At 59.1% G+C, this 56,405-nt stretch carries 56 protein-coding genes and 2 tRNA genes (1 of these 58 running past the window's edge); 37 read left to right on the forward strand and 21 right to left on the reverse strand.

Translation table 11 applies throughout. From position 1 onward, the window contains the following. The first annotated feature begins 198 nt into the window (after positions 1 to 198). The 8 genes from Q0601_RS18825 (at position 199) to Q0601_RS18860 (ending at position 7,464) form a co-directional block, all read left to right on the forward strand. A complete protein-coding gene (locus Q0601_RS18825) occupies positions 199 to 978 on the forward strand; it encodes a 23S rRNA (adenine(2030)-N(6))-methyltransferase RlmJ (protein ID WP_305291534.1) in 780 nt (259 codons plus the stop codon). A 68-nt stretch (positions 979 to 1,046) separates the two neighbouring features. Further along, positions 1,047 to 1,340, forward strand: a complete 294-nt coding sequence (locus Q0601_RS18830) for an FtsB family cell division protein (protein ID WP_305291449.1) — start codon at positions 1,047 to 1,049, stop codon at positions 1,338 to 1,340. A 104-nt stretch (positions 1,341 to 1,444) separates the two neighbouring features. Continuing rightward, positions 1,445 to 2,479 carry a pyruvate dehydrogenase (acetyl-transferring) E1 component subunit alpha gene (gene pdhA, locus Q0601_RS18835; protein ID WP_305291450.1) on the forward strand — a complete coding sequence of 345 codons (1,035 nt, stop codon included), beginning with the start codon at positions 1,445 to 1,447 and terminating at the stop codon, positions 2,477 to 2,479. Positions 2,480 to 2,493: 14 nt separating this feature from the next. Further along, positions 2,494 to 3,912, forward strand: coding sequence for a pyruvate dehydrogenase complex E1 component subunit beta (locus Q0601_RS18840; RefSeq protein WP_305291451.1), 1,419 nt, complete (start codon positions 2,494 to 2,496; stop codon positions 3,910 to 3,912). 12 nt (positions 3,913 to 3,924) lie between these two features. Next, positions 3,925 to 5,253 carry a pyruvate dehydrogenase complex dihydrolipoamide acetyltransferase gene (locus tag Q0601_RS18845; RefSeq protein ID WP_305291453.1) on the forward strand — a complete coding sequence of 443 codons (1,329 nt, stop codon included), beginning with the start codon at positions 3,925 to 3,927 and terminating at the stop codon, positions 5,251 to 5,253. Between the two features lie 189 nt (positions 5,254 to 5,442). After that, positions 5,443 to 6,363: an arginase gene (rocF, locus tag Q0601_RS18850; protein ID WP_305291454.1), complete on the forward strand. Its 921-nt coding sequence runs from the start codon at positions 5,443 to 5,445 to the stop codon at positions 6,361 to 6,363. Between the two features lie 120 nt (positions 6,364 to 6,483). Beyond that, positions 6,484 to 6,568: transfer RNA gene (locus Q0601_RS18855), tRNA-Leu, on the forward strand. 62 nt (positions 6,569 to 6,630) lie between these two features. Then, the gene (locus tag Q0601_RS18860) at positions 6,631 to 7,464 is read left to right on the forward strand and encodes a DUF6635 family protein (protein ID WP_305291455.1); all 834 of its coding nucleotides are present in this window, start codon (positions 6,631 to 6,633) and stop codon (positions 7,462 to 7,464) included. 18 nt (positions 7,465 to 7,482) lie between these two features. Here Q0601_RS18860 and Q0601_RS18865 read toward each other — a convergent pair whose 3' ends face one another. The 8 genes from Q0601_RS18865 to Q0601_RS18900 form a co-directional block, all read right to left on the reverse strand. After that, on the reverse strand, positions 7,483 to 9,570 hold the full coding sequence (locus Q0601_RS18865; RefSeq protein ID WP_305291456.1) for a M10 family metallopeptidase C-terminal domain-containing protein: 2,088 nt from the start codon (positions 9,568 to 9,570) through the stop codon (positions 7,483 to 7,485). 53 nt (positions 9,571 to 9,623) lie between these two features. Continuing rightward, on the reverse strand, positions 9,624 to 10,016 hold the full coding sequence (locus Q0601_RS18870; RefSeq protein ID WP_305291458.1) for a hypothetical protein: 393 nt from the start codon (positions 10,014 to 10,016) through the stop codon (positions 9,624 to 9,626). 333 nt (positions 10,017 to 10,349) lie between these two features. Continuing rightward, complete coding sequence (locus Q0601_RS18875; protein ID WP_305291459.1) at positions 10,350 to 11,486, reverse strand: M20/M25/M40 family metallo-hydrolase; 1,137 nt, start codon at positions 11,484 to 11,486, stop codon at positions 10,350 to 10,352. Beyond that, positions 11,483 to 12,655: a M20 aminoacylase family protein gene (locus Q0601_RS18880; protein WP_305291460.1), complete on the reverse strand. Its 1,173-nt coding sequence runs from the start codon at positions 12,653 to 12,655 to the stop codon at positions 11,483 to 11,485. The genes Q0601_RS18875 and Q0601_RS18880 overlap by 4 nt, the downstream gene beginning before the upstream one ends. Beyond that, a complete protein-coding gene (locus tag Q0601_RS18885; RefSeq protein WP_305291461.1) occupies positions 12,639 to 14,312 on the reverse strand; it encodes an ABC transporter ATP-binding protein in 1,674 nt (557 codons plus the stop codon). Before Q0601_RS18885 ends, Q0601_RS18880 begins: the two co-directional genes overlap by 17 nt. 3 nt (positions 14,313 to 14,315) lie before the next feature. Further along, positions 14,316 to 15,191 carry an ABC transporter permease gene (locus Q0601_RS18890; protein ID WP_305291462.1) on the reverse strand — a complete coding sequence of 292 codons (876 nt, stop codon included), beginning with the start codon at positions 15,189 to 15,191 and terminating at the stop codon, positions 14,316 to 14,318. Beyond that, on the reverse strand, positions 15,191 to 16,132 hold the full coding sequence (locus tag Q0601_RS18895) for an ABC transporter permease (protein WP_305291464.1): 942 nt from the start codon (positions 16,130 to 16,132) through the stop codon (positions 15,191 to 15,193). Before Q0601_RS18895 ends, Q0601_RS18890 begins: the two co-directional genes overlap by 1 nt. Positions 16,133 to 16,216: 84 nt before the next feature. Beyond that, positions 16,217 to 17,782: an ABC transporter substrate-binding protein gene (locus Q0601_RS18900; RefSeq protein WP_305291465.1), complete on the reverse strand. Its 1,566-nt coding sequence runs from the start codon at positions 17,780 to 17,782 to the stop codon at positions 16,217 to 16,219. Positions 17,783 to 18,050: 268 nt separating this feature from the next. Here Q0601_RS18900 and Q0601_RS18905 point away from each other — a divergent pair, with 268 nt between their 5' ends. From Q0601_RS18905 to Q0601_RS18920, 4 genes are all read left to right on the forward strand, one after another. Continuing rightward, on the forward strand, positions 18,051 to 18,824 hold the full coding sequence (locus tag Q0601_RS18905) for an IclR family transcriptional regulator (RefSeq protein WP_305291466.1): 774 nt from the start codon (positions 18,051 to 18,053) through the stop codon (positions 18,822 to 18,824). 156 nt (positions 18,825 to 18,980) lie between these two features. Further along, complete coding sequence (locus Q0601_RS18910) at positions 18,981 to 19,484, forward strand: cell wall hydrolase (RefSeq protein WP_119751344.1); 504 nt, start codon at positions 18,981 to 18,983, stop codon at positions 19,482 to 19,484. A 136-nt stretch (positions 19,485 to 19,620) separates the two neighbouring features. After that, the gene (gene hspQ, locus Q0601_RS18915) at positions 19,621 to 19,947 is read left to right on the forward strand and encodes a heat shock protein HspQ (protein ID WP_119751345.1); all 327 of its coding nucleotides are present in this window, start codon (positions 19,621 to 19,623) and stop codon (positions 19,945 to 19,947) included. 61 nt (positions 19,948 to 20,008) lie between these two features. Next, positions 20,009 to 20,085 (forward strand) — tRNA-Arg (locus tag Q0601_RS18920). 349 nt (positions 20,086 to 20,434) lie between these two features. On the opposite strand, the gene Q0601_RS18925 is transcribed toward Q0601_RS18920, so the two are convergent. The 3 genes from Q0601_RS18925 to Q0601_RS18935 form a co-directional block, all read right to left on the reverse strand. Then, on the reverse strand, positions 20,435 to 20,680 hold the full coding sequence (locus Q0601_RS18925) for a hypothetical protein (RefSeq protein ID WP_305291468.1): 246 nt from the start codon (positions 20,678 to 20,680) through the stop codon (positions 20,435 to 20,437). Positions 20,681 to 20,829: 149 nt separating this feature from the next. Further along, a complete protein-coding gene (locus tag Q0601_RS18930; protein ID WP_305291469.1) occupies positions 20,830 to 21,642 on the reverse strand; it encodes a hypothetical protein in 813 nt (270 codons plus the stop codon). Positions 21,643 to 21,858: 216 nt separating this feature from the next. Beyond that, the gene (locus Q0601_RS18935) at positions 21,859 to 22,839 is read right to left on the reverse strand and encodes a TerC family protein (protein WP_305291470.1); all 981 of its coding nucleotides are present in this window, start codon (positions 22,837 to 22,839) and stop codon (positions 21,859 to 21,861) included. Positions 22,840 to 23,648: 809 nt separating this feature from the next. On the opposite strand from Q0601_RS18935, the gene Q0601_RS18940 reads away from it, so the two are divergent. Then, positions 23,649 to 24,182, forward strand: a complete 534-nt coding sequence (locus tag Q0601_RS18940; protein WP_305291471.1) for a hypothetical protein — start codon at positions 23,649 to 23,651, stop codon at positions 24,180 to 24,182. An 84-nt stretch (positions 24,183 to 24,266) separates the two neighbouring features. Here Q0601_RS18940 and Q0601_RS18945 read toward each other — a convergent pair whose 3' ends face one another. After that, complete coding sequence (locus Q0601_RS18945; RefSeq protein ID WP_305291472.1) at positions 24,267 to 24,566, reverse strand: hypothetical protein; 300 nt, start codon at positions 24,564 to 24,566, stop codon at positions 24,267 to 24,269. A 322-nt stretch (positions 24,567 to 24,888) separates the two neighbouring features. Here Q0601_RS18945 and Q0601_RS18950 point away from each other — a divergent pair, with 322 nt between their 5' ends. Continuing rightward, on the forward strand, positions 24,889 to 25,800 hold the full coding sequence (locus tag Q0601_RS18950; protein ID WP_305291473.1) for a hypothetical protein: 912 nt from the start codon (positions 24,889 to 24,891) through the stop codon (positions 25,798 to 25,800). A 90-nt stretch (positions 25,801 to 25,890) separates the two neighbouring features. Here Q0601_RS18950 and Q0601_RS18955 read toward each other — a convergent pair whose 3' ends face one another. Further along, entirely contained in the window at positions 25,891 to 26,490 is a 600-nt protein-coding gene (locus Q0601_RS18955) for a glutathione S-transferase family protein (protein ID WP_305291475.1), read from the reverse strand. A 399-nt stretch (positions 26,491 to 26,889) separates the two neighbouring features. Here Q0601_RS18955 and Q0601_RS18960 point away from each other — a divergent pair, with 399 nt between their 5' ends. The 14 genes from Q0601_RS18960 (at position 26,890) to uxuA (ending at position 41,595) form a co-directional block, all read left to right on the forward strand. After that, complete coding sequence (locus tag Q0601_RS18960) at positions 26,890 to 27,666, forward strand: SDR family NAD(P)-dependent oxidoreductase (protein ID WP_305291477.1); 777 nt, start codon at positions 26,890 to 26,892, stop codon at positions 27,664 to 27,666. A 56-nt stretch (positions 27,667 to 27,722) separates the two neighbouring features. Continuing rightward, complete coding sequence (locus Q0601_RS18965) at positions 27,723 to 28,859, forward strand: ABC transporter ATP-binding protein (protein WP_305291478.1); 1,137 nt, start codon at positions 27,723 to 27,725, stop codon at positions 28,857 to 28,859. A 32-nt stretch (positions 28,860 to 28,891) separates the two neighbouring features. Beyond that, on the forward strand, positions 28,892 to 29,989 hold the full coding sequence (locus Q0601_RS18970; RefSeq protein WP_305291479.1) for an ABC transporter substrate-binding protein: 1,098 nt from the start codon (positions 28,892 to 28,894) through the stop codon (positions 29,987 to 29,989). Positions 29,990 to 30,100: 111 nt separating this feature from the next. Further along, on the forward strand, positions 30,101 to 31,054 hold the full coding sequence (locus Q0601_RS18975) for an ABC transporter permease (RefSeq protein ID WP_305291480.1): 954 nt from the start codon (positions 30,101 to 30,103) through the stop codon (positions 31,052 to 31,054). Further along, positions 31,051 to 31,848, forward strand: coding sequence for an ABC transporter permease (locus Q0601_RS18980; protein ID WP_305291482.1), 798 nt, complete (start codon positions 31,051 to 31,053; stop codon positions 31,846 to 31,848). The genes Q0601_RS18975 and Q0601_RS18980 overlap by 4 nt, the downstream gene beginning before the upstream one ends. Before the next feature lie 48 nt (positions 31,849 to 31,896). Then, positions 31,897 to 33,222 carry a histidinol dehydrogenase gene (gene hisD / locus Q0601_RS18985; RefSeq protein ID WP_305291483.1) on the forward strand — a complete coding sequence of 442 codons (1,326 nt, stop codon included), beginning with the start codon at positions 31,897 to 31,899 and terminating at the stop codon, positions 33,220 to 33,222. A 3-nt stretch (positions 33,223 to 33,225) separates the two neighbouring features. Further along, positions 33,226 to 34,230 (forward strand): zinc-dependent alcohol dehydrogenase, encoded by a 1,005-nt coding sequence (locus Q0601_RS18990; protein WP_305291484.1) that lies wholly within the window; start codon positions 33,226 to 33,228, stop codon positions 34,228 to 34,230. Continuing rightward, entirely contained in the window at positions 34,220 to 35,536 is a 1,317-nt protein-coding gene (locus tag Q0601_RS18995) for a hypothetical protein (protein ID WP_305291485.1), read from the forward strand. Before Q0601_RS18990 ends, Q0601_RS18995 begins: the two co-directional genes overlap by 11 nt. A gap of 115 nt (positions 35,537 to 35,651) precedes the next feature. Further along, positions 35,652 to 36,332, forward strand: a complete 681-nt coding sequence (locus Q0601_RS19000; RefSeq protein ID WP_119751357.1) for a GntR family transcriptional regulator — start codon at positions 35,652 to 35,654, stop codon at positions 36,330 to 36,332. An 18-nt stretch (positions 36,333 to 36,350) separates the two neighbouring features. Further along, positions 36,351 to 37,337 (forward strand): TRAP transporter substrate-binding protein, encoded by a 987-nt coding sequence (locus tag Q0601_RS19005; protein ID WP_370656151.1) that lies wholly within the window; start codon positions 36,351 to 36,353, stop codon positions 37,335 to 37,337. 127 nt (positions 37,338 to 37,464) lie between these two features. Further along, complete coding sequence (locus tag Q0601_RS19010; RefSeq protein WP_305291487.1) at positions 37,465 to 37,965, forward strand: TRAP transporter small permease; 501 nt, start codon at positions 37,465 to 37,467, stop codon at positions 37,963 to 37,965. Continuing rightward, positions 37,962 to 39,236, forward strand: coding sequence for a TRAP transporter large permease (locus Q0601_RS19015; protein ID WP_305291488.1), 1,275 nt, complete (start codon positions 37,962 to 37,964; stop codon positions 39,234 to 39,236). Before Q0601_RS19010 ends, Q0601_RS19015 begins: the two co-directional genes overlap by 4 nt. Before the next feature lie 6 nt (positions 39,237 to 39,242). Beyond that, on the forward strand, positions 39,243 to 40,283 hold the full coding sequence (locus Q0601_RS19020) for an L-idonate 5-dehydrogenase (protein WP_305291489.1): 1,041 nt from the start codon (positions 39,243 to 39,245) through the stop codon (positions 40,281 to 40,283). 97 nt (positions 40,284 to 40,380) lie between these two features. Continuing rightward, entirely contained in the window at positions 40,381 to 41,595 is a 1,215-nt protein-coding gene (gene uxuA, locus Q0601_RS19025; protein ID WP_305291491.1) for a mannonate dehydratase, read from the forward strand. Between the two features lie 5 nt (positions 41,596 to 41,600). Here uxuA and Q0601_RS19030 read toward each other — a convergent pair whose 3' ends face one another. Both Q0601_RS19030 and Q0601_RS19035 read right to left on the reverse strand, forming a co-directional pair. Beyond that, positions 41,601 to 42,068, reverse strand: coding sequence for an Lrp/AsnC family transcriptional regulator (locus Q0601_RS19030; RefSeq protein WP_305291493.1), 468 nt, complete (start codon positions 42,066 to 42,068; stop codon positions 41,601 to 41,603). After that, the gene (locus Q0601_RS19035; protein WP_305291495.1) at positions 42,065 to 42,520 is read right to left on the reverse strand and encodes an Lrp/AsnC family transcriptional regulator; all 456 of its coding nucleotides are present in this window, start codon (positions 42,518 to 42,520) and stop codon (positions 42,065 to 42,067) included. Before Q0601_RS19035 ends, Q0601_RS19030 begins: the two co-directional genes overlap by 4 nt. A 127-nt stretch (positions 42,521 to 42,647) precedes the next feature. Here Q0601_RS19035 and ilvC point away from each other — a divergent pair, with 127 nt between their 5' ends. After that, complete coding sequence (gene ilvC, locus Q0601_RS19040; protein WP_305291497.1) at positions 42,648 to 43,670, forward strand: ketol-acid reductoisomerase; 1,023 nt, start codon at positions 42,648 to 42,650, stop codon at positions 43,668 to 43,670. Positions 43,671 to 43,735: 65 nt separating this feature from the next. Here the strand turns inward: ilvC and Q0601_RS19045 are convergent, their stop codons facing one another. The 4 genes from Q0601_RS19045 to def (Q0601_RS19060) all read right to left on the reverse strand — a co-directional run bounded on the left by Q0601_RS19045 (position 43,736) and on the right by def (Q0601_RS19060) (position 46,211). Next, positions 43,736 to 44,371 (reverse strand): DUF1109 domain-containing protein, encoded by a 636-nt coding sequence (locus tag Q0601_RS19045; protein ID WP_305291498.1) that lies wholly within the window; start codon positions 44,369 to 44,371, stop codon positions 43,736 to 43,738. Beyond that, positions 44,368 to 44,931: a sigma-70 family RNA polymerase sigma factor gene (locus tag Q0601_RS19050; RefSeq protein WP_305291499.1), complete on the reverse strand. Its 564-nt coding sequence runs from the start codon at positions 44,929 to 44,931 to the stop codon at positions 44,368 to 44,370. Before Q0601_RS19050 ends, Q0601_RS19045 begins: the two co-directional genes overlap by 4 nt. Before the next feature lie 119 nt (positions 44,932 to 45,050). Continuing rightward, complete coding sequence (def, locus tag Q0601_RS19055; RefSeq protein WP_305291500.1) at positions 45,051 to 45,560, reverse strand: peptide deformylase; 510 nt, start codon at positions 45,558 to 45,560, stop codon at positions 45,051 to 45,053. Positions 45,561 to 45,686: 126 nt separating this feature from the next. Then, a complete protein-coding gene (def, locus tag Q0601_RS19060) occupies positions 45,687 to 46,211 on the reverse strand; it encodes a peptide deformylase (protein ID WP_305291501.1) in 525 nt (174 codons plus the stop codon). Between the two features lie 83 nt (positions 46,212 to 46,294). Between def (Q0601_RS19060) and Q0601_RS19065 the strand changes: the two genes are divergently transcribed. Next, positions 46,295 to 47,479, forward strand: coding sequence for a MalY/PatB family protein (locus tag Q0601_RS19065; protein WP_305291502.1), 1,185 nt, complete (start codon positions 46,295 to 46,297; stop codon positions 47,477 to 47,479). Continuing rightward, positions 47,476 to 48,024 carry a L,D-transpeptidase family protein gene (locus Q0601_RS19070; protein WP_305291503.1) on the forward strand — a complete coding sequence of 183 codons (549 nt, stop codon included), beginning with the start codon at positions 47,476 to 47,478 and terminating at the stop codon, positions 48,022 to 48,024. The genes Q0601_RS19065 and Q0601_RS19070 overlap by 4 nt, the downstream gene beginning before the upstream one ends. Before the next feature lie 6 nt (positions 48,025 to 48,030). Here the strand turns inward: Q0601_RS19070 and Q0601_RS19075 are convergent, their stop codons facing one another. Further along, the gene (locus Q0601_RS19075; RefSeq protein WP_305291504.1) at positions 48,031 to 49,539 is read right to left on the reverse strand and encodes a multicopper oxidase family protein; all 1,509 of its coding nucleotides are present in this window, start codon (positions 49,537 to 49,539) and stop codon (positions 48,031 to 48,033) included. Between the two features lie 79 nt (positions 49,540 to 49,618). Further along, on the reverse strand, positions 49,619 to 50,158 hold the full coding sequence (locus tag Q0601_RS19080) for a hypothetical protein (RefSeq protein WP_305291505.1): 540 nt from the start codon (positions 50,156 to 50,158) through the stop codon (positions 49,619 to 49,621). Between Q0601_RS19080 and Q0601_RS19085 the strand changes: the two genes are divergently transcribed. The 6 genes from Q0601_RS19085 to Q0601_RS19110 all read left to right on the forward strand — a co-directional run. Then, positions 50,157 to 51,116 (forward strand): acetyl-CoA carboxylase carboxyltransferase subunit alpha, encoded by a 960-nt coding sequence (locus Q0601_RS19085; RefSeq protein WP_305291506.1) that lies wholly within the window; start codon positions 50,157 to 50,159, stop codon positions 51,114 to 51,116. The genes Q0601_RS19080 and Q0601_RS19085 overlap by 2 nt on opposite strands. A 93-nt stretch (positions 51,117 to 51,209) precedes the next feature. After that, positions 51,210 to 52,175, forward strand: coding sequence for a helix-turn-helix domain-containing protein (locus tag Q0601_RS19090; RefSeq protein ID WP_305291507.1), 966 nt, complete (start codon positions 51,210 to 51,212; stop codon positions 52,173 to 52,175). Positions 52,176 to 52,306: 131 nt separating this feature from the next. Next, positions 52,307 to 53,833 carry an aldehyde dehydrogenase gene (adh, locus tag Q0601_RS19095; protein WP_305291508.1) on the forward strand — a complete coding sequence of 509 codons (1,527 nt, stop codon included), beginning with the start codon at positions 52,307 to 52,309 and terminating at the stop codon, positions 53,831 to 53,833. A 154-nt stretch (positions 53,834 to 53,987) separates the two neighbouring features. After that, positions 53,988 to 54,317 (forward strand): DUF779 domain-containing protein, encoded by a 330-nt coding sequence (locus Q0601_RS19100; RefSeq protein ID WP_305291509.1) that lies wholly within the window; start codon positions 53,988 to 53,990, stop codon positions 54,315 to 54,317. A gap of 59 nt (positions 54,318 to 54,376) precedes the next feature. After that, positions 54,377 to 55,294, forward strand: coding sequence for an N-acetyl-gamma-glutamyl-phosphate reductase (gene argC, locus Q0601_RS19105; protein ID WP_305291510.1), 918 nt, complete (start codon positions 54,377 to 54,379; stop codon positions 55,292 to 55,294). A gap of 243 nt (positions 55,295 to 55,537) precedes the next feature. Then, positions 55,538 to 56,405: the 5' portion of a DMT family transporter gene (locus Q0601_RS19110; protein ID WP_305291511.1), read on the forward strand. Its footprint extends 38 nt past the window's final position; 868 of the gene's 906 nt are visible here — the first part of the coding sequence; its start codon is at positions 55,538 to 55,540; its stop codon lies beyond the right edge, outside the window.

Genomic DNA, 56,405 nt, shown 5'->3' on the forward strand with positions numbered 1-56,405 from the left:
CGGCTATGTTGCTCCTTAGCCGGTCTGCGAGGGGCGCGGGGGCCCCCGCCCCCCCCCGGCCCCCCCCCCCCCCCCCCCCCCCCCCCCCCCCCCCCCCGGGCCCCGGGTGGCCGGCCCCCCCCCCCCCCCCCCCGGGGGCGCCCCCCCACCCTTCTTTCCCCTCTTTTCGGAACCGGCAGACAAGGCTATGTCCGTGTCATGCTTAGTTATCAGCACGCATATCACGCGGGAAACGCAGCCGATCTGCACAAGCATGCCCTGCTTGCGACGGCCATGGATTACCTGACCCGCAAAGACAAACCGCTGACCTATATCGAGACGCATGCCGGTCGCGGATTGTACCAGCTTGACGGTCCCGAAGCAGTCAGAACCGGCGAAGCGCAGGCCGGCATCCTCCGCGCCCAGACGGAAGGCTGGCTTGCGCCGGACCATCCCCTGCTGTCCGCATTGGCGGAAACGCGGGCGCGGCACGGCGCATCGGCCTATCCCGGCTCTCCGCTGATCGCCGGTCATTTTCTGCGCCCGGGCGATCGTGCCTTCCTTGCTGAACTGCATCCGGCGGAACATGCCGCCCTGACCCGGATCGCCGGCTTCGCAACGATCCGGCACGAGGACGGGCTGCAAATGGCACAGGCGATCTGTCCGCCAACCCCCCGCCGGGGACTGTTGCTGATCGACCCCAGCTTCGAGATCAAGACGGATTATGCGGAGTTACCCCGCCAGATTGCCCATCTGACCCGCAAGTGGAATGTGGGCATCATCGCGCTCTGGTATCCGGTCCTGACAGATCCTCGCCATCTTCCAATGACCGAAACCCTGCGCTCGGCACATCCGGGGGCACTGATCTCGGAAATCCGCTTTCCGCCCGCCCGCCCCGGCCATTCCATGATCGGGTCAGGCATGTTCGTCAGCAATCCGCCCTGGGGCCTGACCGATGAGGCCGCACGGATTGAAAAAATATTCCAGACCCAGACATGAGTCTGCGGGGGATTCCCCTGCCCGCCCGTCTGTGGCATGATCCCTGCAAAACAAACGAGCAGTTCAACATGTCCCAGCGTCTGTCGATCAGCAGCAGTATCTTTTTCGTACTGATTTTCATGCTTGGTCTTTATTTCGCCTTTGCCGCGGTGCAGGGCCCCTCCGGCATTCTTCGCCGCGTCCAGGTCGAGTCGGAGGCCGAAGAACTGATGGTCGAGCGCCAGCGCCTGCAGAAAGAGGTCAGCGAGATGCAGAACCTGACGCATCGGCTTTCGGATGAGTATCTGGATCTCGACCTGCTGGACGAGCGTGCGCGTGAAGTTCTGGGCCTGATACGCCCTGACGAGATCATCATTCAATAGGTCCTCGGCTCTGTGGCATTCCCGCATTGCACCGACTTTCGGGATACGATACGGATAGTTTAACGCTGAACTATTTCGAACCAGTCCCGCAGGAGAATGCCCGCATGGTCAGAAAACCCGCTGCCAGCAAATCGGCGCCGTCCAATACTTCCAAGGACGAATTGCTGAAATATTATCGTGACATGCTGTTGATCCGCCGATTCGAGGAAAAGGCAGGCCAGCTTTACGGCATGGGTCAGATTGGCGGCTTTTGTCACCTTTATATCGGACAGGAAGCTGTCGTTACCGGCCTTGAAGCATGCGCGAAAGAGGGCGACAAACGCATCACCTCTTATCGTGATCACGGCCATATGCTTGCCTGCGGCATGGATCCGCGCGGCGTCATGGCGGAATTGACCGGTCGCGAAGGCGGTTATTCCAAGGGCAAGGGCGGCTCGATGCATATGTTCAGCCGTGAAAAGCATTTCTATGGTGGTCACGGGATCGTCGCGGCGCAGGTGCCGTTGGGGGCGGGGCTTGCATTCGCCGACAAATATCTGGGCAATGACAATGTCACTTTCACCTATTTCGGTGACGGCGCAGCAAACCAGGGTCAGGTCTACGAGACCTATAACATGGCCGAGCTGTGGGATCTGCCGGTCGTTTTCGTGATCGAGAACAACCAGTATGCCATGGGAACCTCGGTCAAGCGCTCGACCAAATCGAACAGCTTGTTCGGACGCGGCGAAGCTTTCGGCATCCCGGGCGAACAGGTGGACGGCATGGATGTTCTGGCCGTCAAGGCCGCGGGCGAGAAAGCCGTGGCCCACTGCCGCGCGGGCAAGGGGCCCTATATCCTGGAAATCATGACCTATCGCTATCGCGGACACTCCATGTCCGATCCGGCGAAATACCGGACCCGTGAGGAAGTGCAGAAAATGCGCGACGAGCGCGATGCCATCGAACATGTCCGGGAATTGCTGTTGCAGGGCAAACACGCGACCGAGGACGAGTTGAAATCCGTCGATAAGGAAATCAAGGAAATCGTGAACGACGCGGCCGAGTTCGCGAAGGACAGCCCCGAGCCTGCTCTGGAAGAATTGTGGACCGATATTTACGCCGAAGACCTGCCGCAGGGTTCGGCCCAAGAGCACGCGTAAGGGAGCGATCGAATATGGCAACCGAAATTTTGATGCCCGCCCTGTCGCCGACCATGGAAGAAGGCACGCTGGCGAAATGGCTGAAAAAGGAAGGCGATGAGGTCAAGGCAGGCGATATCATCGCCGAGATCGAGACTGACAAGGCGACGATGGAATTCGAGGCCGTGGATGAGGGCATCCTTGGCAAAATCCTCGTGACCGAAGGAACAGAGGGCGTGAAGGTCAACGCCCCCATCGCCGTGCTGATCGAGGAAGGCGAAAGCGCAGACGATATTCAGGCCAGCGCCTCTGCCGGTTCGGATGAGGCTGATTCGGACGCGGATGACAAAGGCGGTCATCCCGAAGATACCGGCCAGACGACCACCCGCGCGGAATCCACCCCCGCCGCCCCGAAATCCGAGCCCGCAGCGGCAAAGGCCGACCGCAGTCCGGACTGGCCGGAAGACACCAAGATGAAAACCATGACCATGCGCGAAGCCCTTCGCGAGGCCATGGAAGAAGAGATGGACCGCGACGAGACGGTTTTCCTCATGGGCGAGGAAGTGGGCGAATATCAGGGCGCCTACAAGATTTCGCAGGGCCTGCTGGACAAATTCGGTCCACGCCGCGTGGTCGATACACCGATCTCAGAGATGGGCTTTACCGGCATCGGCACCGGGGCTGCCTTGGCCGGCCTGCGCCCGATCGTCGAGTTCATGACCTTCAACTTCGCCATGCAGGCGCTTGACCAGATCATCAACTCTGCCGCCAAGACGCTGTATATGTCAGGCGGGCAAATGGGTTGCCCCATTGTGTTCCGCGGCCCGAACGGCGCGGCTGCCCGCGTGGCGGCACAGCATAGCCAGGATTACACCGCTTGGTATGCCGCGATCCCCGGCCTGAAAGTGGTGATGCCATTTACCGCCGCCGACGCGAAAGGCTTGCTGAAATCCGCGATCCGCGATCCCAACCCGGTGATCTTCCTCGAGAATGAAATCCTCTATGGCCGCAGTTTCGAAGTTCCGGATATGGATGACTTCACCATCCCATTCGGAAAGGCCCGCGTGGCCCGCTCGGGCAGCGATGTCACCATCGTCAGCTTCGGCATCGGCATGACTCATGCGCTGGACGCCGCGGAGAAACTGGCCGAGGAAGGGATCGAGGCAGAGGTGATCGACCTGCGCACCCTGCGCCCCATCGACTATGCAACCGTGATCGAATCGGTTCAGAAGACCAACCGCTGCGTGACGGTCGAGGAAGGCTTCCCGGTGGGTTCCATCGGCAATCACCTGTCCGCCTATATCATGGAGAACGCCTTCGACTGGCTGGACGCTCCGGTGATCAACTGTACCGGCAAGGACGTGCCCATGCCCTATGCCGCCAATCTCGAGAAGCACGCCCTTATCACCGTGCCCGAGATCGTCGAAGCGGTGAAGAAGGTCACCTACAAGTAAGGAGTAAGCGACATGCCAACGGAAATCCTGATGCCCGCGCTTTCTCCGACGATGGAGGAAGGCACGCTGGCGAAATGGCTGGTGAAAGAGGGCGATGAAGTCAAATCGGGCGATATCATCGCCGAGATCGAGACCGACAAGGCCACGATGGAATTCGAGGCCGTCGATGAAGGCAAAATCGGCAAGATTCTGATCGAGGAAGGAACGGCCGGCGTCAAGGTCAACACCGCGATTGCCGTGCTGCTGGAAGATGGCGAGAGCGCCGATGATATCGGCAAGGCAAGCGCCGCCCCGGCCAAATCGAACAGCTCTGCCGAAACACCCAAGGCCGACACTTCAGAAGCCAGCGCCCCTGAGGAGGCCGGTTCATCGGCCCCTGCGGCTTCGGCCTCCACGGCTCCCGCCGCACCGAAATCCGACAGCGGCGACCGGATCTTTGCATCCCCGCTTGCGCGCCGTATCGCCGCCGAGAAAGGTCTGGACCTTGCAGCGGTGAAAGGCAGTGGTCCGCGCGGCCGGATCGTCAAGGCGGATGTCGAGAACGCCAAACCGGGCGCGGCGCCGGCCAAATCCGAAACTGCGGCAACCCCTGCGGCTGCGGCAGCACCAGCCGGACCATCTGCGGACGCGATCGCCAAAATCTATGCCGACCGCGAAACGGAAGAAGTCGCGCTTGACGGTATGCGCCGCACCATTGCCCAGCGTCTGGGCGAAGCCAAGCAGACCATCCCGCATTTCTATCTGCGCCGCTCGGCCAAGCTGGATGCATTGATGAAATTCCGCGGCGATCTGAACAAGCAGCTCGAAGCGCGGGGCGTCAAGCTGTCGGTCAACGATTTCATCATCAAGGCCTGTGCGCTTGCCCTGCAAGAGGTTCCCGACGCCAACGCCGTCTGGGCGGGCGACCGGATTATCAAGCTGAAGCCTTCGGATGTCGCGGTAGCGGTAGCGATCGAAGGCGGGCTGTTCACCCCGGTTTTGAAGGACGCACATCAGAAAACCCTGTCCGCGCTTTCTACCGAGATGAAGGATCTCGCCAATCGCGCCAAGAACAAGAAACTCGCCCCGCATGAATATCAGGGCGGCAGCTTTGCGATCTCGAATCTGGGTATGTTTGGCATCGAGAATTTCGACGCCGTCATCAATCCGCCACATGGCGCGATCCTTGCCGTGGGTGCAGGCATCCAGACACCGGTGGTCGAGGATGGCGAAATCGTGGTGCGCAATATGATGTCGATGACGCTTTCGGTCGATCATCGGGTCATTGATGGCGCGCTGGGAGCACAGTTTCTTGCAAAAATCGTCAGCCATCTGGAAAATCCGATGGGAATGCTGGCCTGATCCGTCACCGGAATATCGAATGGAAAAAGGGGCCATTGCGGCCCCTTTTTCCATTTCCGGAGATGTCGCATATTCCGCCAGATCGGTTTACCGGGCCCCACGGTTCCGATCCACCGCCGCACGGCAGATATGGCAATGCAGGCTCAAGCTGATATGGTCCACTCGCAATGACAACAGGAGAGAACCCGGATGACCCACTGCATCCTGCTGGGCGCGCCCGTAGACGAAGGACAGCGCCGCCCGGGCTGCCTGATGGGACCAGCGGCCTATCGCGTGGCGGGCCTTGTGAAAACGCTTGAAGCGCTTGGTCATAGTGTCGAGGATCGGGGCGATGTCATTCCCGCCGCGCCAGGACAGGAGATCTGCGACAATCCCGCAGTTCATCATCTGCCCGAAATCATCGGCTGGACGAAAGCCTTGCGCGACGCCACATCCGCCGCATTGGCAGACGGGATGCCAATCATCCTGGGGGGCGACCATTCACTTGCGCTTGGCAGCGTCGCCGGTATCGCCAGCCATGCAGCCCGGCTGGGGCGCCCGCAATTCGTGATCTGGCTGGACGCGCATAGCGATTTCCACAGTCTCCAGACCACGACATCCGGCAACCTGCACGGCACGCCGATGGCCTATGCCATTGGCCGCCCGGGATTCGCACCCTTCCCGGATTTTCCCGCGCCGATCCCCGGCGAGAATATCTGCATGTTCGGGATTCGAAGCGTCGATCCGGCAGAGCTTGCGGCCATGCAAAACAGCGATGTCACGGTCAATGATATGCGCGTCCTTGACGAACAGGGCATTGCCGCCCCTTTGCGCAGTTTCCTTGACCGGGTTCAGGCGGCGAATGGTCTGCTGCATGTCTCTCTAGATGTCGATTTCCTTGACCCGTCGATCGCGCCCGCCGTCGGAACGACCGTTCCCGGAGGCACCACTTTCCGCGAGGCGCATCTGGTGATGGAATTACTACATGAATCCGGGCTGGTGTCGTCGCTGGATCTTGTGGAACTCAATCCGTTTCTCGACGAGCGCGGCCGGACTGCCAAGCTGATGGTCGATCTGGTCGGTTCGCTTATGGGCAGGAAGGTATTCGACCGTCCGACCCGCAGCTATTAGGGCAAAGTAATCCGGCAGACATATTGCGGGTTTCTGGGTAAAACCGTTGTGCAAGTTCCGCTTGATTAATCCGCAGGGCTTGGCTAGCCACTGCTGCAACGGCCTTGAATGGCGCATGATGCGGGCGTGGTGGAACGGTAGACACAAGCGACTTAAAATCGCTAGGGCTTGGCCCGTGCGGGTTCGACTCCCGCCGCCCGCACCATTTAAGGCGCCGCTAAAGGCACCATATTGAAGAGATAGGGAACGCCCAGATTCGGATATCTCATGCCCGGCGCCGCCACTGAAAACCGTAACGATGATATCTTGCTCCGCGCCGAAGTCGACCGCTTTGTAAAGGCCCGATACGGCATTCGCGGCACCTTTGCGCTGCACCGGGCGGCTTTCGGGCTGGATTTGCTACGCGCACCCGTGAATGTGGCATTGGCGCCAGTCTTCCTGCTGATCAAACTGACCGCTATTCTGTTCTCCGCGGTTGGGGCAAAGCGCGTCGGAGCATGGCTGGCGCGCCGGCACATTTTCCTGAAGTCCGATATGGCGCGCCGGATCGAAGCCGATTTGCATGCCTTTATCACACGGCTACGCGCCCAGGGAATTGTGCCGGATACTCCGCCGGAAATCATCGAAGCCCGGATCGCCCGCCATGTCGAGACAAGAAACGCCGTGTCAGAGATCACGACATCGCTTCTGGTGCTGATTGCCGGGCTGCTGCTGTTCCATCAGGCGACGCCGGGAATTATCTCGCTTGCAGGTCCCATGGCGGAAATGCGGGCCTATTCAGGCGCGGTGAATGAATTCCTGCTTGGAAAGGGGCTCGGCCGGATGTGGTATTCGGTTTTCCCGGTCGCGTTGACCCCGGCGCAAGTCATCCTGACCGGCATCGTTCTGGCCATGATTGGTTCGGTTGTGACGACATTTGCAGGTCTCGCCGCAGATCCGGTGCAGGTTCTGACCGGAACGCATCGCCGTCGCCTGCTGCAGCTTGTGAAACGACTGGAGCAGGAAAACGCCACCTCCGGCCTTGAACGAGAGCATCTGCTGGCACGGTTCGGGGACCTGTTCGACGTCTTGCTGGGCCTCTGGCGCTCTCTGCGAAGCTGAAATGGCGCTTATTACCCATCAGAAGATGAAATCATCGGCATCATAAGCCCGACCGAACCCGATATCGCCAAAATTGACCCCGGCGAGCAGGATCGAGCCGGTGCCGTATACGATCATGGCATCGCCATGCGCGTTCCGCAGATGATTATTCACCAAATCGGCAAAATTGTTGATCGCGATGATCTGGGTCAGACTGATATCTTCGGTGTCATTTCTGCTGAAGCCTTTGATGACATCATGACCATCGCCGGTCGAGAAGAGGAACATATCGGCCCCGCCACCGCCGATGAGTGTATCACGTCCTCCGCCGCCAGTCAGAGTATCCGCTCCGACATCACCGAAAAGCCGATCGTTGCCGCCGTCACCGAATATCGCGTCATTGCCGGTGCCACCAAAAATATAGTCTTTGCCGGAACCGCCATATGCCCTGTCATTCCCAGCACCGGTAGAAAGCTTGTCCCTGCCGGCGCCGCCGAACAGCACATCGTTACCGGTTTCACCATATAACCTGTCTTCCCCGTTTCCACCGCGAAGCCTATCCGCCCGACCGCCGCCATACAGCACATCATCGCCGGCATGTCCCAGCAGCGAATCGTTTCCGCCATGCCCGTGCAGTATATCATTCCCGCTTTCGCCAAGCAGTGTGTCGTAGCCGTCTCCGCCGAATAACTGGTCCGCACCATATCCGCCTCGCACGGTATCGTTCCCCGCACCGGCTTTGATTTTATTCGAAACACCATTTCCCTGAATGAAATCATTGCCGGAACCGGCGATCAGGTTCTCGATCACCGTGCCGCGTGAAATGCCCAGATTGCCGGTTACACCGTCAATATCCGAAAAGGTTTCCTGCCGTAGCGAAATCCGATCATTGCCCGTGGAGAATGAAAGGTTCAGCGTATCACGGCCACCGCGATCGAATATGGTAAGCGCGACCGGGGTTGTGCCAGAAAAATGCCCGTTTCCATTACCATCGGCCAGGTAATCCGCAAAATGCCCCATATAGCCCGAGAGATTGCTATTCGCCCCCCAAACGGTATTTCCCGCCGTTGGGCTGGAACCACCGGGGCGACCGTAAAGGCTTTGAATGGCAATATTATCCGCCATCATCGTCGTCAGCAGGGTGGCATAATCGGCACTGACCGTCGTGTTGTCCGTCTGGCTGAAATAGGACATGACGGATAGTTGCCAGCTGTCATTTATGAAATCTTCATCGACCCCGTATGTGGCATATCCATTGTAATTGCCCTGATGCCCCAGACCCAACGCATGCCCAAGCTCATGAAGGTAGGTCTGAAATGAATAACTGTCCAATGTCGCGCCATAGGTCGTCAGCCAACTGGTGCCGATATTGACGAAGGAATCGATAATCCTGCCACCGCTCAAATTCGAGGTGGAATATGCTCCGCTATGCTGATCGTCTAACACGACCTGTGCATTGGAATTGTTGACGATCCGGAAATCGATATTGGCAACCATCTCCCAGGCTTGCATCGCCCAGCGCGCCAGTTGCTGTCCGGCGACCGTCAACCCACTGATATCAGCAGAGATCCGATTACTGGCCGAGGTATCGAAGGCATGCGAAGGCTCACCCTGATCTTTCCAGAACCCATCTGTCAGGTAGGTGGCAAGCCTGTCCAGCGAGGCAGGGGCCACTCTTTCAGCAGCCAGCCGATAAGTGCCGGTCTGGTTGTCGCTGTAACTTGCCGCAGACAGATAGTAGGTTCCCGTAACATCTGCCGTGAAAGTCATCGACGCTTCAGATCCCGTCCCGCCATCGTCATCGGTATCGATAAGATTTCCTTTGGAATCGTAAAGGTATAGAAAAGCGTCAGATAGCGTCCCGATGCCGCTGCCGGCGCCCATCAGATCAAACTTATAGCGTGCACCATCGGTCAGGTTGATCGCCACCCAGTCCCGATCGCCAAATGTATCCAGATTGCCGCTGAACGTATCTCCGATCCCGATCCTGTAATTGGTTGTCGCGTCGTCCGGCGCGTCTCTGGTTTCAATAATATTCGTCCGGTGGCTTCCCGAAACTGCGGTCGTAAATGGCATTGCAATCAAGTTTGAGGACAGGATTCCGCCGGCATTTGACATCTGAGACATGATAAACCTTTATCTTGCGTTCTCTTCCGCAGTTCTGCGACAGAATTCCGGCATTATTCTTTCCGGACCGGGTTGAGGGCATTCAGCATCCCTGCACTTGCATCGATGAGCGAGCGGATGAAGCGATCATCGATTTTCGGTAACAACGTCGTATCCATCACGCCAAGCCGCATCTCGGGGCCATTCTGACGCGGGCCTTGCCCGACCTGCCAGTCAAGCCTGCCGGTCATCCCCTGCATGGTCACATCGGACACCATCAACGCCACAGCCGCATCGCGTGGCCGGGATGGCACGTCATCGCCGCGAGCGTCATTCCTGATGACACTGGACGGGATTTCTTCGGCCAGGGCTTGTACCACTGCCTGACAAAGCCGCTTCGGTTCGGCAATATCGGAAGGGCAGCTTAGCAGGATAACCTTGCGATCAAACTGACGCGCCTGAGACATCGGCGTCGCGAATGCAATTACCGCCAAAATTGCAAAAGCACATATGAAAACAACAGGATACACTATACAACTTTCACAACAGACTGGCGTCGGGCGAAGTCACCTCACCAGCCATCCATGGCTTCTTGTTACCATTTGTCAGCCAAAGCGTCGAGAACTGTATCGAAAGATGGTTATCTTGAAACCGGTCATAAGAAGTCAGCAACGAACCTTTCCGACTGTGCGTCGACAGCCGTTCACCAGCTAAAGCTGCGGCCTCCCGCGTAAAGCAGTTCAGAAACCATCCGCGCTTTCTGCCTCGCGCATTCCAACCCTGCGCATGTTCCGGGTTAATCAAGCATCAATGGTCATCAGCAATCCCGCCGCAAGCCTGGCGCGTTCGCTCAGGCTTTTGATCTCGATATGTTCGTTCAGGGTATGCAGCCCCTTGCCTCGCACCCCGATGGAATCCAGCGTGGGAACGCCCATAGCGCCGGTGAAATTGCCATCTGATCCGCCACCCGAGCTTCCTGCGGTCAGTTCGAAGCCCAGTTCCGCGGAAAACCTCCTTGCCATTTCGTAAAGCTCCAGTGTGCCGGGATTGTCGGGTGACCAGACCGGGCGGGTAACGCCCCGCGTAACTTCGAAAGTGACTCCGTTCTCCTCGCCCTGAAGAGCTTCCATCGCGGCGACTCCGCCGTCCAGATCCTCCTGGGTCTTGGCCATCGTAAGCGCTTCGGCACGACATTCCGAGGACACGCAATTCACCCATTGCCCGGCATGGATGACACCGACGGAAAAGGTGCAGTCGTCCGTTGTCATTGCTTCGATTTCAAGAATCTTCCGGGCCATGGCGGCAATCGCCGACCGCCCGTCTTTAAGCGCCCATCCGGCATGGCTGGGCCGGCCATGGGTCAGAAGGTTGAAGCGGGCGATCGCATAGCGACCGATCACCGCGCCGCCATCTTCCTTTGCGGGTTCCGGCACCAGAACGGCGCGTTTGCCCCGTGCCTCGTCCTCGATCAGCTGCCGTGTCGAGGGGGTGCCGGCTTCCTCGTCCGGCGTGAACAGGAAGGTCACCGGCAGCGGGGTCTGCAACCCGGCCTTGAGGATTTGGCGCATCGCTTCGACGCAGATAAAATTGCCGCCCTTCATATCCTGAATTCCCGGCCCGTAGCACAATCCGCCCTCGCGCCGGAAAGGCAGTTTCTCAAGCGTTCCGACCGGATGGACCGTATCCAGATGCCCCGAAATCAGGATCCCGGGTTTTCCCTGATCGGGGTGCGGGAAGGTGGCGCGAACAGAATCTCCGAAACCCTGCGTTCCCGGCAGGATCTCGACGCTCGCGCCGATTTCCGCCAGATCTCGGGCCGCCAGCGCCGTCATGCGGCTGACCGCCGCAGCGTCCCAGGTGGGGCTTTCGCATTCGATCCAGGGACGCAGCCCTTTCAGGATTTCTTCATCGTCAAAAGGCAAATTCAGCGGGTTCATGCGACCTCCAGTGGCAGACGGCGTTCAATGATGCGGGCGTAAATCGATGCGCCCACCGGCAATATCCCGGGATCAAGCACAAAGCCCGGATTGTGCAGCGGCACCGTACCCGCATGGCCAACCCTGCCATAAGCGCCGGGAACGACCTGCAGCATATCGGCGAAATCTTCGGAACCGGTCGCGGGTTCGCATTGATCGGTGACCATATCCGGGCCTACGATATCGGCCGCCGCCGCCAGCCATTCATCCGCAAGAACCGCGTCATTGTTCAGCACGTCGAAAATATTGCGAAACTCGACATCGATGGTCACGCCGAAACCTTTGGCAAAGCCTTCGCAGATCTCGCGCATCCGGGTTTCAATCAGATCCCGGCTTGCCGTCTTGAAATATCGTACGGTACCCGCGATCCACGCGGTCTCGGGAACCACGTTATACGCGCTGCCCGAATGGATCTGCGTGACCGACAGGACGGCGCTTTCAAGCGGGGGCAGGTTGCGGCCCAGAATGGACTGGAACTGCCCGACCAGCGCCGAGGCGATCATCAGGGCGTCGCGCGACTGATGCGGCATGGCGGCATGGCTGCCCCTGCCCTTCACCTTGATATCGAAGAATGACGCCCCCGCCATCGCCGTTCCCTTGCAAATCTTGGCTCTTTGCGGGTCGCCGGACGGGTCGTTATGCATCCCGTAAACCTCATCGACGGGAAAGCGTTTGAACAAGCCATCGGCAATCATCCCGCGCGCGCCGCCCAGTCCTTCTTCTGCAGGCTGGAAGATCATCACCGCCGTGCCATCGAAATTACGGCTGCCGGCAAGATATTTCGCGGCGCCCAGCAGCATGGTCGTATGGCCGTCATGACCGCATGCATGCATCTTGCCCGGGGCCGTCGAGGCATAGTCCAGCCCGCTGGTCTCTTCGATGGGCAACGCATCCATATCGGCGCGCAATCCGACCCGGCGGTTTCCCTGACCCCGCCCCTGAAGCAATCCGACGACACCGGTCCCGGCGATATTCTCGTGAACCTCGTCAAAGCCGAAATCCCGCAATTTCGCGGCTACGATCCCGGCGGTCCGGGTTTCTTCGAAACCAATTTCGGGGTTTGCGTGCAGGTCGCGAAACACCTCTTCGAGTTCTGGCGTGAATGCTTGGATTTCATGCAGGATCGGCATGGTTCACCTCGGTCATTTCTCGGAAATTCTGGAAATCCCATTTGCGGCCGGGCGCGGCCTCGATCAGGGTGCGGGTATAGTCGTGCCGGGGATGAACCAGCACTTCAGCGGCAGAGCCCTGTTCGACGACAACGCCCCGCTGCATCACGATCACATCGTCGCAGATCTGTGCCGCGACCCTCAGATCATGGGTGATGAAAACGATAGCGATGCCCAGTTCCTGCTGCAATTGGTCAAGCAGGTTCAGAACCTGCGCCTGAACCGAAACGTCAAGCGCCGAGACCGCCTCGTCGGCGACCAGAACCTGGGGCCGCATCATCACCGCGCGGGCGATGGCGATCCGTTGCCGCTGCCCACCCGAGAATTGATGGGGATAGCGCCGCAATGAACCTTCGGGAAGCCCGACGAATTCAAGCATCCGGCCAGCCTCGGCCAGCGCCTGCTTGCGGGAGGTGCCATAATTCAACGGTCCTTCGATCAGGCTGTCAGCAACCTTCCATCTTGGGTTCAGCGATCGCATCGGATCCTGAAACACCACCTGAAGTTTCTTGCGATGAGGTTTAAGGGCGTTCCGGCCAAGATTGGCGATATCCCTGCCGTCAAGCAGGATCTGCCCCGATGACGGATCGATCAGCCGCATGATACAGCGTGCGACCGTGGATTTGCCCGAACCGGATTCACCCACGATCCCCAATGTGCGACTGCGGTGAAGGGTGAAAGTGACATCCTTGGCCGCATGGGTTTCAGGGTGTTTTCGCAACAGCCCGCCGCCGCCATATATCTTGTTCAGATCCGTGACCTGCAACACCACCTCTTCTCCGGCCGGTCTGGGCGCGCGCGGCGACAGGCTGGGCACCGCCGTCAGAAGTTCGCGCGTGTATTCGGCCCGGGGCTGCCGGAGGAGCTGTTCGACCGGGCCATGTTCGGCGATCTCACCGCGCCGCATCACATAGACCGTATCCGCGATCTCGGCCACGACGCCCATGTCATGGGTAATGAACAGGACCGCAGTGCCATGAACCCGCTGCAATTCCGCGATCAGCGACAGGATCTGCTTCTGGGTGGTCACGTCAAGCGCGGTCGTAGGTTCGTCCGCGATCAGAAGGACGGGCTCCAGTACCAGCGCCATGGCGATCATGATCCGCTGCCGCTGGCCACCGGAAAGCTGATGCGGATAAGATCGGAAAATACGTGGCACATCCGGCAGATGAACCTGCTCCATGATCGCGATGGCGCGCGCGCGCCGCTCGGCCGCAGAAAACTCGGTGTGAAGCTCCATGACCTCCATGATCTGATCGCCCACCCGCAGCACGGGGTTAAGCGCGGTCATCGGCTCCTGAAAGATCATCGCGACCCGGGCGGCGCGCAATTCGCGCATCTGCACCTGCGTAAGCGGTAGCAGATCCCGGCCTTCGAGATTGATCCTGCCCTGGGTGACCTGCAGCGCCTCGGGCAGCAACCCCATGATCGCAAGCGATGTGACGGATTTTCCCGACCCGGATTCACCAACCAGACAGACCGTTTCACCCTGTCTGATGGTTATACCAATATTGTTCAGGACCTGCGGTTGTCCGGCAGTATCCGGCAACGTCACCGTCAGGTTTTCGGCGGTCAGGGCGACGGGGCTGGCGTCGAAGTTTCGTGACTTGAACTGCATGACCTACCCCGCCCGTTTCTTGAGGCGCGGATCCAGCATGTCACGCGCCGCATCGCCCAGAAGATTGATCGACAGGATACATAGCGACAGCATGATTCCCGGATACAGGATCAGATCCGGCTTGATCCGGAAAAACAACCGCCCTTCGGCCATGATATTGCCCCAGGTCGGCGTTTCGGTACTGACACCCGCGCCAAGGAACGACAGCAGCGCCTCGGTCAGGATGGCCGAGGCAAGGACATAGGTTCCCTGCACGATCAGCGGCGCAAGCGTATTGGGCAACAAATGCCGGATCAGGATCTTCGGCATCGACGATCCCAGCGCCAGCGCCGCCTCGACATAGGGTTCTTCGCGCGCGGCCAGCACGACGGCGCGCACCAGCCGGACAACGCGGGGAATCTCGGGGATGGTGATCGCCGCGATAACAGACGTGACCGAAGGACCGTTCAGCGCAACAAGCGCAATCGCCAGAAGGATCGCCGGAATGGCCATTAGCGCATCCATCATCCGCATGATGATCGCATCCGCCATACGGTAGAACCCCGCGACCAGACCGATGACCAGACCGATGATGACTGAGACGACCGCCGCCAATATACCGATATACAGTGACAGCCGCCCTCCGATCAGCACACGGCTGAGGATATCGCGCCCGTAATTGTCGGTACCCAGCGGATAGCCTTCCATCGGCCCCTTGAGACGGGACAAAGGATCCATCTGCAGCGGATCATGGGGCGCAAGCCAGGGTGCCAGGATCGAACAGATAACGATCAGCGACAAAACCACGACCGCGATCTTCGGGCCTAATCCAAAATGTGAAAGCCGGAAGACGCGCAGGATGGGCTGCATTGCGGCCGCGGGCTGAGCAGGCTGTGACATCAGTAGCGTATCCTTGGATCAAAGAAGGTGTAGCTGAGGTCAATGACCAGATTCACCAGCACATAAAGAAAGCTCGTCAGCAGGATCATCGCCTGAATCACCGGATAGTCGCGCGCCAGGATCGCATCGACCGTCAGACGGCCGATTCCGGGGATATTGAATACCGTCTCGGTGACGACCACGCCTCCGATCAGCAGCGCGAAGCCTGTGCCGATCACGGTCAGGATCGGCACGGCGGCATTCTTTAGCGCATGCCGAAACAGCACCCGCCTTTCAGATGCGCCCTTCGCCCTTGCGGTACGGATGTAATCCTCGCCCAGAACTTCAAGCATATTGGCGCGGGTCATCCGGGCGATCAGCGCGACATAGATCGTCGTCAGCGTGAGCGCCGGAAGAAAGGCATGGGTCATGAACGCGCCCAGCCCCTGCGACAACGGCGCATAGCCCTGCACCGGAAACCAGTTCAGCTTCAGCGAAAAGATCAGGATGAAAATATAGCCGGTCACGAAGACAGGAACCGAGAAACCCAGAACCGAGAATGTCATGACCACGTAATCCGCGCCTTTGCGGTGCTTCCATGCCGCAAGCACTCCCATGGGGATCGCGAGTGCCACCGACATCAATATGGTCAGCACCCCGATCGACAGAGTAGGACCGATACGGGAGGCGATCATCGAGGATACCGGCGTGCTTGAGATCAGGGAGGTACCCAAATCGCCCCGCGCAAGCTGGCCGATCCATTTCGCGAACTGGATATGCAAAGGCTCGTTCAGGCCCATGGCCTCGCGGATATTTTCAAGTTTGGCGGGCGTCGTCATATCTCCGGCAAGGATCGCAGCCGGATCGCCAGGCGTAAGGCGAAGCAGAAGAAACACGAATACTGCAACCAGCAGCATCACCGGAATGACAGCCAGGATACGCCGCAGGATATAGCCGAACATCGGAACTCCTTGAAACGATGGACCGGACGTTTACGGGGCAGCTTGCCGGAACAGGCCGCCCCGCCACGGGCCTTGAACCGAAGATCAGTCGGCCTTGTTCATGTTCCAGAACACCGGAACAGGCGACGGAATCATATCGGTGATCGTGTTTCTTCTGGCTTGCGGGAAGCCGTATTGACCAAGCGGAATCAGAAGCACGTTGTCGATCGCATGCTGCTGGATTTTCTCACCCGCCTCCTTCTGCGCCTCGTCCCCTTCCGCCGCGATGAATTCGGCCTTCAGCTCTTCGATCTTCTCGTCGGTCGGCCAGCCGAACCATGCGTCATCACCGCTTCCGTTCAGCATCGGGTTGCTGATCGGATCGGAAATCTCGGGCACCAGCCAGTTGGTGATGAAAATATTCCAGCCGCCATCCGCAGGCGCGGACTGACTGGCCCGGCGGGTGACGAGCGTCTGCCAGTCCATCTGCTGCATATCGACATTGAATCCGGCGTCGCGCAGCTGCTGCGCGACCACGACCGGCTGGGCCGCCAGTGTCACGACATCGGTCGGCGCCATCAGGACCACCGGGGTACCATCATAGCCAGCCTCTTCCAGAAGCTCCTTGGCCTTGTCGATCCCGTTCCCCTCGACCAGCGTCTCGGCACCGGTTGGGCTTTCCAGCGGCGCGCCGCATCCAAGAATCGCTCCGCAGATGGTATAATATTCGGGATTTCCCGCCATGGCGGCAAGTACGGGTTCCTGAGAAATGGCGTAAAGCGCCGCCTGACGGATTTTCTGATCGTCGAAAGGCGGATGCAGGAAGTTCAGGCGGGCCATGGTCTGGTAACCGACCGGCTCCCGCACTTCGACGGTCAGGTTCGGATCGCCTTCAAGAAGCGGCAGCAAATCAACTTGCAGGACTTCGATATAATCGATCTCTCCGCTCAGGATGGCGTTCACCGCCGTCTGGATATCCCCCATGGTGACCCATTTGACCGCGTCCACATTCACGACCTTGCCACCCGCCATACCGTCTGCCGGTTCATCGCGCGGGACATAATCGGGGTTCTTGCGATAGGTCACGCTGACGCCGGGCTGGAATTCTTCCTCGGCGAAGATGAACGGACCCGAACCCGTATAATCGGTGACCGTTTCATCGGCGGGCTGCTCGGCCACGCGGGCGGGCATGATGAATGGCGGAATGGCGGATTGCTTGGACAGAACGGTCAGCATGGGTGCGAACGGTTCCTTCAGCGTCCAGGTGATCGTCTTGTCATCCGTCGCCTCAAGGCTCTCGGTGCGGTCCATGATAACCTGACCGCCCGTGTCGTTCTGCGCCCAACGATTCAGCGAAGCCACCGCGTCGGCGGCTGTCACGGGCGCGCCATCGTGGAATTTCAGCCCGTCGCGCAGCGTAAAGACATAGGTCTTCTTGTCCTCCGAGATCTCCCAATCGGCCATCTGCGGCTGCGGCTCGAAATTGGAATCCTGCGCAAGCAGGACATCATAGATCATATAGGCATGGTTGCGGGTGATATGCGCCGTGGTCATGATCGGGTCGAGTACCCGCAAACCGGAATGCATCACCGCGGTGATGGTCTTCTCGGCCCATGCCGCACCGGTCATCAATGTCGATGCCAGTAACGCGGCGGTCAGTTTCTTGAGCATGTAATTCTCCCTGTTGGTGAGTATCCGTGCCCCCGTCTTGTTGCGGTTTCCCAGAGCAAAGCGAGACGCTGCCCAATGGGTGCGGGGTGTCACTGATTCGATCGACACGAGACCCGGAAAGATGCAGCCATGTTAACATGAATTGCTGGCCTGTCCGGCATTCGCCAACGAATATTAATGTATTGCATTCCGATACAGTTGCATTGAATATAAAGGTTACGTCGCGGCACAGTTTTATGTCAACGATTTGATCCACATGAGTCCGAAGATGCAACCGAAAGCCCTCAGGGCACAGTCGGATCCGGTATTTGTCCAATCCTTGGGCAAGGCAATGCGGGTGCTTGAGGCATTCCGGGATAGCGACGCTCCGCTTTCTCTTGCCGAGATTTCCAGCCGCGCCGGAATCACCCGCAGCGCCGCGCAAAGAATCGCACACAGCTTTCGAGAGCTTGGATATATGCGGCTAAGCGATGACGGCCGCGGCTTCCTGCTTGATCTGGGGATTCTCGATCTGACCTATAATTACCTGCGCATGCATCCTCTGATCCGCCGCGCGACCCCGATCCTGCAGGAACTGCGCCGCACTGTCCGGGAACGGGTCGATCTGTCGCTGTTCGACGGTCAAAGGATGGTCTACGCCGCCCGGCTGCAAAGCAAGCGAGAGGTATTCTTCGCCACGCTCATAGGCCACAGCGTTCCCACCTATTGCACATCAGGGGGCTGGGCGGTGCTGGCCATGCTGCCGGATAACGAGGTGAACACCCTGCTGTCCACCGCCGAGATGCGACAGGTAACCCCCCGCACCCTGACCGATCCGCAAGCCATCCGCGAGCAAATCGTACTGACCCGGCAGAATGGTCACTCATTGGCCATTGAGCAGATTCTGATGGGAGAAGTGGCCATCGGCGTCGCCATTCCCGGCCCCGGCAACCGCCCCGCAGGCGCAATTCATATTGCCGGAAACCTGTCCGAATGGCAGCCCGAGGAATTCCGCCGTCATGTCGCCCCACTGGCCTCGGCGGCAGCGAACGCGATGATCTGACCGGCGCGCTTTCCTGCTCATCCCTTGCATCTGTCTTGCGCGACAACGCCACTAATGGCAAAATAACCGCAATCAAACAAAGCCCACACGGCATTTCATGGCCGGAGAGGGGCAAACAGGCAAGTATAATAAGCAAGTACAATAAGGTGGGACAGGATGAGCAGTTTCTCTAGATGCCTCGGGCTGGGGCTGTGCGCGGGGATCATCGTCCTCGCCGGATGCTCGAGCAACAAGAATACGCGCGCAAGATATTCAAGCAAGGATCTGAATTGCATGGAGCGCGCCATTTTCTTCGAGGCGAACAGATCCAGCAGGGACGGGATGATCGCCGTCGGCACGGTTGTCATGAACCGGGTCGAGTCGGATGAATTCCCCAATACGGTGTGCGGCGTCGTCGGCCAGAAGAACCAGTTCGCACCGGGTGTGCTGAGCAGGCCGATGAACTCGAAAGCACTTCCCGACGTGAAAGAGGCAGCGCATGCGGTCCTGAACGGCGAAAGGCAACGCGGGGTCCAGAGCGCAAAGTTCTTCCATACCGCGGGCTACAGCTTTCCCTATGACAACATGCACTATGTTCTCGTAGCGGGTGGCAATGCCTTTTACGAGAAGCGCAAATCGAACTTCGTGACCCAACGCGTTCCCCCTGCCCCGATCGACTGACGCGGGCATCTGACCCGGATTGAACTTTTTGAGATTTTGGTCGGGGACGGCCTGTCTGATGGTGGACAGAAGCGCCGTTGGACATTAAAACCCCGCCAGTTCGGTACGATGTCAGGAAGGTCAGGGACCGTTGTATATGAAGATGCCCCGCGCAAAATTCAGTCTTGGGCAGGTCGTCCGCCATAAGGAGCGGCCGTTTCGCGGTGTCATTTTCGACGTGGATCCTCAATTCGCGAATACCGAGGAATGGTATGATTCCATCCCCGAAGACATACGCCCCTCCAAGAATCAACCCTTCTATCACCTCTATGCCGAAACCGAGGCGACCTATTACGTCGCCTATGTCTCCGAGCAGAATCTGATTCTTGATATGTCGGGCGAGCCGTTGAACCATCCCGAAGTGGTCGAGATGTTCGGCGAGTTCGAAGATGGACGTTATCCTTTGCAGGAGCCGCTGAACTGATCCGATCCGTGTCAGGATCGGGTTGCGCAATTCCTCTGCATCGCGCAAAAGACGGATATGCGGTCCCGTAGCTCAACTGGATAGAGCAGCCGACTTCTAATCGGCAGGTTGAGGGTTCAAGTCCTTCCGGGATCGCCAGTATCCATGCAAAATACTGATATAAAATATAATTATTTCCGATTTTCAGAAAATATGCCTGCAGGTTTCCGATTTTGTTTGCTGTGTGGTCGCGACAGGATACGTTTGCGGGCGACCGCTTTCGGATGACGCTGGACCTCCGGCAATGTTTCGTAATCAGTTCAGGCCGCAATCCGGTGTGCGGTTATGCGATCAACCCCGATGCTCGCAAGATGCGGCGGACAAATATACGAGGCGGTCAGAACCGGATCTCACCATCACCGCCAGGGCATCCGCCGGTCGGGATGAGGTCGCAATTACCGAGTTTGACAGCCCGGCCATTCCGGCCGCCGAAGCCGTGTCAGCCAAGCTACGCAGCGCAGGTTTTCGGCACCCCCATCAGGATGCCATATCTGAATGGTGCGAGCCGCATTCTCTGACGGGGCCAGATCATGGAGCATTTCGAATCCGGCGGCGATTTAGCCTCTGGCTCGTCATCTGCATGATCATCGATAAGGCCCCTTACCAGATCCTCCCGGATTTTCTGCCTTTCTCGCGCCTCACGCAAAGCGCGCTTTTTCGCTAATTTTTCAAGCGCGTCTTTGAATTCATCCATGAGCGATACCAATCCCGGTTATAAGCGATAATTCGCCCATAACCGCAATAAATGCAAGCGGATTTCTGCTAATTCTTTGTGTTCGCGTCACTTTGACGTTTCATCAGCCCGGTTTTGCGCGGGCGTATTCCTGCCGGATTGACGGGCGTTTACGTGACCTTCGTCGAGGGTCTAATAATACCGTATCTCGAATCTATATCCATCAAGTCTTTTCTGTAGCGATCATCCATGGAGGATATTTCATCTTCGCTATACGGAGAAAATTTTGGATATGTCTTCCCGGCGGGAAATTTTTGCGCCAGTCGCCTTGTCAAAATAGCCCTTTCTTTCGGATCCAGAAACTCGGCACAGGCCTTGAGAGCATCAAATGCAACATGGCTCAAAGATACCCTGGCGGTATTCGTCTTTACCTCTCCTATTTCAGCAATAGAGTTATTAGATATCATTCTTATGTAGAAATCTTCGTTACCTCTGAAATCCGAGTAATCCCAAACCATTATCTTGAAATTTGGCAGTGCTCCTGAAACCTCTTCCAGATAGTCTATCCATGTGCGTTGAGGGAATTTAACATCAAATGGGCTGGTTGCGACCTTACGCAAATTCCCCTCGATCCAGCAAGATGGAAAGAATTCAGAATATTTTCTGATACAGACATGAATCCTTCCTGAAAGGTCGTTAAATATCTTCAGATTTCTATGCGCTCTGGGATATAGGCTAAGCCCACCCAGCGCCGCACCGGATAAATTCTCTTCCGATATAATAACATGATCATTATCAAACATATATTCCGGAAGCTTAGATATTTTTTTCTGCCCTATCTCTCTCCCCAAGCCAGATCTGAACTCCCACATGGGAATGTATAATGTTCCCGGGCGGAATTTTGACTTCTTCAGAACATTTTGAATGTAAGTTGTCGCCGTTTTATGAGCGCCAATATGCAAATCAAATTCGGTTGCAGTCATACCCCCCCTTTCGAATCATCGCCAATGCCTATCAGACTGGAAACGTTACAGTTTTCGCATACTATGCGCCATGCTTGGAGCATGCGTATATTGTTGGCGGCAATCCTACCGGATCACAAGTTCCTCTCTCCAAAGGAACAGGCCGGAGATGATGATCCCCGGCCTGCACCCGTCCATGATGACGCCGCCTGCGCAGCGTCAAAGCAAAGAAGATGCTCAGCTGACCTTTTCAGTCCGATGGGTCTTCCAAAGTGAGTAGATTATACCGACCGCGATCAACGCAAAGGTAACCCCAAGACTTAATGCAGGTGGAAACTTGCCACCGCCCAGTATGAAGTCGGCGACAAAGATCTTGGTCCCTATGAACACCAGCACCGCAGCAAGCGCGTATTTCAGATAGTGGAAACGATGCACCATTGCGGCAAGCGCGAAGTAGAGCGCCCTCAGACCCAGGATCGCCATGATATTCGACGTATAGACGATAAAGGTATCCGTCGTGATCGCGAAGATCGCCGGCACGCTGTCTACCGCGAAAACCAGGTCGGCCAGATTGATCACCACCAAAGCCAGGAACAGCGGCGTCGCTGCCGTTGCCAGCTTGCCCGTCTTGGGGTCGGTGACTTTCACGAAGAAACGCTGGCCGTGCCGCTCCTGCGTCACCGGCATGTGCTTCGAGATAAATCGGACGGCAGGGTTGTTGGCCACGTCTACTGGTTCGTCACCCGCGAAGAACATCTTCACACCTGTGAAGATAAGGAACGCCGCGAAGAGATATATGATCCAGTAAGCCTGGTTCACGAGCGCGGCACCGCCGGCAATCATGAGACCACGCAGCACAATCACCGCCATGATACCCCAGAGAAGGGCCCTGTACTGATATTTTTGGGGAATTGCGAAATAGGAGAAGATGAGGCTGATCACGAATACGTTGTCAATCGACAGCGCCTTTTCGATAAAGAAGCCTGTATAATACTGCATCCCTGGCTCCGGTCCGCGGGCATACCAGATCCACAAACCAAACAGCAGCGCGATACCGATGTAAAAGGCGGAAAGCTTCAGGCTTTCCCCGATTCCCATCTCACGATCCTCCTTGTGGAGGATGCCAAGGTCAAATGCGGTCAGTGCGACGACCAGACCAAGGAAGGCCAGCCAGAACCATGCGGGAGTGCCTAGCCAATCGGCAAAAAGAAATTCCACGGTGTTTGCTCCTCTCGATTACTGATATCAATCGGAACGACCTGGAATTGGCTGCAAGCATTGGACCGCCGCGGCATCGGATCATCCCGATGCGGCCGACATCACGGTAGATAATCTTCCGTCAGAGGGGCCCGGTCCGCTCACGTAAGATAGCAACGAGTCTACAGAGTTCAACAGGCTCAACTCATTTTTACGTTGGGTGAAGTCGCCACCTTGAACGTTCTACGTGAAGCCGAAACCGGAAAGCTTGCTTTCCAGTTCCCGGCATCAACCATTTTTATCTGTGACGTCATAAATCCAAGTAGAATCGAAATTTACAGCGCCCAAACCCAACAGCTTTTCATCCCGCACATCTCCTGCATACTCCCAATCAAATCAAGTCATGCATAATAATAAAACTATGTTCCGATATTCATCAAATTTAATCGACTAAGAATCCTTCATAATTACAGCGCACTTTTTAATTCACAACCATTGAGATCAGATAAATATTCAAAAATACACTTATCATTTACCAGCTCGATAGACCCGTACGATCCCTTGACTGATGCAAAGACTTTCTCCAACGGTTATCGCCCGGAATCGCCGGCCTGGCTTCAACTCAGGGGAATATTTACAAGTTGATCAAGCAAATCATGGCGCCAGAGCCTCGGGGAACCCGCGGCAGCCCCATTGAATCCGAAGCAAATTTCACTGGCCGATGATTAGGACCGCATCCGGCAAATGATTAAAATTTAAACGGATAGATTGATTAGATTTTACACAGGCGATAATCTGCTAATGAAGGTATGTTAACTTGGGGTTGTTGAATGAATAAAATCTTCAAACTTGTTGCGGTTTCGGCGGTTGCTGCGACATTGGCCGCCTGCGCGGGGCCGGCACCAAAAAAACCTGTTCTCTCGGCTCAGCAGGCACAACAGATAAGCGTTCGTGAAGCACAGATCGACGTATCGGCGATTGGCGCGGCGACATCCGGTCGAAAAGTTCCGGCCTCTACGGTCAGGGACGAATTGCGCAAGGCATCGGGCGTGTTGCTGTGGTCGGATGGGCCGCGCGACGCTGTTGCGGTCGTGAAAATCGACAGTGTCAATATCATTGGCGTTGGACAGACGGTCCTGATCGGCGGGGAAAGTACGATGCGCGGTTCGGTATCGCTGGTTGACGCGAAAACGCAAGATGTCATCGTCCCCCCGCAGGAAATCTCATCTGGCGGAGGCGGCTACACTCCCGGCGGATTGATCGGCGCCGCTACGCTGGAGGATAAGAATGTAGAAACGACTCAACTGGCCACGGAATTCATGAGACGGGCGCGTTTGGCTATTTACAATCCCAATCCTCAATAGGGTGAATGATACAAGCGCATAGACCGCCCATCAGGCCCCGCTTCCTCCCTCGCACAATATCACTTTGCGAATGGCTGGAACCGGTCAGGGACTATCCGCTGCCGGAAAGGCTGCGGTAAGTTCCGCCTCCTTCGATTGCTTGTCATAGACGCAGACATAGCGGTCGAGTCCCGCATCCGTCCGATGATAGACGATAGCCGCGCCATAGCTTTCCGAGCCAAACGGATTGACCTCGACCAGAACCGTGCCCTCCTTTGGGGACAGGGCCTCGCAGGCGGCTTCCACATCGGCGCGGAACTCGGCCCATGCCTCATCCGACGATGCATGGGAAAATGCTGGCAGGCCGAAGGCCAGAAAGCCTGCAAGAACGAGGGAGCGGGTCATCGGGGTCTCCGTATCTGGGTAATGGCATTGGTAAAGCGCATGCGGCCCGCCCACAAGGCCGTGGCCCGGATCAAAAGCATTGATTAGCAAATGCCGCCACCACAGGAATCCACGGCCCGTCGCCCGGTTTTTCACAAAAATATCATGACTGATACCTGTTCATGCGCCGGGCGCGGACCGCGATTCAGGCGGCAAAAACACCTCTGCCGGCATGAATCCGCCGTGACCTAAGACAGAAGCACAGGGGCGGATTGCGCCGGTCGCACGGATTAGGTCTATGTTGCCGCGACCTCGATATTGATTAACCGGACGGAGCCGGAAATTGAGAAAGCGCGCGGCAAGAAAGGAACCATCCATTCCCCGATGGCTCATCGATCTGTCGCTGTCCCGCCACAAGCACGGCTTCCTGATCACCGAAGAGGCTTTTACGGTTCAGCATATCCACCGATCCGACAAGATTCTCTATGTCGGTTTCGACGACCTTTCCGGTCCAAGAAGTAAAAACCGCCTTCGCGATCCCTGGGGCTATGCGTTTGCCGCAAAAGCCGGCTGGTCATATCTTGGCGTCATGGCACATCATACGAATTGGTACCGCAATTCCAGTTTGTTTGCGGCGCTGGAAAAACTTGCCGGGGATGGGTTCTTTGCGCGGTTCGGGAAAGTCGTGTTTTCCGGAACCTCCATGGGCGGCTTCGCGGCATGCGCGTTTTCTTCTTTGGCGCCGAACTGCACCGTGATTGCCTTTTCTCCTCAATCGACGCTGGATCCCGATATTGTAGGATGGGAAACCCGGTATTGGAGCGGCCGGCATGCGGACTGGAACGGTCCCTATGCAGATGCCCCGAAGGAAATTCACGCAGCCGGTCATGTCTGGATCGTCTTTGATCCCATGCTGGAACTCGACCGGAGGCACGCAGCCCGGTTTTCAGGCCCCAATGTCTCGCTTCTGAAGGCGCGCTGGACGTCTCACCACTGCATCAAGCACATGGCGCGCGCCAAGATCCTGTCAACCTTCGTACGGGAATGTATCGACGGCAGCATGACAGAGGCGCGATTCTATGAACTTTACCGCCGCGGCCGCCATGACCCTACGAGACTGGGAAGACTGGTCACCGCGGTCATGACGCATGACAGCAAATCGCTTAAAAAAAGCCTTGCTTCAGTTTTGCGAAGCAGGGGGCGCCCGGCACTGGCCAAAAGAGTAGAGCACGCCGAGAAACTGCCGAATGGCTGACGCCACCATATCAGTTTAAATCAGCAACTTACCGCAATATCGACCAATGGACAGAACGGGATCAGGTAAATAGCGGTTGCCGGTAGCCGCTTAGGCCAGCGCACGCTGCACCGCAGGTAGTTTCAGTAAACGCTGGTGATAGGCTTCAAGTTCAGCGGGCAACGCGACACCAACGCGATCTTTCCAGTTCAGAAGATAGAACGCGGCAGCATCCACGACCGTGAAACCATCGAAAAAGAATTCCGAATCGCCCAGTCGCTTTGCCAGCATCGTGAAACCTTCGGTAAGAACCTCGCGCCCGTGCTGACGCAGATCTTCCTGCGCCGAGGCATCCGCCGAGAATTTTTCAGGCCGCAGCAGGAACACGGCGCCCCGCATATGCAGCGACGACACGATATATTCGAGCAGTTCAAGCGTGCGCAGTTCCTTAAGCTGATCGCCCGGAAGCAGTCTGGCTGCCGGAAAATTCCGGGCGATCCATTGCGCGATTACCGGGAATTCCGTCAGCATATTGCCGTCATCCAACTCGAACGCCGGAACCTTGCCCTTGGGATTCAGCGCCAGATATTCCGGCTTGCGATGATCACCCTTTGCGGTCTCGATCGTAACCAGTTCATACGGGGCCCGTACATGTTCCAGCAGAACCCGGATCCCGATCGAGCACGAGCCGGGTGAATGAAATAATCTCAATTTGCTCTCCTTCGATTAGCCGCCGTCTTGCCTCGGCAATCGACCCGCGATTTTGCCTGCCAGGCCAAAAGGTGGTGGCCCCGGCACTTCAAATCTGCCGCAGGGCGCACGCGCCATCTGGCCATATGTTAAACACTCTTTGCAAGCAGGGTAAGATGTCTCCCTGCCCGGTCTGTACCGAACAAACGGTTATCCATCTCCGGCCGGAATCCCACTCGATCGTCGAAGCGGATCGGGAAGATGCGCTGTCATCCGCCTCGAACGCGATGTAAAGCATGGCGGATCGTTCGGAACATCGATATTCACCCGAGCGGACGTCAGGATAAGTGCCGTGGTTGACTCGATGATCCTCAAGCGACAATCCAATGGACGAACATGCAAGCGATATCCAGGTGCCATATGTCGAATCCCGCTCTGACACGGAACGATGTGCATTTTGACTTCAGGGGAAAACGCGCCCTGATCACCGGAGCAAGCCGCGGCATCGGCCGTATGCTGGCTTTGGGTTTCGGCAACGCCGGAGCCGATCTGGTTCTGACGGCACGCAAAACCGAGCCGCTTCAGACGACAGCCGAAGAGCTTCGCGCGCAGGGCTGCAATGTGGAATGCATCGCGGTGGATCAGCGCGATATCGGCATCATCCGTAGCCAGCTTTCCGGTCTTTCTGCGATCGATATCCTGATCAACAATGCCGGAGTAGAAGAGCTGCGTCCCTCGCTGGATGTGGACGAGGCGCTTTGGGACAAGATCGTGGATACCAATCTCAAGGGCGCCTTTTTCGTCGCTCAGGCTGCCGCGGCCAATATGGCGGCCAATGGCGGTGGCGCAATCGTGAACCTGGCTTCGCTGACTTCATATGTCGGGGTTCCCACAGCAACGCCCTATGGCACCTCCAAGACCGGGATATTGGGAATGACCCGCGCGCTTGCGGCGGAATGGGCGCCTTTGAACATCCGGGTCAACGCCATCGCACCGGGATATTTCCACACGGATCTGACCAATATGTTCTACGAGGATCCGGCCTGGGTCGCAGATATGGAAAGCAAGGTGCCGATGGGGCGGCTGGGCAAACTTGAAGATCTGATCGGCGCGGCGCAATTCCTGGCTTCGGGTGCCTCGGAATATATCACCGGGCAATGCATCGTGATCGATGGCGGATATCTGGCAAAAATTTAGACATTGGCGGCACAAGAGATCATAACAGACAGGGTCGGGCGCCAAGGGAGAGATGAATGACCAACGGCTCACCATCCGAACGCGCAATCTCGCCGGGCAAGTCGGGGCAGAGTACGGCGGTTCGTGTACGCGATGTAACAATGGATTTCGGGAATGGCGCGCTTGCCGTCAGCAATGCCAGTTTCGAGCTGGAAACAGGTAAATTCCTGACCATCCTTGGCCCGTCCGGTTCCGGAAAGACCACTCTCCTGCGGATGATCGCGGGGTTCGAGACCCCGACAAGCGGCGAAATCACCGTCAACGGCAAACCGGTGGATTCCGCGCCGCCACACCGCCGCTCGATCGGCATGGTGTTTCAGAAACTGGCACTTTTCCCGCATATGACCGCCGCCGAGAATATCGCTTTCCCGCTGAAAATGCGCCGGTTCAATCCGAAGACCATTCCGCGCCGCGTCGATGAGTTCCTCGACCTCGTCAAGCTTGGCGGCTATGGAAATCGCCGGATCAATGAGCTGTCAGGCGGCCAGCAACAACGGGTGGCTATCGCCCGCGCCCTTGTTTTCAAGCCGGAACTGCTGCTGCTGGATGAGCCGCTTGCCGCGCTTGATGTGAAACTGCGCGAAGAGATGCAGCTTGAATTCCGCCGGATCCAGCATGAACTGGGCGTCACGACGATCAATGTGACCCATGATCAACGCGAGGCTTTGGTCGTGTCCGACGATATCATCGTGATGGATGGCGGCAGGATTCAGCAGCATGCCAAGCCTGTCGATCTGTACCGTGCGCCCGATAACGCATTTGTGGCCGGATTTCTGGGCGTGGCGTCCTTTATCAATGGGCACGCCGTGCCCGGCGGTCTGACATCGGGCGAAAACTTCCTGTCGGGCACGCACGCAGGGAATTTTGCCGATGGCACGGCGGTTCGTGGCGCTGTCCGGGCCGAACAAATCCGCATTGCAGCCGAAAGCGGCCAGCTTGCGGCGTGCGATACCCGCCTGACCGGCACTGTCCGGGACACCATCTTCGAAGGCGAGCGTCAGCTTTATGTGGTTGCCACCGACGAGTTGCCCGGGATCACCTTCCGCGTCTATCACCACGATCCGGAAAGTTTCGGACTGTTCGAGATCGGAACGCGGGTGATGATCGGCTGGAATGCACGCGACATGAAAATCTTTGAATTCCGCGCCTCATGAAAGATGCAGGCGATCCAACAAAGGAGACAGTGATGAACAGGAACATAACCCGCCGCGGGATTCTCCGTACCGGCATGGCAACCGGCGGCGCGGCGCTTCTGACGCCGTTCGCCGCATCGCGGATATTCGCGCAGGAACCCGAAAAACCAGCGGAAATCATTGTTCGCGCATGGGGTGGCGATTGGGTCGCGGCCCTGAAGGCAGGCGTGTCGGATCGCTTCACCGAAGAAACCGGCATCGCCGTGCGCCATGACCTGACCGAGGATAACGAAATCCAGCCCAAGATCTGGGCCGCCGTCGCCCAGGGGCGCATTCCGCCGATCCATGTCAATTGGGACACCACGACCAATGCAAGCAAATCCGCGCTGCGCGGCGTGACCGAGGATCTTTCGGATCTGGCCAACCTGTCCAACACCACCGATCTGGCCAAACCCATCGGGCTGGATGGTTATCCGATCGTGAACACCTATGGTTACGTCTACGTTCTGGCCTATCGGCCCGAAGCCTTCCCCGATGGAGCTCCGAAATCCTGGCGGGATCTGCTTGATCCACGCCTGAAACGCCGGATCGCGCTTTATAATGACGGTATCGGCTTCCATTTCCCGGCGCAGGTCGCCGGCGGGGGCTCACTGGAAGATATTCCGGGGAATATGGATGCCTGCTGGGAGTTCATCCGCGAGATTAAAAATCAGCAGCCGCTTCTGGGTGAAGACCCCGATTTCACCGCATGGTTCCAGAATGGCGAGATCGACGCGGCCTGCACCATTTCGACCAACGCGCTGGCCGCGAAGAAGAATGGCATCGACCTGGCCTGGACCGTGCCAGAGGAAGGCTGCAAGTTCGATACTGACGGCATGTGGATTCCCCAGGGCCTGCCCGAGAACGAGCTTTACTGGGCCAAGCAATATATCAACATGGCGCTGTCGAAGGAAAGCCAGCAAATCTGGCTTGACGGTCTTGGTCTGCCGGGCGTCGTTCCGGATCTGACACCACCGGAAGGGCTTGAGAATGATCCCTCCTATCCCACCAAACCCGAAGATTTCGAGGATCTCATCCGTATCTCGTCAAAGATTCAGATCGAGAATGAAAGCGAATGGTTCGCGAAATTCAAGGAAATCATGCAGGGCTGATATTTCCCCAAACGGAAGGACGCGCGGGCATCTGCCGCGGTCGCGTCCTTTGAAGACGCCGGAACCCTGCTCTGGGTCCGCGTTTCGGCAGATTGGACCAAAGGCGAACTGATGCCCCGAGACAGTGAAGACAGGTCATTCCGCTATCCGTTGAAATGGCGGATCATGGACGGGCTGAATGCGGCGCTCGACCTGTTATGGCCGCGCCGCCTTGGCAGATATACCGGCTGGGCGTTGCTGACCCCGGCACTGCTACTTGTCGGCATCCTTGTGCTTGGACTGTTCCAGATCGCCGAAAACTCCTTGCATACGCTCGACACCTCGACCTTTCTACCGGGCGAGGAATACACGCTTGCAAATTATCGCATCATCGCGGAAAGCCCGACCTATTGGCGGATCGTCTGGCGCTCGCTGCTTGGGGCCGGTCTGACGGTGTTTTTCACGCTTCTTCTGGCCCTGCCCTATTCCTATATCATGGTGCGCACCAATAAGGCCGCCCTGCGCAAGACCCTGTTGATCGTGCTGTTTCTTCCGTTCTTCATCGGTCAGGTCGTCCGGGCCTATGGCATCCTGATCGTGATGGGCAGTTCCGGGGCGGTGAACGACGCGCTTGGCCTTGTCGGGATCGAGCCGATACGCCTGCTGTTCAACTTCCCGGCGGTGGTTTTCGGTCTTGTCCAGTATATGCTGCCTTTCGCGGTTCTCATGCTTGCCCCGGCCTTGACGGCGATCCCGCGCGAGACCGAAACGGCGGCCAGTTCGCTGGGCGCAAACTGGGTGAAAGTCTTCAGGCATGTCATCCTGCCGATGGCGAAACCCGGCCTTGTCGGCGCCGCGCTTGTCGTCGGCACGCTGTCGCTGACCGATTTCGCAATGCCCGCGATGCTCGGCGGCGGCTCGCAGGATTTCATCGCAAATGCCATTTACGACCAGTTTTTCCGCACTGCGGATCAGGGCCTTGGTTCTGCCCTTGCCCTGCTTCTGGTCGCGCTTGGGTCGGTTATCGCAGGGGTGGTAATCGCGTTCTTCGGCGCAGGCACACTTGGAATGAGAGGCAGGAAATGATCAGCCGGTCACAACGCGTCATTTTCTGGTGTCTGGTCTGGTTCTGCATCGTGATCCTGTCCGTGCCGACGATCATCGTGGTCGGCGCATCGCTGACGGGTGGCAATATCATCACCTTCCCGCCGGACGGTTTCTCGCTGAAATGGTATCGTCAGATCGCGCTGGCGCGGGATCTGCAGCAGGCATTCAGCAGGTCGATCATCGTCTCGCTGATCTGCCTTGCCGTCTCGCTTCCGGTCGGCACTCTCGCCGGGATCGCGCTTACCCGGTTCCGGCTTCGCTTCGCCAACGCGATACAGATCTATCTCCTGCTGCCCTTCACCATCCCCCTGATCGGTTCAGGGATCGGCATGATGCTGGTCTTCGGAAGCTGGCATATTCTGGGCAATATCTGGCCGGTCGGCGTCGCGCTGGCGGTCATCAACCTGCCTTTCATCATCTGGTCGGTATCTTCCTCGGCGGCGGCACTGGACAGTGATCTGGAACTGGCGGCGGCAAGCTGTGGCGCCGGCCGCTTTGAGACATTCCTGCATGTCACCCTGCCGGGCGTGATGCCGGGCGTGATCACCGGCGGGCTGCTGATGTTCGTGCTGGCCATGACCGAATTTCTGGTCAGCCTGTTGCTGACCGATGCCCGGACGGTGACGCTTCCCGTGCAGATCTACAATAATATCCGCTCGATCATCACGCCGGATCTGGCGGCGGTCTCGTCGGTCTTCGTCCTGATCGCGTTGCTGGCGGTCTGGCTGCTCGACAGGCTCGTGGGGCTCGAGATCTTCCTGAAATCCAAATGACCAGAGGCGCGGCGACATGCTGTGCCTTCAAGACCCGAAAGGACTGCCATGCCTGACGTAAATGTAAAGCACCTCAAATCGCTTTCCCGCGATGAGCGCAGTGCATTGACCCGGCGATCCGAAGCCGATCTTTCGTTCTTCCTTGAAAAGGTCGAACCGATTCTGGAGGCGGTGCGCAGTCAGGGCGACGACGCGCTTGTGCGTTTCGGGCGCGAACTGGACAAGGCCGATGGCCTGACCAAGGAAAACCTGAAGGTCTCCGAGGCCGAGTTCGATGAGGCATTCGGGCTGGTCGATGACAAGGTAATCGAGGCGATCCGTTTCGGGATCGGGAATATCCGCAGCTTCCATGAAGAGCAACTGCCCGAACCGATGTGGCTGAAAGAGGTTCAGCCCGGGGCCTTTGCCGGCGACCGCTTCCTGCCGATCACCTCGGTTGCGCTATACGTGCCGCGTGGCAAGGGCTCCTTTCCTTCGGTAATCATGATGACCTCGGTGCCTGCTGTGGTGGCGAAAGTGCCCGATCTCGCGATTGTCACCCCTCCGGGGCCGGACGGAAAGGTCGACGCCGCAACTCTTGTCGCCGCGCGGATCGCCGGGGTGGAAACCATTTACAAGGTCGGCGGCGCTCAGGCCGTCGCGGCGGTGGCCTATGGCACCGAAACGGTGAAGAAAGCCCGCAAGATCGTCGGCCCCGGCAGTCCATGGGTCGTCGCGGCCAAGCGGCTGCTGGCCGGCATCATCGATCCCGGCCTGCCCGCCGGGCCGTCCGAATGCGTGATTCTGGCCGATGATACCGTGTCCGGCCGTCTGGCCGCCATGGATCTGCTGATCGAAGCCGAACATGGGCCGGACAGCTCTGCATGGCTGGTCACGCCATCGGAACGCGTGGTCAGCGAGGCTCTGGATGCGCTGCCCGAACTCTGGGGCCGGATGACCGAAGCGCGCATGGAATTTTCCCGTAACGTTCTTACCGGAAATTCAGGCGGCATCATCCTTGCCGAATCGATGGATGATGCCTGTAATTTCGTCAACGAATATGCGCCCGAACATCTTGAGATCATGTCGACCCGGCCATTCGATTATCTTGGCGATATCACCGAAGCGTCCGAGATCCTGCTTGGCACGCATACGCCCGTGTCGATCGCGAATTTCGCGCTTGGCCCGAACGCAGTCCTGCCCACCTCGAAAGGGGCGAACACCTATGGACCATTGTCGGTCACTGATTTCCTGCGCCGCAGCTCTATTGGTTACGTGACCGAAAAAGGCTATCCCGACATGGCCCGCAATGCCAGGACGCTTGCGGAATATGAAGGCTTCTCGTCGCATGCCAACGCGGTCAGCGATCTGCGTCTTGACTATCTGAAGCGTTGAAAGATGCGCGCCGTTCGCCTTCACGCCACACAGGATCTGCGCTTCGAACATATCGATTTGCCGCGCGCTCCGGAACGGGACGAGGCCACCCTGTCTGTCACGGCCGCCGGTATCTGCGGTTCGGATCTGCATAATTATCTGACCGGCGCATGGATTACCCGCGCACCCTCCGTCGCCGGACATGAATTCACCGGCATCGTGACCCGGGTCGGCGACGCCGTGAACCATGTCGCTGCGGGCGATCGTGTCATCGTCGACAGCCGGCATATCTGCGGCACCTGCCCCGCCTGTCTGGATGGTACCGGACAGGTTTGCGAGACGCTTGGCTTTCTGGGCGAGGTGATCGATGGCGGTTTCGCCGAGGCGGTTACCCTGCCGGCACGCAATCTTCTTAAGGCCCCGGATGCCGTGCCGGACCGTCATCTGGCGCTGGCCGAACCGCTGGCCGTGGCGCTGCACGCGCTTAACATGCTTGGCGCGCCCGCCGGGGCCGAAATCGTAGTTACCGGCGCGGGTCCGATCGGCGGGTTCGTTACGCTTCTGGCCCGGCGCAGCGGGCATCCGGTGGCGATCCTCGACCGCAACGGACAACGCGCCGGTCTTGTGGCGCAGGCCACCGGAGCGCGGGTTGTCACGCCTGATCGGTTAACCGATATGCGTTTCCGTTACGTGGTCGAAACCACCGGAAGTCAGCATGTGATCCGCGCTATGCTTGGCAATATTGCCGGGGCGAGTCGTGTCGCGCTTGTCGGGATCGGCATGCCCGCCGGGATCATTGATCCGGTGCATCTCGTCGAACGTGAAATCGCCGTCATGGGCTGCCACGCCTTTGGCAATGAGTTGGAAGAGATCCGCGATCTTCTGCCGGAACTCAGCCCCCGGCTCGATCCGTTCATTGCCGCGCAGATCCCGCTTGAAGACGTGCCAAATGCCTATACCCGTCTTGCAGCCGGCAACGCGGACGGCATCAAGACGATTATCATCTGTGGGAACAACCATGCCGATTGATCCGCCCCCTGCATCTCGCCCTTCCGCATCCCGCACCGCCGCAATTCGCGAGACGGCCCGCAAGGATGTCACCCGTGCCGAGACCATGCTGACCGATTTCATATCGACGATTTTCGACATTCCGGTATCGGGATTGCAGATCAATCTGGATCAATATTCCCTTAATTCCCTGAACGGGTTCTTCGCGTCCGACGGACAGGAATTCTTTTTTAAATTCCATCAGGAGGAAGGCGAAGAGGAAATGACCGGTGAATATTACCGCGCGGATATTCTGTCGCGCGCCGGTCTTCCCGTGGATCAGCCGGTTTTCCTTTCGACGCTTCCCGGCGAACAATTGCTGGTTTACAGACGCCGTTCCGACCCGCGCTTTTCCGACATCCTCTTTGCGCTTGATCAATCCGATGACGAAACCGCCATCGATCTGGCGGTTCAGGCCGAAAAGTCACTGAACGACAGTATCCTGCGGGTTGCAAAAGCCACTCTGACCCCGGTCACGCCGGATCAGGCCGCGGCCGAGCCGATCCACCGCCTGTTCCACGAACGCCTGATCGATCCGCGGGACGGCCGATATCCGGGCGGGCGTCTTGCCTCTTTCTATATCGGCAAGAAATTCCGTTTTCCCGGGCAGGTCGAGCTCGGATGGGATCAGATCAGCCGGGCGCGACCGGTGATTAACGGTGTCGCGTATCGCCGAAGCCTGTCCGAAATGTTCGATCTTGCCTATGAACGCTATGCGCCCCGAAACATGGGTGATGCGGGCGGCATCGTCGCGCATGGCGATGCGCATAACGCGAATATCTGGTACGAAAACGGTGATAACGGCCCTTCACTGGCCTTCTTCGATCCTGCCTTCGCGGGCGACAAGGTTCCCTCGCTTCTGGCCGAGGTGAAATCAACCTTCCACAATATCTTCGCACATCCGTTCTGGCTTTATAATCCCGAGATGGCCCAGCAACGATACCAGGCTTCGGTTCAGTATCGGGACGACATGCTGTGCATCGATACCGATTGGCAGCCAAGCCGGGTGCGTCTTCGCCTGCTGGACGCCAAGGCCATGTATTTCTGGAAACCGTGGCTCAGGACATTATCCGACAAAGGCATGCTGCCCGACGATTGGCAGGACGTGATCCGAATCGGCCTGTTCCTGTCGCCGACTCTGGTGATGAGTCTTGTCGCGGGGCCAGACGGTGACCGGCACAATCCCCTGTCATCCGCAATCGGTCTGTCCGTCGCACTTGCGGCAGGCTCGAATCCGATTTCGGGAAGCGATCTCTTCACCTCGTTTTTCCAGAAAATAACCCCCTGATATATAAACCTTCAAAGGTTCACATCCGGCAGCTTTCGGTCGAGAGCCCCAAGAAAGAAAATCACTCGATTGACTAGTATGGAAGTATGGAATATAGGCGGAGGAGGAGAAAATCATGGATCAGATCCGCATCAATGTTTCGGGAAACTCGACCGCGCAGCAGGTCTATAACTGGCTGCACGGGCTGATTTTGCGGGGCGTTCTGGAGCCGGGCGCACGTCTTAGCGAAACCGAGATCGCCCAGCAGGCAGGCGTCAGCCGACAGCCCGTGCGCGAAGCGTTCATCCGCCTGACCGCGACCGGACTGGCCGAGGTACGGCCGCAACGCGGCACCTTCATTGGACGGATCTCGGTCAAGGCGGTGTTATCCGCCCGGCTGATCCGCGAAGCCGTGGAAAGCGACCTGATCCGCATGCTTTCGGCAAATGCTGGCACGGACGTGCTGAACCGGCTGGAACAGCAGCTTGTTGCGCAGCGCAAAGCAAGCAAGGCGCAGGATGTCGAGACATTCATCACTCTGGACGACCAGTTCCACCACGATCTCGCGGTAGCCGCCGGACATGGCGATGTCTGGGACGTGCTGGAGGGTCTGAAATCGCAGATGAACCGGCTGCGCCATATCACGGCGCGAGTCTTTGACCATCAGAAACTGATCGAACAGCACGAGGCTATTGTCGAAAGCCTGCATCGCGGTGATGGCGAGGCCGCCGAACAGGCCATGCGAAGCCACCTGCGCGAGGTATTGAACGACCTGCCCGCGATCACGAAAGCCAAACCCGAATTCTTTACGGACTGACTATCAGGAGGAGCAATCATGAAACTGAATCGTCGTCATTTTACCGCATTGGCCGGTGCCAGCCTGCTGGCCACTCCGGCAATCCACGCCGCGCATGGCGCCGAAGTCACGTTGAAACTGGGCCATCTGGCGAATGAGGAGAACAGCTGGCACAAGGCATCGCTGAAATTCGGCGAAGAACTCTCTAAGCTGACCGATGGCCGCATCGAGCTGCAGGTGTTCCCGAATGAATCGCTTGGCAAGGAGATCGACCTGATCAACGGCATGCAGCTTGGCACCGCCGATATGACCATCACCGGCGAAAGCCTTCAGAACTGGTCGCCCATGGCGGCATTGCTGGCGCTTCCCTATGCCTATGACTCGCTGGAACATATGGATGAGGTTGCCTCGGGCGATATCGGAACGCAGATCCGCGAAGATATTCTGGCCAAAGCCCAGATCCGTCCGATCGCCTATTTCGCGCGCGGTCCGCGCAACCTGACCTCGAATCGTGAAATCGTGACGCCTGACGATCTGGACGGGTTGAAGCTGCGGGTGCCGAACGTGCCCCTTTTCGTCAAGACATGGGAAGCGCTTGGTGCCCGGCCCACGCCGATGGCCTTCGGCGAGGTGTTCACCTCGCTGCAGAACGGCACGCTCGACGCACAGGAGAACCCGCTTGCACTGATCGAGTCGGCGAATATCAACGAGGTGCAGAAATTCGTCAACAAGACCGAACATGTCCGTTCATGGATTTATCTGACCATCTCCGAGATGACATGGGGCCGGCTATCCGCCGAGGATCAAGAGGCCGTGACACAGGCCGCCGAAACCGCGCAGACTCTGGAGCGCGAGTTGTTCCTTGAAGATGAAGAGCGTCTTGCCACCAGCCTGCAGGAGAAGGGCATGACATTCGTCGACAGCGACACGGCCGCCTTCGCCGCCAAGTCGAAGGATGCGGTGCTTGCCAATGTCGGAGAAGAGATCAAACCGATGGTGGAAGAGTTTTTCGCCGCTCAGGGCTGATTTTCGAAAACGGGATACTGCCGACGCCGGTTGGTTCCTGAACCGGCGGCCCGGCTGCCCCGGGGTATTTGGGTGAAGAAGATGCAGGCCGGATCAGGTGCCGCACCATGATCGCAAAAGGTGACACATGAACAGGTTAAGCCAACATATACGAACGCTTTTGCGGGTCGGAACAGGGATTTCCTTTCTGGTCCTGATCATCGCGGTCGCCATTCAGGTATCCGCGCGCAATTTCGGCACATCGCCGGTCTGGACCGAGGAACTGGCGCGATACGCCCTGCTGTATCTTGCCGGTTTCGGAACCGGGCTTGCGCTGCTGACGGGCGATCTGGTCAATGTCGATCTGGTCAGTGAAAGCCTTCCGGGGCGGTTTCCGTGGTTGCTGCGGCTCATATCGACGTTGCTGGTTCTGCCCTTCTGCCTGCTGCTTGTTCTGCCGGCCTGGAAATTCACGAGTATCGGCGCGATGCAGACCTCACCCGCAATGGGAGTGCCGATGAATTACGTGCATGGCAGCATATTGCTGCTGCTGGTCGTGCTGGCTTTCGCTGCTCTGGCCCGCTGCATCGAGATGCTGACCGGCGCAAGCGACGGCCGACCTGAAAACCTGTCTGGAGAAATCGAATGAGCCTGGCGATTCTTGGCCTTGTGTTTGTCTTGGGCCTGCTGATCGGGATACCGGTGGCGGTGACGCTTGGGTTGTCTTCGATGGCCTATCTGCTGGTGAACGGCATGCCTCTGGTGGTCATCCCACAGAAAATGTTCGCGGGCATGGACAGCTTCGTCCTGCTGTGCATTCCCGGCTTTATCCTTGCGGGAAACCTGATGAACGGGGGCGGGATTACCGGGCGGATCATCCGCTTCGCGCAGGCCATGGTCGGCTGGATTCGGGGCGGGCTGGCGCAAACCAATGTCGCCTCGTCGATGCTGTTCGGGGGCATTTCGGGCACGGCGGTCGCCGATGCCGCCTCGATCGGGGGGATGATGATTCCCGGCATGAAAAGGGCTGGCTATCCGGGCGATTTCTCGGCTGCGGTCACGGCGGCATCCAGCACGGTGGGTCCGATCATTCCGCCCTCGGTGCCGATGATCATCGTCGGTTCACTATCCGGGATCTCGGTTGGGAAGATGTTCATCGCGGGGGCAATACCCGGTTTGCTGCTGGGCGGCACGATGATGGTAACGACCTGGATCATCGCGGTTCGGCGCGATTTCCCCCGACAGGCATGGCAAGGCTGGCGCGAGCTTTGGCTGGCCTTTCTGGGGGCATTCTGGGCCTTGGCAATGACCGCACTGATCGTCGGCGGGATGCTGTCGGGCTATGTCACGCCGACCGAGACTGCCGTCGTCGCCTCGCTTTACGCGGTGGTTGTGGGAATGTTCATTTACCGCGAGTTGCCGCTGCGCAAGATCCCTGGCATCCTGATCGACAGCGCCGTCGGATCAGCGGGCATCCTTGCCCTTGTCGGCACCGCCAATGTCTTCGGTTGGATTCTGGTCAGCGAACAGATCCCGCAGATGATTGCCGGAGCGGTCCTGTCGGTCACCGATAACAAGCTTCTCGTGATCCTGCTGATCAATATCGTGCTGCTGCTCGTCGGCATGTTCATGGAGACGATCGCCGCATTGATCATCCTTTTCGTACCGCTACTGACATTAGCACAGGGCGTCGGGGTGGATCCGCTGCATTTTGCGGTCTTTATGGTGCTGAACCTGATGATCGGGCTGACCACGCCCCCGGTCGGGGTCTGCCTGTTTATCTGCGCCAATATCGCCCGGCTTCCGCTTGCCCCTGTCATCCGGGCGCTGCTACCTTATCTGGCGACGAATATCATCGTGCTGCTGCTGGTTTCCTATATCCCGGCGATCAGCACCTGGCTGCCCTCACTGATGGACTGAAGCAATATGACCGACTACGCCTGCCGCCTTCATGCGGCCCATGATCTGCGCGTCGAACAGGCTCCGGAAATCGCGCCGTCCGAGGGAGCGGCGATCATCCGTGTCGCGCGCGGCGGGATCTGCGGATCGGATCTGCATTATTATCACCATGGCGGATTTGGTGCCGTGCGCGTGCGCGAGCCGATCATTCTGGGACATGAAGCCGCAGGAGTGGTCGAATCCGCGCCCGAAGGCTCGGGCCTTGCGCCCGGGCAGCTGGTGGCGCTGTCGCCCTCGCGCTCCTGCGGGACATGCGCGTTCTGCCGGGCGGGCCAGGAGCGGCATTGTCTGGAGATGCGCTTCAGCGGTTCGGCCATGCGGCTGCCGCATGAGGATGGGCTGTTCCGTAGCCGGCTCGCCCATCCCGCAACGCAATGCCTGCCCCTGCCTGAAAACATCACCGCGGCGGCGGCGGCGGGGGCCGAGCCGCTGGCCGTCTGTCTTCACGCCTTGTCTGTCGCGCCTTCGCTTGAAGGGCGGCGGGTCCTGATCACCGGCGCGGGACCGATCGGCGCGATCTGCACCGCGCTGGCCCGGCTGCGCGGCGCGGCAGAGATCATCGTGACCGATGTGCAGGATTTTACGCTGGGTATCGCGGAAAAGCTGGGCGCGGACCGGGTGGTCAATGTCGCCGAGACATCTGACGGGTTACAGGATTACGGCACCGGCAAGGGCCGGATCGATGTGGTTCTGGAATGTTCGGCCAATCAGCATGCCATTGCGCAGGCCGTCGCCCTGCTGCGGCCACAGGGCACGATGGTGCAGATCGGCGTGGGCGGGGATACACCCCTTCCGCTGAACCTGATTGTCAGCAAAGAGTTGCGTCTTGTCGGAACGCATCGCTTCGACAGGGAATTCGCCGATGCCGTGCGCATGATTGGCGCGGGCGAGATCGACCTGTCGCCGATCGTGACGCAGGTGCTGCCCGCACAGGAGGCGGTGCGGGCCTTTGATCTTGCCGGGGACCGCATGCAGGCGGTGAAGGTGCAACTCGATTTCGAAGGTTAAGGCCGGGGGCTTTGCGCCCCCGAACCCCCGCAAGGTATTTCAACAAAGAAGAAGGGCGGCCTGCGGTAGGGTCGCTCAGTCCGCTCAGGAGAACGAGATGAGGCATACATGGCGATGGTTTGGTCCGAAGGATCTGGTTTCGGTCGATGATATGATGCAGGCGGGCGTGCGGGGCGTGGTAACCGCGCTGCATCACGTTCCGACCGGCACGATCTGGACGCCCGAAGAAATCGCGCTGCGGCAGGAGCAGATCTCGGTCATGAAGGACGGCGCGGCTTCCGGCCTGAAATGGGAAGTGGTCGAAAGCCTTCCGGTCAGCGAGGCGATCAAGACGCAAAGCGGCGACTGGCAGGCGCATATATCCAGCTGGATCGCCTCGATGCGGAACCTGCGGGATGCCGGAATCGAGGTGATCTGCTATAATTTCATGCCGGTGCTGGACTGGACCCGCACCGATCTTGCCTGGCGCCGGCCGAATGGCGCGACCTGCATGCGCTTCGATTTCATCGATTTCGCCGCATTCGATATTCACATCCTTCAGCGAAAAGAAGCCGCCGGGGAATTTCCCGAAGAGATCCGCGAAGAGGCCGCCCGCCGTTTCGCAGCAATGAGCGAGGCACGGCGCGCGCAGCTGGCCGAGAATGTGGTCTGCGGCCTGCCCGGCGCGGCAGAGCATTTTTCCTTGCAGGATGTGCGGGATCTTCTGGAAAGCTATGCGCCGGTCACGGATAAGGTCCTGCGCAGGAATTTCCACGATTTTCTGGAACAGGTCGCGCCGGTCGCGCAGGAAATCGGTGTCCGGCTGTGCTGCCATCCCGACGATCCGCCGTTCGGTTTGCTGGGTCTGCCCCGCGTCATGTCGACCGAGGCGGATTATGCCGAGCGCATGGCGGCGGTCGATCTGTCCGCGAACGGGATCACGCTTTGCGCGGGTTCGCTTGGCGCCCGGCCCGATAACGATCTGGTCGGGATGATGGAGCGGTTCGGCGCACGGGTTCATTTCGCGCATCTGCGCAATGTCCGGCGAGACAGCGACGCGATCCGCGGTTCGTTCTTCGAGGATGAGCATCTTGGCGGGCAGACGGATATGGTGGCGCTGGTCGCCTCGATCCTGCGCGAGGAAGAACGGCGGCGGAAGGCGGGGCGCGAGGATGTCCTGATCCCCATCCGGCCGGATCACGGACAGGATATCCTTGACGATCTGGGACGGGGCGGCCAGCCGGGTTATCCCGCGATCGGGCGCCTCAAGGGGCTGGCAGAGCTTCGCGGGGTCGAAATGGCCCTGAGCCATACCGCCATCCGGCAGGGCTGACCCGCTTAGCCAAGCGCGCCCAGCGGACCGGGCAGCCGTTCCTCTGACAGCATCACATTTGCCTCAACCTGCCCAACGCCGGGCAGGGTCATGATGCGGCGGCGCAGGATACGCTCGAAATCGCTGATGTCCCGGGCGATGATCCGCAGGCGGTAATCGAACTGCCCCAGCACATGCTGGACCGTCTGCACCTCGGGGATGGCGGTGACGGCGCGTTCGAATTCATCCAGCGAGGTGCGCCCCTTGGCGGCAAGGCGCACGCCCAGAAAAACCGTCACGCCGAAGCCCAGCGCGGCGTTGTCCACCACCACGCGCCGCCCGGCAAGAATACCCGATTCGCGCAGTTTGCGGATCCGCCGCCATGCCGCCGATTGCCCGATACCGACACTGCGCCCGATCTCGGCCGCGCTTCGGGTCGCGTCTGCCGCCAGAATGCGCAGAATCGCCAGATCGGTCTGGTCCAGCCCGCTCATAGGGCCAATTCCGCGCTGTCTTTGATGGTCGAGACCAGCATCAGGGCATCGCTGTCGGAAACATGCGGCAAGGTCAGGATCCGGTCGCGGTAGATCTGCTGCCAATGCGCCATATCGCGGGCAATCACCGACAGACGCAGATCGACGCTGCCCAGGAATGTCTGGATTTCGGTGACTTCCGGCACCTCGCGCGCGGCGGCGATGAATTCGTCGAATGCGCGGGGATCCGTCTTGTCCAGGGTGAAGCGCAGACTTACCTCGACCTCCCAGCCGAGGGCGCGCCAGTCTACACGGTTCTGAATCGCCGGGATCACGCCCGCCTCGCGCATCCGCTCAAGCCGCCGCCACAGGCTTGCCGTGGTCACGCCCGCCCGCCGGGCCAGAACGGCATTCGGTGCGTCCGGATCGGCAAGCAGATGTCGCAATATGCGCCGATCGCTCATATCGGGCATGAATTTTTCCAATTACTCACCTGTATGGCATGAAAATTATCCAATGATGCCATAATTCGAGAAAAATGAACATCCCTGCCGTTACTCTGGGTCTATAACCCGATCATCAGACAGGAAAGGACCAGATATGCGCGTTTACTATGATCGTGATTGCGATGTGAACCTGATCAAGGACAAGAAGGTGGCGATCCTCGGCTATGGCAGCCAGGGTCATGCCCATGCGCTTAACCTGCGCGACAGCGGCGCCAAGAATGTCGTGATCGCCCTGCGCGAGGGCAGCCCCTCGGCGGCCAAGGCCGAAGCGGAAGGGCTGAAGGTGATGGGCATTGCCGAGGCCGCCGCCTGGTGCGACCTGATCATGTTCACCATGCCGGATGAATTGCAGGCAGAAACCTACCGCAAACATGTCCATGACAATCTGCGCGAAGGTGCTGCGATTGCCTTCGCCCACGGGCTGAATGTGCATTTCGGCCTGATCGAGCCGAAACCGGGCGTCGATGTGATCATGATGGCTCCGAAGGGTCCCGGCCACACGGTACGCGGCGAATATGTCAAGGGCGGCGGCGTTCCCTGCCTTGTTGCCGTGCATAACGATGCCTCTGGCAAAGCCATGGATCTGGGCCTGTCCTATTGCTCGGCCATCGGCGGCGGACGTTCGGGGATTATCGAGACGAATTTCCGCGAGGAATGCGAAACCGATCTGTTCGGTGAACAGGCGGTACTGTGCGGCGGTCTGGTCGAACTGATCCGCATGGGCTTCGAGACGCTGGTCGAAGCCGGGTACGAGCCGGAAATGGCCTATTTCGAATGCCTGCACGAGGTCAAGCTGATCGTCGACCTGATCTATGAGGGCGGCATCGCCAACATGAATTACTCGATCTCGAACACCGCTGAATATGGCGAATATGTCAGCGGCCCGCGCATCCTGCCCTATGATGAGACCAAGGCGCGGATGAAGGCGGTACTGCGTGATATCCAGTCCGGCAAATTCGTCCGCGATTTCATGCAGGAAAACGCCGTCGGGCAGCCGATGTTCAAGGCGACGCGCCGTATCAATGACGAGCATCAGATCGAACAGGTCGGCGCGAAACTGCGTGAAATGATGCCCTGGATCAGCAAGGGCAAGATGGTTGACCGCAGCCGCAACTGATCATGGAAAAGGGGGCTTCGGCCCCCTTTTTTCTGGCAGTCAGATAAAACGTTAACCGCCCGCCACTACCAGCGAAGCAGCCGTCTGCCCGCAATCGCACCGATCGCGCCGACGATCAGTATCCCCAGACTGTACCAGACCAGAAAGAACAGCGGCGCATCTTCATTGCAATGCAGGGCATAGATAGCCGCAGCGAATCCCCCCACCGCCAGACCTGTGCAGGCCCCGCTCAGCCCGGGTGCAGGGCTTGCCCCGTCCCGCAGCACCCAAAGCGCAGTCCCCAGGGGCAGAATCGAAATGCCGATAATCGAGGTCAGGCAAACGACGCGCGAATTGCCCCGAATACCCGGCATAAGCTGGTCAGCGGGGGTTCCCATGATCGACAACAGCAGCCACAGCGCCGCCGCCGCTCCGACCGCAGCCGCGGTCCACAGAATGGGAACCCGCAAGGTGACCGGGCGGGTCAATGCCATCGCGGCAAGCAGCGCCGGTATCGCGCTTCCCAGCGGCAGCACCCATTTCATCGCTGTGACCGGAGTGGACATGGCTTGCAGCAGATCTTCACGAATGCCCAATATCAGCAGCGCAATAGCCGCCGCCGCCATTAGCCACAGCCCCGCCATTCCCAGAATACGCGGCGCGATCGGGCGCGGTGGCGTATCATCAAAGGCAAGCACAGGGATCAGTTGATCGGTTCTCATAGCCCTTCCTCCCGGCGGATGGCGGCAAGACGTTTCAACGCGCGATGCAGCGCCACGCGCAGCGCCCCCGGGGCAAGTCCAAGACGGCGGCCACATTCATCATTTCCGTGCCCATCCAGCGCAAGACAGCGCAGCAATGCCGCGTCGCGTTCCGGAAGGCGATCGATCAGCGTTTCGGCGTCACGGCTTTCCATCGGATCGGTTTCGGGTTCCGCCTGAGGCAGATCCGCGAATGCGTCGACCGGCATCGAGATTTCCCGGCCATTCCGCCGAAAGGCGTCGATCACCTTGTGCCGTGTGATCGCATAAACCCATGGGCGTAGCGGCAATTCGGGATTCCAGGTCCCCCGCTTCAGATGAATCGCCATCAATGTATCCTGCACGACATCCTCACACCAATCACTTCCCATGCCGGAGGCACGCGAACGAACAATCCCGCGCAATACCGGCGCCATTTCCGCCAACAGCCGCCGATAGGCCGCGGCATCACCATGCAGGGCCGCCCGCATCAATTCCGACCAGTCGGATTTATGTGCCGACACGGTTTTTTCGTCCTGCATCTCTCAAACCTAACTTACGTTACCTGCACCAATATCGTTACGCATGATGTCACGAAAACGGCCGCACTCACAAACAGGTGATATCGCTTGGCCGGCTTCCGACCGCGGATCGTGCCGGATTACCGGGCATTCCGCCGCGCCAGCTTGACCGATTTCTGCACTAAAAGCTTGCGGCGCAAAGGCGACAGGTGATCGACGTAAAGCCGCCCGTTCAGATGGTCGATCTGATGCTGTACGCTGGTCGCCCAGAGCCCGATGAAATCCCGCTCTTCCGTTTCCCCGGTATCGTTCATGAAACGCACCGTAACCGCCCGGGGCCGCTCGATCCGGGCGAAAACGCCGGGCAGGTTCGGGCTGGCCTCGTCGTGGCTGCGCAGCTTCACGCTGGCATGCAGGATCTCGGGATTGGCCATCCGCACCGCTTCCCGACGGGTCTGCGACGCGTCCACAACCGCAAGCCGCAGCATGATCCCGATCTGGGGCGCGGCCAGCCCGACTCCGGGCATTGCCTCCATCGTCTCGATCATGTCGTCCCAGATCATCCGCACCGTCTCGGTCACCGCCTCGACCGGCTCGGCCGGGATATGCAGGCGGCGATCCGAATATGGCAGGAAAGCCCGGACTGTCATCCACCGCACCTGTCATCAGCCGGAAGCCCGATCTGCTTTTCTTTCATCCCGATATCCCGGGACGTGGGGCAAGGCCCTGGCCGCCGCAGAGCGCAGTTCCGACGCATCCCCGCGGAACCCCCATCCTTAGCCACGCACCCGTTCCCGCTTGAGCTTGACCATCTTGCGGGTGATCATCTGCCGCTTGATCGCCGAGAGATAATCGATGAACAGTACCCCGTTCAGGTGATCCAGCTCATGCTGGGCGCAGGTCGCCCACAGCCCGTCGAACTCCTGTTCGTGGCTCTTTCCGTCCAGCCCGAGCCAGCGCATCTTCACCTGCGCGGGGCGGGTTACCTCGGCATATTGTTCGGGAATCGACAGGCAACCCTCTTCATGGACATTCTTTTCCTCGGATTCCCATGTCACCTCGGGATTGATCAGCACCATCGGCTGCCGCTCGGCCTCGGGGTCGCGATTGGCATCCATGACGAACATCCGTTGCAGCACGCCGATCTGCGGCGCGGCAAGTCCGATGCCCGGCGCTTCATACATCGTGGCAAGCATATCGCTGGCCAGCGCCTCGATCTCGGGCGTGACGCGGGCAATGGGTTCCGCAAGCTTTTTCAGCCGCGGATCGGGATGGATCAGGATCGGTCTCAATATCGTCATGGCCTTGCATTTAGGGCAAGGCTTCACCTTCCGCAACAAGCAGCGTATGCATGGCACAAAACGCGATATCAAGGGAGCCCGCCATGACACGACCCGATTTCGACGAGGTGATAGACCGCATCGGCACGCATTGCTCGAAATGGGACGATATGGAGGCGCATTATGGCGTCGCCCCGGGCGAAGGCGGCTTGGCGATGTGGGTGGCGGATATGGATTTCCGGCCGCCAGCCGCCGTCCAGCGCGCCGTCGAAGCAACCGCTACGCATGGCATCTATGGTTATCCCGGCGCGAATGCTCCCTATCTCGAAGCGATCCGGTGGTGGATGGCGAACCGCCACGATTGGCAGATCGAGACCAACTGGATCCTGACCTGCGCCGGGCTGGTCAATGGCGTGGCCATGGCGCTGGATGCCTATACCGCCCCGGGCGACGGCGTCATCGTCATGAGCCCCGTCTATCACGCCTTTGGCCGCGTGGTCCGGGCCAGCGGGCGCGAATTGGTGGAACTGCCGCTGGCGCAGGAAAACGGCCAGTACCGGATGGACTGGAGCCGCTGGGAAACCATGCTCAGCGGCAATGAAAAACTGCTGATCCTGTGTTCGCCTCATAATCCCGGCGGCCGCGTCTGGAGCGAAGAAGAACTGCGCGAGGTCGCCGATTTCTGTACCCGCCACGACCTGATTCTGCTTTCCGACGATATCCATTGTGATCTGGTCATGCCGGGACATCGCCACCGCATGATTGCCGCCCTCATTCCCGAGATCCGCGACCGGCTGGTGACACTGACCGCCGCAACCAAAAGCTTCAATATCGCCGGTGCCCATATCGGCAACGCGATCATCGCCGATGACGATCTGCGCGGCAAATTCAAGGGCGCCCTGATGGCGCGCGGTATCTCTCCGGGCTTGTTCGGCATGGATATGGTCACCGCAGCCTATTCGCCCGAGGGCGCGGAATGGGTGGATGCCCTGACCGCCTATCTCGACGGCAATCGCCGGGTTTTCGATGACGGGGTGAACGCCATTCCCGGCCTGTGCTCGATGCCCTTGCAGGCGACCTATCTGTCATGGGTCGATTTTTCGGGCACCGGGATGAGCACCGCCGAATTCACCGCCCGCGTTCAGAACTCTGCCCGTATCGCTGCCAATCACGGCACGAGCTTCGGTCAGGGGGGCGAAAATTTCCTGCGTTTCAACATCGCCACGCCGCGTGCCCGCGTGACGCAGGCCGTCAAACAATTGCAGGACGCCTTCTCCGATCTGCAATGAACCTGCTGGCGCGCCTCTTCTCGGGGCTGACGCTGATCGCGGTGATCTTCGGGATATGGGCGATATTGCTGCCGCAGCGCCCAGGCCCGACCGACCGGGTCGCGCCGCAGGAAACCGCGTTGAACGGACCCGTCACCCGTATCCTGATCGAGAAATCCGCCCGCCGCATGACGGTTTTCCGGGACGATGCGGCGCTAAAGACCTATCGTATCGCGCTCGGCTTCGCACCCGAAGGCGACAAGCGCCGTGAGGGCGACGGCAAGACGCCCGAGGGGATTTTCCGCATCGATCGCCTGAACAGGCAAAGCGCTTATCACCTGTCGCTGGGGATCGATTATCCGCAAACCGGACACCGCACCCGCGCCGCCGCCAAGGGTCTTGATCCCGGCGGCGACATCTTCATTCACGGACAGCCGAACCAGTTGCCAGAGGGCATCACCCTGCCGGGTGACTGGACCGCCGGATGCATCGCCATCTCGAACATCGAAATCGCCGAACTTTTCGCGGCGGCATCCGTCGGCACCAGGGTCGAGATCCGGCCCTGACCGGTCTCAGGTTGACGCAACCGCGAATTCCGTCATCATGCCCATTTCCAGATGCGGCATATGATGGCAGTGCAGCATCCAGCGCGCGGCCTCGCCCGCATCCAGCGCAACCGTCACCATCGCCATCGGCGGCACATAAACCGTGTCGCGCCTTGCGCCACTGATCCGCTGCCCGTTGATATCCACCACCTGAAAGACATGTCCATGCAGATGCATCGGATGCCCCATCATCGACATATTGTGGAACGTGACCTCGACGCGTTCACCGGATTGCGCCTCGACCGGGATATGCTCGCCCCAGGTCTTGCCCGAGATGGTCCAGCGATATGGCTGCATCGAACCGCCAAGCATCAGCATATGACTGCGCTGCACATCGCGGGTGGGTAACGGCGCAAGTGCGGCCAGCCGTGTTTCCTGGGCAAGATCGACGTCAAAGGCCGGCGCGGCCTCTGACGCCAGAATATCCAGCTTCGTCACCCGGGCTTCGCTTGTGGCAAGGATCAGCCCGGTACGCTCGCGCGCGCCTTCCCGCAACGCAAGAACCGGCCAGACTCCGGCGCCGGACAGATCAAGATCAAGATCCAGCCGCTGTCCCATGGCAAGGCCGAACCGCGACCCAGTGACAGGTTCAACCGCATGACCATCCACCGCGATCAGCGATGCCTCGACCTTACCGGTATCGATCCAGAAAACCGTCGCGGCCGAAGCGTTTATCACGCGCAGGCGCACCCGCCCGTCACGCTCGACCCGCACCACCTCCGGATCGGACAAGGTGCGGTCATTCGCAAGATAGGCATCCCATTCGTAATCATTCAGATCCATATCCTGCATGTTCATCCCCTGCATGGGCATGTCATGTTCTTCTTTCGCCGCCGTCCCGGGCATCTCCATCCCGCCGTGGTCCATACCGGACATCGGCGGCTTCCGCTCCGTCGCATGGCCGCCATGATGGCCGTTGCTCTGGGCATGACCGCCCGCGATCTCCTCAAGCACCTCTGCCGGTGATTTGAAGGCGAAGTCATGCAGGAACATCACCACTTCCTGACGATCCGCGGCAAGATCCTCTTCGCTGCGCACGATCAGCGGCGCGGCAAGAAGCCTCATTTCCTGCATGGGGATATGCGCATGCATCCAGAAAGTTCCCGGAAGCGTGGCATAATCATAACTTCGGGTTTCGCCGGGCTTCAATGCGGGCATCGGCATATCGGGGACGCCGTCCTGCTTATTCGGGGGGATTTGGCCGTGCCAGTGAATCAGGGTCGGATCGGGCAGATCATTCGTCAGATCGACCCTGAATCTCTGTCCGGGATCAAGCGTCAACCCCTGCCCCGAGGGACCTTCAAGGCCCCAGACCGTCGCGGCCCGGCCATTTATGTCAAGCACCCGGCTGGTGGCAACAAGGCGCGTCGCGGGGCCCGTCTTGGGTGTCTGCCCCATGCCGATGCGCGGAAATTGTGCAGCCGCAGTGGCTGCAACACTCGCGGCAAGCAAGCCGCGTCTGGTAAAATAGGTCATATCTGTCTCCGATAGAAACGGGAAACTCGGTTCCCGTCTGAAAATCCTGGGAAATACACGTCACAGGGGACGCGAGGTTTCAAAGAGACAGGGGTTTCGGCGGCGGATCGCTGACCGGCAAAGACAGCCCGCGCGCAACCGTCGCCGGCGGAAAATCATGAATTCCTGCCGCAAGCTCCGCGACGGGAACGGCCTCGTCAGCCGTCAATCCCGGGCAATTCCACATGCAACAGCTGCTGCTGGTCGGGCACTTGATTCGATGAGAGTTATGATCGCTTATCGAATCACGTGCCCCGTCATCGCTGGCGACATGATCATGGGTCGTAATCGACTGACCCGACATCTCGGGCATTATATCCTGTTGCACCTGTGCGAAAGACATATCTGCGGAATGCACCGCAACCTGAAGCGGTGCAAAGCCAAGCAACAGAAAAAACATGATCGAAAAAATCTTCCGCCACATGCGGAACAGATAACCCCACCCAATCTCTTTGCCAAGAGCGGCAGCCTGCCGTTCAGCCCCGCGCATGGCCGGGATCATATTCGCCGCGTTGCAATTCGCCCGCCCTGCCCGCATATAGGGGGCGCAAAGCGAACAAGCCCGGAGCATATTGCGCATGGTCTATCTCGATTTCGAAAAACCGCTGGCCGATGTAGAGGGCAAGGCCGAAGAACTTCGCGTCATGGCCCGGAAATCGGAAGATGCTGTGGATGTCGAAAAAGAGGCGGCCGCGCTGGACAAGAAAGCCGGCGATTTGCTGAAAGATCTGTACAAGAATCTGGATCCATGGCGCAAAACGCAGGTTGCCCGGCATCCCGACCGGCCGCATTGCCGCAATTATATCGAGATGCTGTTCACCGAATTCACACCGCTGGCCGGTGACCGCGCATTCGGCGACGACCATGCCGTAATGGGCGGCCTCGCGCGTTTCAACGATGCCCCATGCGTGGTGATCGGCCACGAAAAAGGCCATGATACGCAATCACGCATCCATCACAATTTCGGCATGGCGCGGCCGGAAGGTTATCGCAAGGCGATCCGCCTGATGGATCTGGCCCATCGCTTCGGCCTGCCGGTCATCACCATCGTCGACACGCCCGGCGCCTATCCCGGCAAGGGCGCGGAAGAACGCGGCCAGTCCGAAGCCATTGCCCGCTGCACGCAGAAATGCCTTGAAATCGGCGTCCCACTGGTCAGCGTCATCATAGGCGAAGGCGGCTCGGGCGGGGCGGTAGCATTCGCGACCGCCAACCGGATCGCCATGCTGGAACATTCGATCTACTCGGTCATCTCGCCAGAGGGCTGCGCGTCGATCCTGTGGAAGGATGCCGAGAAGATGCGCGATGCAGCGACGGCGCTGCGCCTGACCGCACAGGATCTGAAGAAACTCGAAGTGATCGACAGGATCATCTCTGAACCTCTGGGCGGCGCTCAACGCGACCCCGGCGCCGCGATCGGGGCGGTCGGTAGCGGCATTCAGGCCATGCTCGAAGAGCTTGCGGGCAAGAAACCGGCGGAACTGATTAGTGATCGGCGGCAGAAATTCCTGTCGATGGGTTCGAAATCGCTGGCATAAGGATGCCGGCGAAGCTGCCCTGAACGGCTCCAGACAAAAATCGCAGAGGTTTCCCGCAGGATTTGTTATACTCTTCCCACCGGGAGGAGAATCATGACCAGTCGAAGCCACGCCGATATTGTGGCCGAGCAATCGCGATCCAATTCTGCGACATCCGCCCTTGCCGCGTCATGGCGGCGGTCGATGATGAAACATGGCCTGGATCCGGCCGACAGGCACCGGCCGGAACGGTTGTCATGTTCCGAACTCGCCATCCGCCGTCAGTCCATGGAACATTTCCTGAATGTCGCCGGCCCGCAGATCGACCAGCTTTACAATCTCGTTTGTCTCTCGGGCTGCAACGTCCTGCTGACCGATGCCGATGGCGTCGTATTGGATCAGCGGGTGAATGACGCGGATGCGACCCAGTTCCGGGAATGGGGATTGTGGCAGGGTGTCGACTGGTCCGAAGCGGTTCAGGGAACCAATGGCATCGGCACATGCCTTGTCGAGGAGCGGCAGGTCACGATTCACCGGAACGAACATTTTCATACCAGAAACACCGCCATGTCCTGCATGGACGCACCGATCTGGGGGCCGGATGGCCGCCTGCTTGCGGCGCTGGATGTCAGCTCTGCCCGCGCGGACCAAACCGAGCGTTATAACCGGCTGATCTCGGCGCAGGTCGCCCAGACCGCGCGCGCGATCGAGGCGATCTTCTTCCGCGCCAGCTTCCCCGACGCGCGGATCGTGGTGGCATCCGGCGACGGGATATCCGGTGACGGCACGGGCGCGGCCACACTTCTGGCGGTGGACAAGGACGATCTTGCCATCGGCGCTACCCGTGCGGCCCGGCGGGCATTGGGGCTTGAACGGGAAGGCGCGATCCGCCCCCGCCCCGCCGCCGATTTGCTGGGGCGCGAGGATGAGCTGTCCGGTTTCGACAAGGCAGAACGCGCCGCGGTTGCCCGCGCATTGGCGCGCGCGGATGGCAATGTCTCGGCGGCGGCCCGTGCGCTTGGGATCGGCCGCGCGACCATGTACCGGCGCATGGCCCGGCTGGAACTGGGCGAAAAATAACCACGACTGTCTCACTGGTGAGACAACTCGGGACAGTGTCACCGCGCGGGCGATTGCCTGAGGCCCCTGCTTCTCCAATCCTGCCCGCATACCCGGATGGGGAGTCCGGGATGTGTCAAAGGAGGACGACAATGCCAAACGATCAGACGCATGAATTCAAGGGCGTGGGCGTGATGCCCTTCGCCAAGCGCTATGACAATTTCATCGGCGGGAAATGGGCCGCGCCGAAATCGGGCAAGTATTTCGTCAACACCACCCCGATCACCGGCGGTGAAATCGGCGAAATCGCCCGCTCGAACGCCGATGATATCGAGGCCGCGCTGGACGCGGCCCATGCCGCCAAGGACAAATGGGGCCGCACCGCCCCGGCCGAACGCTCCGCCGTGCTGCTGAAGATCGCCGACCGGATGGAGCAGAATCTCGATCTGCTGGCCACCGCCGAGACATGGGATAACGGCAAGCCTATCCGCGAGACAATGGCCGCCGACCTGCCGCTTGCCATCGATCATTTCCGCTATTTCGCCGGTGTTCTGCGCGCACAGGAAGGCGCCCTGTCCGAGATCGACGACGATACCGTTGCCTATCACTTCCACGAGCCGCTGGGCGTGGTCGGCCAGATCATCCCGTGGAACTTTCCGCTGCTGATGGCCTGCTGGAAACTGGCTCCGGCACTGGCGGCGGGGAACTGCGTAGTGCTGAAGCCGGCCGAACAGACCCCGGCGGGCATCATGGTCTGGGCTGACCTGATCGGTGATCTGCTGCCTCCGGGCGTGCTGAACATCGTCAACGGCTTCGGGCTGGAGGCCGGCAAGCCGCTGGCATCGAACCCCCGCATCGCCAAGATCGCCTTTACCGGCGAGACGACGACGGGCCGTCTGATCATGCAATATGCCAGCGAAAACCTGATCCCGGTGACGCTGGAACTTGGCGGCAAATCGCCGAACATCTTCTTTGACGACGTGGCACGCGAGGATGACGATTTCTTCGACAAGGCAATCGAGGGTTTCGTGATGTTCGCTCTCAATCAGGGCGAAGTCTGCACCTGTCCGTCACGCGCCCTGATCCATGAATCGATCTATGATAAATTCATGGACCGCGCCCTTGCCCGGGTGAAGGCCATCAAACAGGGGGACCCGCGCGAGGCGGATACGATGATCGGCGCGCAGGCCAGTTCCGAGCAGAAGGAAAAGATCCTCAGCTATTTCGACATCGGCCGTCAGGAAGGCGCCGAAGTGCTGACCGGAGGCAAGGCCGCCGATCTGGGCGGCGATCTGAGCTCTGGTTATTACATCGAGCCGACGGTCCTGAAGGGCAATAACAAGATGCGGGTTTTCCAGGAGGAAATCTTCGGCCCGGTCGTGTCGGTAACCACCTTCAAGGATCACGAAGAGGCCCTGTCCATCGCCAATGATACGCTTTACGGGCTTGGTTCCGGCGTCTGGAGCCGCGATGCCAATACCTGCTATCGCTTTGGCCGCGCGATCAAGGCGGGCCGCGTCTGGACCAATTGTTATCACGCCTATCCCGCGCATGCGGCATTCGGCGGCTACAAGCAGTCGGGTATCGGGCGGGAAACGCATAAGATGATGCTGGATCACTATCAGCAGACCAAGAACATGCTGGTCAGCTACAGCCCCAAGAAACTGGGCTTCTTCTGAGAACCATGGCGGGGGCTTGCGCAGCCCCCGCACCCCCTGCGAGATATTTGTACAAAGAAGAAGAAGAAGAAGAAAGACAGCGGGCTTCTTCTTTGCATAAATACCTGAAAACCTGTTCGCACCAGCGAACCGAGCGTGGAGAAGGAGGCGCAAGATGTCCACAGTCACTGCCACATCCGAGGCGCTTCAGCTGATTGATGAGATCGTGGCGGATCACGGCCCCGTGCTGTTTCATCAGTCCGGAGGATGCTGCGACGGGTCTTCCCCGATGTGTTATCCGCAGGGTGAATTCAAGGTCAGCGAACGCGATGTGAAACTGGGCGAAATCGGAGGGGCGCCGTTCTATATCTCGGCCAGCCAGTACGAGGCCTGGAAACATACCGATCTGATCATTGACGTCGTGCCAGGGCGGGGCGGGATGTTCAGCCTTGATAACGGGCGGGAGAAACGGTTCCTTACCCGCTCGGAGATTTGCTCGATCTGAATGATTGTGATGCTGCCGGGTTATGCCTATAAGCGGGACGTTCCAACGGAGGTCCGGGCATGGCGCATAATGTATTTATCGACGGCGAAGCCGGCACGACGGGTTTGCAAATCCGCGAAAGGCTGGAAGCGCGCGACGATATCCGCCTGATCCAGATCGATCCCGCCCGCAGGAAAGAGCCTGATGCGCGGCGCGAAGCCTTTGCCGCGGCAGATGTGGCGATTCTGTGCCTGCCGGACGATGCGGCGCGCGAAGCCGTCAGGCTGTGCTCTGATCTGGATACACGGCTGATCGATGCCTCGACCGCGCATCGCGTGGATCCTGACTGGGTGTTCGGCTTTCCCGAGCTGGCCCCTGGGAACCGCACGCGGATCGCACAGGCCCGTTTGGTCAGCAATCCCGGTTGCTATTCCACCGGCTCGATCGCGATCATCGCGCCGCTGGTCGCGGCGGGATTGATCCCGGCGGACGAAGCGGTCTCGATCAACGCCGTTTCGGGATATACGGGCGGCGGCAAAAGCCTGATCGCGGAATATGAACGCGGCGAGGCTCCGGCGCATTTCATCTATGGGCTGACGCAGGTCCACAAGCATCTTCCGGAGATCATGCATTGGGGCGGGCTGACTGTGCAGCCGGTGTTCGCGCCTTCGGTCGGGAATTTCGCGCAGGGCATGGCCGTGCAGCTTCCGCTGCATCTGAACGACCGGCGCAGCATGGCGGATCTGCATGATGCGCTTGCCGGTCATTATGACGGCGCGCAGTTCGTAAAGGTTCTGCCGATGGATGAAAGCCGTGCGAGAATTGTGCCGACGGCGCTCAACCACACGAACATGATGCATATTTCGATTCAGGGAAATCGCGATGCGGGCTGCGCGACCATCGTGGCGGTTCTGGACAATCTGGGCAAGGGAGCGTCGGGCGCCTCGGTGCAGAACCTGAATATCATGTTGGGGCTGGACGAAGCGACCGGGCTCTGAGCAGCAAGGCGGGGCGGCGCGAAACCTATCGATGTGACGCGATAACTGCCTGATCCGGTTGTTCCCGGATTTCGTGACCGGCAGGCGGGATGCGTCGCAAGCCGATGACGCGGGTATCGATCCCTGAAATCCCTATAGGGGCGTCATCGTCGCAATATGATTCCACGCAAATGATGGAAGCCCTTCCGGGATTTGATTCATGATGATATGGCAACGAAATATCGCTTATGGTGAAGGTGACGAATGACCAGTTCGCACGGTCGGGGTGGCTCTGCCTGGAACCTTCAGGGCGCGATGTGCATGATCCTGGCGATGGGCTGCTTTGCCCTTGAGGATGCGTTCCTGAAACAGGCGGCGGCAAGCCTGCCGATAGGTCAGGTGCTGCTCTCCTTCGGCATCCTTGGATTTCTGACTTTTTCCGCGCTTGCCGTGCGGGTGGGTGAAAAGCCGCTGTCGAATTCCATGTTATCGCCGGTGATGTTGTCGCGCTCGGCATTCGAGGTGACGGGACGGCTTTTCTTCATGCTGGCCATCGCCCTTACCCCTCTTTCCACCGCTTCGGCCATTCTTCAGGCTGCGCCATTGGTCGTCATTGCGGGGGCGGGCGCCTTTTTTGGCGAAAAGGTAAGTCTTCGGCGCTGGCTTTCCGTGTTTGTCGGCTTTGCCGGAGTCGTGATGATCCTGCGCCCCGGAACCGATGGATTCAGCCTTTTGTCGCTGCTTGCGGTAATCGCGACGCTGGGCTTTGCGGGCCGGGACCTGGCGACCAGAGCCGCACCGCAATCGATGTCTCATCGTCAGCTTGGCGTCGCGGGGTTTCTGATGCTCATCATTTCGGGGATGATCGCCCTGCCCTTCGGTTCCTGGCCCGAATGGCCGTCTGCCAAGGCGGCCATATGTCTGTTTGCGGCCACGACCGCGGGCGTGGTTGCTTATACGGCACTGACTATCGCCATGCGTACGGGCGAGATCGCCGCGGTGACGCCATTCAGATATACACGATTGGTCTTTGCCATGATCGCGGGAATTCTGCTCTTCCAGGAGCAGCCCGATCTATGGACCATCCTTGGCTCGGGAATCGTGATCGTCTCTGGATTATTCGCATTGATGC

Source organism: Paracoccus wurundjeri, from assembly GCF_030678915.1.
In the GTDB taxonomy this organism is placed as follows: Bacteria; Pseudomonadota; Alphaproteobacteria; order Rhodobacterales; family Rhodobacteraceae; genus Paracoccus; species Paracoccus onubensis_A.

Coding starts and splice junctions, on each gene's coding strand:
- Q0601_RS19090 (WP_305291507.1), top strand. CDS start 51,210: ATGACCAGTCGAAGCCACGCCGATATTGTGGCCGAGCAATCGCGATCC.
- uxuA (WP_305291491.1), top strand. CDS start 40,381: ATGAGGCATACATGGCGATGGTTTGGTCCGAAGGATCTGGTTTCGGTC.
- Q0601_RS18870 (WP_305291458.1), bottom strand. CDS start 10,016: ATGTCTCAGGCGCGTCAGTTTGATCGCAAGGTTATCCTGCTAAGCTGC.
- Q0601_RS19080 (WP_305291505.1), bottom strand. CDS start 50,158: ATGCGCAATATGCTCCGGGCTTGTTCGCTTTGCGCCCCCTATATGCGG.
- Q0601_RS18960 (WP_305291477.1), top strand. CDS start 26,890: ATGTCGAATCCCGCTCTGACACGGAACGATGTGCATTTTGACTTCAGG.
- Q0601_RS18860 (WP_305291455.1), top strand. CDS start 6,631: ATGCCCGGCGCCGCCACTGAAAACCGTAACGATGATATCTTGCTCCGC.
- Q0601_RS18995 (WP_305291485.1), top strand. CDS start 34,220: ATGCCGATTGATCCGCCCCCTGCATCTCGCCCTTCCGCATCCCGCACC.
- Q0601_RS18865 (WP_305291456.1), bottom strand. CDS start 9,570: ATGTCTCAGATGTCAAATGCCGGCGGAATCCTGTCCTCAAACTTGATT.
- Q0601_RS18830 (WP_305291449.1), top strand. CDS start 1,047: ATGTCCCAGCGTCTGTCGATCAGCAGCAGTATCTTTTTCGTACTGATT.
- Q0601_RS19085 (WP_305291506.1), top strand. CDS start 50,157: ATGGTCTATCTCGATTTCGAAAAACCGCTGGCCGATGTAGAGGGCAAG.
- def (WP_305291500.1), bottom strand. CDS start 45,560: ATGACAGTCCGGGCTTTCCTGCCATATTCGGATCGCCGCCTGCATATC.
- Q0601_RS19000 (WP_119751357.1), top strand. CDS start 35,652: ATGGATCAGATCCGCATCAATGTTTCGGGAAACTCGACCGCGCAGCAG.
- Q0601_RS19005 (WP_370656151.1), top strand. CDS start 36,351: ATGAAACTGAATCGTCGTCATTTTACCGCATTGGCCGGTGCCAGCCTG.
- Q0601_RS18880 (WP_305291460.1), bottom strand. CDS start 12,655: ATGCCGATCCTGCATGAAATCCAAGCATTCACGCCAGAACTCGAAGAG.
- Q0601_RS18840 (WP_305291451.1), top strand. CDS start 2,494: ATGGCAACCGAAATTTTGATGCCCGCCCTGTCGCCGACCATGGAAGAA.
- Q0601_RS19065 (WP_305291502.1), top strand. CDS start 46,295: ATGACACGACCCGATTTCGACGAGGTGATAGACCGCATCGGCACGCAT.
- Q0601_RS18925 (WP_305291468.1), bottom strand. CDS start 20,680: ATGGATGAATTCAAAGACGCGCTTGAAAAATTAGCGAAAAAGCGCGCT.
- def (WP_305291501.1), bottom strand. CDS start 46,211: ATGACGATATTGAGACCGATCCTGATCCATCCCGATCCGCGGCTGAAA.
- Q0601_RS18975 (WP_305291480.1), top strand. CDS start 30,101: ATGCCCCGAGACAGTGAAGACAGGTCATTCCGCTATCCGTTGAAATGG.
- argC (WP_305291510.1), top strand. CDS start 54,377: ATGGCGCATAATGTATTTATCGACGGCGAAGCCGGCACGACGGGTTTG.
- Q0601_RS19045 (WP_305291498.1), bottom strand. CDS start 44,371: ATGAGAACCGATCAACTGATCCCTGTGCTTGCCTTTGATGATACGCCA.
- Q0601_RS18845 (WP_305291453.1), top strand. CDS start 3,925: ATGCCAACGGAAATCCTGATGCCCGCGCTTTCTCCGACGATGGAGGAA.
- Q0601_RS18885 (WP_305291461.1), bottom strand. CDS start 14,312: ATGCAGTTCAAGTCACGAAACTTCGACGCCAGCCCCGTCGCCCTGACC.
- Q0601_RS18825 (WP_305291534.1), top strand. CDS start 199: ATGCTTAGTTATCAGCACGCATATCACGCGGGAAACGCAGCCGATCTG.
- Q0601_RS19050 (WP_305291499.1), bottom strand. CDS start 44,931: ATGCAGGACGAAAAAACCGTGTCGGCACATAAATCCGACTGGTCGGAA.
- hisD (WP_305291483.1), top strand. CDS start 31,897: ATGCCTGACGTAAATGTAAAGCACCTCAAATCGCTTTCCCGCGATGAG.
- ilvC (WP_305291497.1), top strand. CDS start 42,648: ATGCGCGTTTACTATGATCGTGATTGCGATGTGAACCTGATCAAGGAC.
- Q0601_RS19010 (WP_305291487.1), top strand. CDS start 37,465: ATGAACAGGTTAAGCCAACATATACGAACGCTTTTGCGGGTCGGAACA.
- Q0601_RS18990 (WP_305291484.1), top strand. CDS start 33,226: ATGCGCGCCGTTCGCCTTCACGCCACACAGGATCTGCGCTTCGAACAT.
- Q0601_RS18945 (WP_305291472.1), bottom strand. CDS start 24,566: ATGACCCGCTCCCTCGTTCTTGCAGGCTTTCTGGCCTTCGGCCTGCCA.
- pdhA (WP_305291450.1), top strand. CDS start 1,445: ATGGTCAGAAAACCCGCTGCCAGCAAATCGGCGCCGTCCAATACTTCC.
- Q0601_RS19020 (WP_305291489.1), top strand. CDS start 39,243: ATGACCGACTACGCCTGCCGCCTTCATGCGGCCCATGATCTGCGCGTC.
- adh (WP_305291508.1), top strand. CDS start 52,307: ATGCCAAACGATCAGACGCATGAATTCAAGGGCGTGGGCGTGATGCCC.
- Q0601_RS19035 (WP_305291495.1), bottom strand. CDS start 42,520: ATGCCCGATATGAGCGATCGGCGCATATTGCGACATCTGCTTGCCGAT.
- Q0601_RS18980 (WP_305291482.1), top strand. CDS start 31,051: ATGATCAGCCGGTCACAACGCGTCATTTTCTGGTGTCTGGTCTGGTTC.
- Q0601_RS19015 (WP_305291488.1), top strand. CDS start 37,962: ATGAGCCTGGCGATTCTTGGCCTTGTGTTTGTCTTGGGCCTGCTGATC.
- Q0601_RS18890 (WP_305291462.1), bottom strand. CDS start 15,191: ATGTCACAGCCTGCTCAGCCCGCGGCCGCAATGCAGCCCATCCTGCGC.
- Q0601_RS18930 (WP_305291469.1), bottom strand. CDS start 21,642: ATGACTGCAACCGAATTTGATTTGCATATTGGCGCTCATAAAACGGCG.
- Q0601_RS18910 (WP_119751344.1), top strand. CDS start 18,981: ATGAGCAGTTTCTCTAGATGCCTCGGGCTGGGGCTGTGCGCGGGGATC.
- Q0601_RS18900 (WP_305291465.1), bottom strand. CDS start 17,782: ATGCTCAAGAAACTGACCGCCGCGTTACTGGCATCGACATTGATGACC.
- Q0601_RS18895 (WP_305291464.1), bottom strand. CDS start 16,132: ATGTTCGGCTATATCCTGCGGCGTATCCTGGCTGTCATTCCGGTGATG.
- hspQ (WP_119751345.1), top strand. CDS start 19,621: ATGAAGATGCCCCGCGCAAAATTCAGTCTTGGGCAGGTCGTCCGCCAT.
- rocF (WP_305291454.1), top strand. CDS start 5,443: ATGACCCACTGCATCCTGCTGGGCGCGCCCGTAGACGAAGGACAGCGC.
- Q0601_RS18940 (WP_305291471.1), top strand. CDS start 23,649: ATGAATAAAATCTTCAAACTTGTTGCGGTTTCGGCGGTTGCTGCGACA.
- Q0601_RS18970 (WP_305291479.1), top strand. CDS start 28,892: ATGAACAGGAACATAACCCGCCGCGGGATTCTCCGTACCGGCATGGCA.
- Q0601_RS19070 (WP_305291503.1), top strand. CDS start 47,476: ATGAACCTGCTGGCGCGCCTCTTCTCGGGGCTGACGCTGATCGCGGTG.
- Q0601_RS19075 (WP_305291504.1), bottom strand. CDS start 49,539: ATGACCTATTTTACCAGACGCGGCTTGCTTGCCGCGAGTGTTGCAGCC.
- Q0601_RS18875 (WP_305291459.1), bottom strand. CDS start 11,486: ATGAACCCGCTGAATTTGCCTTTTGACGATGAAGAAATCCTGAAAGGG.
- Q0601_RS19100 (WP_305291509.1), top strand. CDS start 53,988: ATGTCCACAGTCACTGCCACATCCGAGGCGCTTCAGCTGATTGATGAG.
- Q0601_RS18965 (WP_305291478.1), top strand. CDS start 27,723: ATGACCAACGGCTCACCATCCGAACGCGCAATCTCGCCGGGCAAGTCG.
- Q0601_RS18905 (WP_305291466.1), top strand. CDS start 18,051: ATGCAACCGAAAGCCCTCAGGGCACAGTCGGATCCGGTATTTGTCCAA.
- Q0601_RS19030 (WP_305291493.1), bottom strand. CDS start 42,068: ATGAGCGGGCTGGACCAGACCGATCTGGCGATTCTGCGCATTCTGGCG.